A 57,671-nucleotide genomic window follows, 5' to 3' on the forward strand; every position below is an offset into this window, starting at 1 on the left:
GATTCCAAAGGGCTTTATTCTGCCCGTAAAGCAATTATGCAACATTATCAAGCCCGAGGAATTAACAGTTTAGATGTTGAAGATATTTATATTGGTAACGGTGTATCGGAACTAATAGTACAATCTATGCAAGCCTTACTTAATAGTGGTGATGAAATACTTGTTCCTATGCCGGATTATCCATTATGGACAGCGGCTGTTAGTTTATCTAGTGGTAATGCGGTGCACTATCTTTGTGATGAGGAAGCAAACTGGTCACCTGATCTAGAAGATATCAAACAAAAAATCACACCCAAAACCAAAGGAATTGTGATTATTAATCCCAATAACCCAACTGGTGCGGTTTATAGCAAAGATGTGTTACTTGAAATCGCAGAAATTGCTAGACAACATAATTTAATTATTTTTGCTGACGAAATTTACGATAAGATTTTATATGATGATGCGGAGCATTATTCAATTGCAGCACTAGCGCCAGACCTCTTTGTGGTGACAATGAGCGGTTTATCAAAAACCTATCGAGTAGCAGGTTTTAGGCAAGGTTGGATGGCGCTTTGTGGTCCTAAGCATCATGTAAAAGGCTATATTGAAGGGTTAAATATGCTGGCATCAATGCGCTTATGTGCCAATGTACCATTACAACATGCTATTCAAGGGGCGTTAGGAGGCTATCAAAGCATTAACGAATTTATTGTACCAGGTGGGCGACTATATGATCAGTGTATGTTGGCATGGCGCTTGCTCAATGACATCCACGGCGTTTCATGCACTAAACCACAAGGTGCATTGTATCTATTTCCCAAATTAGATCAGAAAAAATTTAATATCCATAACGATCAAAAATTGGTATTAGACTTTTTATTACAAGAAAAAGTGTTACTTGTACAAGGAACCGGTTTTAATTGGCATAAACCCGATCACGTTAGAATTGTTGCTTTACCGCATACCGGAGAACTTCAAGATGCGATCGGAAGATTTGCCAAATTCCTGTCTTCTTATAAGCAATAAAAACAGTAGTACCTTTTGTTTATTGCCCTCTAAGTGTATTGGTTGATGGAGCACTTCATCAATTCAGCAACTAATACCACTATCGAACACAATAAATACTATATAAAAAAGCGTCTTTAGTGACGCTTTAGATTAGAAACGACTGTGCTTATTTTTTTAGTTCAGCAAGTTTTTTACGAATATTAGCAGCACGATCTGATGAAGATGGATGGCTACTTAAGATTGACGAATCACCGCCACCTAATTTATCAAAAGCAGTTGCAAGACCTGCTGGATTAATTTTTTTCTTAATTAAGTAATCGAAAGAATAATTATCCGCATCTTGTTCTTGTTTTTGTGAAAACTGAGAGTTAATCACTGCTGTCGCTAAAGCACCTAAGCTAGATTTAGATAATTTAGCAACTGCTGCATTACCTGATACAGCGGCTGCATCACGAGCAATTTCGGTTGCATATTGTACTTGAATCGCCTTTTTGCTGTGACCTAAAGCAACGTGACCTAATTCATGACCTAAAACACCTTCAATTTCATTGTCAGTCATCATGTCCATTAAACCACTATAAACACGAACACAACCATTAGCCATTGCCCAAGCATTAACATCTTTTGTAATGTATACTTTATAGTTAATTGGAGTTCCATCTAAATTGTTACCAAGTGCTTTAGCAATTTTTTTTAATCGTTTAGCATAAGCACTTTTTGCTGGAGCAACTTTTGATTGAGCATCCATTTCAGCACAAGCTTGTTTAGCTAAGTCTTTTACATCATTATCACTAAGTGTTGCAGCTTTTAAACCTTTCATTCCTAAGTTAACTGCATCATTAGGATTCATGTTACAGCCAGCTAGAGACATTGCTGCAACTAAAGGTAGTGCAACTAACAATGTTTTTTGGGTATTTTTCATGCTATTTTCCTTATATTAATATAAATTTCAATTGCCTAATTTCTTTTAGACGGTTGGAATTTTAACGCAACTATCATAATAATCAACAAATAATTACTTGCTTAGGCATTATGAGGGCTTTAGACTAATGCCTCATTTGTTAAGGAACACAATTATGCAACTATCCGATTTTGATTTTTATCTTCCCAAAGAGCTGATTGCCAAACATCCTTCAAAAACCAGAAGTGCATGTCGACTTTTATCACTAGATAGCCATACAGGTAAAATTGAAGATAATGTATTTACTGATATTATCGACAAAATAAATCCGGGTGATTTACTGATTTTTAACAACACAAAAGTAATTCCTGCTCGCGTGTATGGTAAAAAAGCTTCAGGAGGAAAAATCGAAATCTTAATTGAAAGGATATTAGATAATAACCGAGCGCTTGCACATATTAAGGCATCAAAATCACCCAAAGTAGGCGCAGAACTAATATTAGGAGAAGATGCATCTACTCATGTTACGATGCTAGCACGCCACGATACTTTATTTGAGTTACAGTTTCCTGATGATGTACTTAGCATTTTAAATAAAATTGGTCATATTCCATTACCGCCTTATATTGATCGTCCAGATGATGAACAAGACCGTGAAGTTTATCAAACCGTCTATAGTAAAGTGCCCGGTGCCGTCGCCGCCCCCACTGCCGGTCTTCATTTCGATAAACCTTTATTAGAAAGACTAAAACAAAAAGGGGTTGAAATGGCATTTGTTACTTTACACGTTGGCGCAGGAACTTTTCAACCAGTTAGAGTTGAAAATATTCAAGCGCATATTATGCATTCAGAATATGCCGAAGTACCAGGCTCAGTTGTGGATGCCGTATTAGCATGTAAAGCGAGAAACAATAAAGTAATTGCTGTGGGAACAACGTCGGTTCGCGCTTTAGAAAGTGCTGCGCAAAGAACAGGTGAAATAGCGCCTTTTTTTGCCGATACGCAAATTTTTATTTATCCAGGCTACCAATTTAAGGTTATTGACTCCCTCATCACCAATTTTCATCTACCAGAATCAACGTTGATTATGCTTGTTTCTGCATTTGCTGGTTACCAAAATACCATGAATGCTTATCAACATGCAGTTAAAGAAAACTATCGATTTTTTAGTTACGGTGATGCTATGTTTATCACTGATCTGAGTAATCAATCTTAATGAAATATTAAATAGATAGCCAATCTGATTTGAATTAATCTCAAATCAGATTGGTTATTTTCAATTAACTACTCAGATATTTATTTACCGTTTATTCTATTAATAATATTTGTTATGCGTTTTTTGCTTGAAGGGTGAGATGTTGGATTATTTGTTGAATGAATAGGCACTTTTACTAGCATTTCAACTAAACTCATCGGATCAATATTTTGACTGACTAATAAATCAAAAGCATAATTATCAGCTTCGACTTCATATTGTTGAGCAACTTCTTCTTTCGCAATAATAACAAGTTCGTCAATGTTATCAGTAAATTCAATATAAGGGGCTTGTAGAAATAAACTAACTGCATGTTTGAGCGCTATATGCGCCTGTTCGTGAGCAAGTACTGCTTGTAACTCATTATCATTTAACAATTTTATTAAGCCACTGTTGACACGTATACAGCCATTAGCGGTAGACCATGCATTAGGCTCGGTATTAATATAGACTTTATAATTTATCTCAATATTATTCGCTTTTGTGGGTAAGGTTTTAGCAATTTTATTTAGCCTTTGGCTTAATGCATGGTCGTCAGCGGCGATCACTGCCCGCTTATCTATTTCAATGCAAGCAAGCTCGCTAATGGCAAATATATCATTTTCAGAGAGCGATTTAAGCCGTTCTGAGATAATGACTTTTGGATAAGTCTTATCTTGGATCTGACAGCCAGTGATTAGAAACATCAACAAACACGACAAGAATAAAATAATGCGTTTCAAACGATTCAAAGCCCCTTCAAATATTGTTTATTCCAGTCAGGCGCGATAAACTAGGCCCTGTAAATTAATGATACGGCTACGTATTATAACAATAATTCGCGCCAAACTGTTTATTTGGTCGCAAGAGGTTAATAAAAAATGAAATTTGAATTAGATAATACCGACGGATTAGCTCGTCGAGGACGTATGAAATTCGATCGTCGCGGAGTCGAATATACTGTTGAAACCCCAGCCTTTATGCCTGTTGGTACTTATGGCACGGTAAAAGGTATGACACCTGAAGAGGTTGCCGCGACCGGCGCTCAAATCTTGCTCGGTAATACATTCCATTTATGGTTAAGACCGGGACAAGAAATCATGCGTAAACATGGTGATTTACATGATTTCATGCAGTGGCATGGCCCAATTCTAACCGATTCGGGTGGGTTTCAAGTTTTTAGTCTTGGAGATATTCGTAAGATTAAAGAAGAAGGCGTCTATTTTCGTAATCCGATTAATGGCGATTCTATTTTCTTATCACCTGAAATTTCAATGGAAATTCAATACGACTTAGGTTCAGATATTGTCATGATTTTTGACGAGTGTGCGCCCTTTCCTGCTGAGTGGGATTATGTCAAAAAATCAATGGAGATGTCATTGCGCTGGGCAAAACGAAGTCGCCAGCGATTTGATGAATTAGGCAACAAAAATGCGTTATTTGGTATCGTGCAAGGTGGTATTCATCAGGAGTTACGTGATATCTCAATTAAAGGGTTAACCGAAATTGGTTTTGATGGCTATGCGGTTGGGGGATTAGCTGTTGGTGAGCCTAAAGCAGATATGCACCGAATTTTAGAGGGTACTTGTCCACAATTACCTGCCGATAAGCCTCGTTACCTAATGGGAGTGGGTAAGCCTGAAGATTTAGTTGAAGGTGTACGCCGAGGGATTGATATGTTTGACTGTGTGATGCCGACACGCAATGCGCGCAATGGTCACTTATTTGTCACAAATGGCGTGATTAAAATCCGCAATGCGAAATATAAAGACGACACCACACCGCTTGATCCGCATTGTGATTGTTATACCTGTAAACATTACACAAAATCTTATCTTCATCACTTAGATAAATGTGGAGAGATTTTAGGTGCACGTTTAAATACCATCCACAATTTACGTTATTATCAACGCTTAATGGCAGAAATTCGTGAAGCGGTTGCCAACAAACGTTACGAAGATTTTGTTGTCGAATTTTATCAACGCATTGGCAAAACGCCTGCGCCTTTATCAAAATAAACACATAACAGGCATAATTTTTTGCAGTAGGTATTGACACTTTTTAGTTAGCGCAGTATTATGCGCTTCCTAACGGCGAGTAGCGCAGCTTGGTAGCGCAACTGGTTTGGGACCAGTGGGTCGGAGGTTCGAATCCTCTCTCGCCGACCAATTTCATAAAAAAGCCTACTTGAATGAGTAGGCTTTTTTATTTAACTCTGTTTTGGCTGAATTTAAATGAATGATGCTTTGTACAAAGCTAGCTAATACTGTTTTTGCAATACAATAAAAGAAGCGATACTTATCAAGTCAGCACATTTCATTTTATTATTTCAGACTAACAAAAACTATAAACTATCTCTTGATTGAATCATCGGCGCTAAGGCTGAGAAGTCTGATTGATAATTAGTTTCATTTCTTAACTGATTTAACAATAAATTAGCTATATATTTGCCAATTTGCTTAGACGGCTGCGCAACGGTTGTTAATGGTGGAAGACTGACTTTACTAAACTCGCTATCGCCAAACCCACTTACCGCTAATTGATATGGAACGCCTATGTGCCGCCGTTGACACTCATAAAGCACGCCACATGCTAATTCATCTGTCGTACAAATTAAGGCTTCGATATCAGGCCAGTTCAAAAGTACATCCGGTAGTAATTCACTTCCTGTACTAAAATTAGCAGGCTTTGCAGCATGTATGACCCTATGTGTAGATAAATGGTGATTTAGCATTGCTTTATGCCAGCCATGTAACCGTTGTTGAAAAAGGTAGTATTGCTGGTTAGCGCAAAGCAAACCAATAGATCGATAACCTTTTTTGATCACATGCTCAGTCAACATATACATTGCTAAACTATCATCCAATCCCACATTCAGATTAGTTAATTCATCATATTGCTTGCCAATATTCATAACTTGAACGGTTTTATTTCGAGCTAACTGTCGAATAAAATCATCACTTTCAACATAAAAAAGGAGTATTGCTTCAAGATTATGGCTATATAGTGTATTTAATAATTGTGATTCACATTTAAGATAGTGGTAAGATTCAATGATTAATATAGTATATCCTTCTTGTGCCAAGCTTGCTTGTAACGCATTAAGTAACATTTGAGTGGCGTGATCATAGATCTTAGTCGTTATAATTGCGATGACCTGATTAGCCGATGCGGATGCTAACAAGCTAGCTGCAACATTTGGTTTATACCCTAACGTATCAATGGCAATTTGAATCTTTTTACGAAGTTTATCAGAGACACGCTCTGGACTACGCAAAGCACGAGATACCGTCATAGAGCCAACACCCGCAAATTTAGCCACATCAAATAAAGTAACCTGTCCTGTACTTCTGCGTTTTTTTATATCCTGCATCTTTCACTCCAATTGCATGTCAATGATAGCCAATTAACAGTGGATGTATCATAACCTCATAAAAGGTTATGGATCTGTCTTTTAAATCACAATTTTTTAAATAATATTATTCGGCAAAAGTAGGCGTTTTCTGATTAATTTATTGAAAATGTTAACTACATCACATAATGGATGAAAATTTTATCAACTTTGATAGCGCTATCACATTTCTTATTTTTTTTTATTTCTATTATTACGCGGTGTGTTAATTTCCTAATAAGCTCTCAATGAGATCAAATTTAGCGGAGGAAAAATGTTAGCAAAATGGTTAACTAGCCAAACGGTCAATATTGTTGATTCAATCGATGATTGGCAAACAGCGATACAACTTTGTGCAAAACCGTTATTACAAAATAACACTATTTCACCTGATTATATTCAAGCCATTTTCAAATTACATGAATCAATTGGCCCTTATTATGTCTTGGCTCCAGGTATTGCGATGCCACATGCAAGACCAGAACAGGGCGTAAACCAATTAGGTCTATCAATGCTATTGGTCAAAAAAGGCGTCAAATTTAATTCAGAAGAAAACGATCCTGTTTATTTAATTACTTTATTAGCAGCAAGTGATAGTACTAGTCATATTGAAATATTAACTCAATTGGCAGCACTATTTGGTACACAAAATGATATCCAGACAATTTTTAATGCGCAAACCCCTGCTCAAATATTGTCTGTTATCAACCATTATTAAATTTAATTAAACTCAATAAAAGGATAAACAAAATGAAAATTATGGCAGTTTGTGGTTCAGGTCTTGGTAGTAGCTTTATGGTTGAAATGAACATCAAAAAAGTTCTTAAAAAATTAAACATTGATGCAGAGGTTACACATGCCGATCTTGCTTCAGCAACACCAGATCAAGCTGATTTATTTGTCATGACAAAAGATTTAGCTGCCAGTTCAGGTATTCCTGACAATAAATTAGTTGTACTAAACAATATTATTGATATCAATGATTTAGAATCAAAACTTGTTGAACATTTTGCTAAGTACTAATCAACCTATGAGGTGTTGCCATGATTCAAGAAATCGTAAAATTTATTGTAGATATTTTAAAAGTACCTGCGATATTAGTCGGTTTAATTGCGATGGTTGGGCTAATTGCCCAACATAAATCATTTGCTGATACCGTAAAAGGCACAGTTAAAACAATTTTAGGTTTTTTGGTATTAAGTGGTGGTGCAAGTGTACTTATTAGTGCAATTACCCCACTAGGCATAATGTTTGAACAAGCTTTTAAATTACAAGGTATCATTCCTAATAATGAAGCCATTGTTTCTATGGCATTAAATGAATTCGGTGCAGCAACAGCATTAATTATGGCATTGGGTATGATCGCCAATATTGTGGTCGCACGGTTTACACGCTTAAAATTTATTTTTTTGACAGGACATCATACGTTTTATATGGCTTGTATGATTAGTATTATTTTAACCGTAGCGGGTTTTCAAGGCTGGCAACTCGTGTTCACAGGTTCATTAGTTCTGGGATTAATTATGGCATTTTTCCCTGCGTTAGCACAACCACATATGCGTAAGATTACCGGTAATGATGATGTTGCATTTGGACATTTTGGTACTTTAGGTTATGTGTTAGCCGGGTGGCTTGGGCAAGCTGTGGGTAAAAACTCTCGTTCAACCGAAGAGATGAATTTACCTAAAAACTTAAGCTTTTTGCGAGATAGCTCAATTTCAATCTCATTAACAATGATGATTATCTATCTCATTTTAGCAATATCTGCTGGTGCAAGCTATGTCGAAACCAATCTAAGCAAAGGTGATAATTATTTAGTTTATGCAATTATAGAAGCAATTACATTTGCTGCCGGAGTATTTATTATTCTTCAAGGTGTGCGATTAATTCTAGCTGAAATTGTACCTGCCTTTACAGGTTTTTCGGAAAAATTAGTCCCTAATGCCAAACCGGCTCTTGATTGCCCTGTAGTATTCCCATATGCACCTAATGCAGTACTCATTGGTTTTTTATTTAGCTTCCTTGGTGGTTTAGTCGGATTATTTGTTCTAGGGCAATTAGACTTAGTCCTTATATTGCCGGGTGTTGTTCCCCATTTCTTTTGCGGTGCTACTGCTGGCGTATTTGGCAATGCAACGGGAGGACGTTGTGGGGCAATGCTAGGCGCGTTTGCGAATGGTTTATTAGTCACATTTTTGCCTGTTATGCTATTACCAGTATTAGGATCACTAGGTTTTGCTAATACGACTTTCTCGGATGTCGATTTTTGTGGTATTGGAATTATTCTTGGTAATATGGCTAAATGGTTTAATAAAGATATGATAATGGGTATTTTTATGGCTATTTTTGCCATATTAGTTATTTATAATTATGTAGCTAAACCTAAAGTGGATGCAAAAAATTAAGCGTACTTACTATAGCCTCTAATCATATTAGGGGCTTTATCCAAGCGATTAATATCGAAAAATTAAAAATTATGGCAACGAAAATAACCCAATCATAAGCAAAATGCCATTCTTGCTTTATATTAACTATCAAAAATTTTTCATTTACAACCACTATATCCAACCATAAGATTAAACATTTAGGCATAAAAAAGAAAGAAATAAACATGAACAATACCAAACAAGCGAGTATTTATGTTAATAAACATATTTCTCTACAACCACCAGCAAAAGAGCTCGCTGCTGAGTTGTATCGTGTTATAGATTTTAACTGAGATTATTTTAGCCAATTTATGGCATGGTCTAAGTTTGTGATTCACCCAAAAGATACCGCTGATTTCTTAGATTCTTGTTTAGCAAAACATCAAAATAATCAGTCAAAAAATTATGTCATTATGTTGAATAATTATGCTGTAGGGATGCTTTCTTTTAATCAAATCGATCAAAATAATAAAACAGCCTACCTTGGTTATTGGTTAGATAGCCGAGTTCAAGGACAAGGGATTATGACACAAGCCATTAATGCCCTAACAAAATATTATGCGACAAAGCGAATCATTAAACGCTTCGTTATTAAATGCTCTGTTGCAAATAGACAAAGCAATGAAGTGGCCAAACGATGTGGTTTTAGCTATGAAGGTACACTTAAGCAAGCTGAGTATTTAAATGATACTTTTTACGATCAACACATTTATAGTTTAATTTCGACTTATCTTTAACAGTGTTATCTTAATTAAAAGAAACCAAAAACTTTTGGTTTCTTTTATTGCCACGATAAAATAGCATCAAACAAACTATTTAATCAGCCACCACAATACTATTTACTAGCCATACCGCCATAAATGATTAACATAGCAACAACAGCTATTGCCAATATCGCAGTAGTATATTGGGTTTTGAAACGATACTTTTTCACTTCACCAACTGAAAGATCTCTATTTTGGTTCTTACTTTGATAGTAATAGTACATTGGTAAACCTAGTAACGTTAGCACTATTGAGGCAATACCATTTTCTGTTTGATGAACCAGCATACCATAGATGACATAAAGAGATCCTGTAATAGCAATAATAGGAATAACGGGGTAGCCAATGACTTTATAAGATCTTGGTATAGTAGGGTATTTTTTTCTAGCTATAATAACACCAACAAACGTTAATAAATAAAAAACCCAAATCGAAAACATCGAAATTTCAGACAAACGATCGGCATCTAATAATACCGAGTATAAAAATGAAAAAACGACAAGGACTAAAATTGCATTTACCGGTGAACGACTGTCTTCATCTATTGTGCTTAAATAACGTGCACCAACAATATTGCCGCGCTCAGCCATACTAAAAATAGTACGTGATAATGTCATAATATAGCCATTAATTCCGCCTAAAATTGACACCATAATACCAACTGCAACCAAATTACCACCTAAATGCCCAAATAGGCGTTGTGATGCAACAGAAGAAGCGTCATGTCCTAATGAGACCATTTCTTGAACTGGAAAAATTTTAAATAAGGCAATATTGATACAAGCGTAAACAATGACTAAAAATATAATTCCCAAAATAATGGCTTTAGGCAATACTTTAGCTGGCTTATTAATTTCACCCGCAACCGATGCCACTTGAGCCCAACCATCATAGGCAAATAATGTCGCTAAAATCGCAACAGCAAAAGGGGCATATGTCTCAATCCCTTGACCACTAGCACTAAATAATGCAACTTGCCCATTTCCTTCACATAATCCAAATATCGCCAATAACATTATTGGAACCAATTTACAAGCCGTCGCAATAGTTTGAAGATACCCCGCTTCTTTGACACCAATTGCATTAATAAAAGCAATAAAACCTAATGCTCCAGCACCTACTGCCATTTTGTACGTATTTTCAATATCAAATAATGAACAAAACACCGAACTAAAATAACCCACTAATGCACCAATCAAAGCAGGTGAAAAAATCACTGTCATCATCCAACCATAAAGATGAGAAATTTTAGCGCCATAGATTTTTTCTAAATAAACGAGCATTCCCCCAGTTTTTGGAAACATTACGCCGAGTTCACAAAGTGTTAACCCGCCACAAATAGAAATAACACCACCAATTACCCATGCTAACAGTGCATAATGATAATCACCTGCTACCTCTAATACTGCAGGCGGTTTCATAAAAGCGCCTGCTCCTAAAACCATTCCCACAACCAGTGATAATGCAGAAACTAAACCAAGATCTTTCCGCAAGTTATTTTCTAAATTGTGATCTGCCATAAAGATCCCCTTAAATATATAAATAAACGTGAAAAATTTAGTTATGATAGGGATTTATTTATAAAATACAAGCAAGATTCATTTTAGTTAATTAAAAAGTTTCAAAAATCAGAATGCTAAAATAAACAAAAAGTCAGCACAAAGCTGACTTTTTATTCGCTATTTTTTGAAAATTTATTTCTTTTTCTTCATTTTCATATCAACAACCATACGACCTCGAATTTTACCTGCTTTCATTTCCTCTATCATATCATTGATATCTTCCAAAGGTCTTTTTTCGACTATGGGCACAACTTTACCTTCGGCACTAAATTGAAATGCTTCAGCTAAATCTTCACGAGTACCAACCAGTGAACCTAAAACTTGAATACCATCTAATACTGTTTTAGGAATACTCAAATCCATATTTTCAGAAGGCAAACCCAATGCAACTACACGTCCTAAAGGGCGCACTGAATTGATAGCTTGATTGAATGCAGTTTTAGTAACCGAGGTCACAACAGCGCCATGCACACCACCTGCGGTGTGCTCTTTTATATAAGCCCCCACATCCTCAACTTTCTTAGGATTAACGACTAAATCCGCACCTAGTTTTTTGCATAATTCCAGTTGACTATCACTGTTACTGATTGCAACGACTTTATTGTTAAATACTTTTTTACCATACTCAATAGCAAGTGTACCTAATCCACCAATACCAAATACAGCAAGCCATTGACCTGGTTTTGTATTCGCCACTTTAATCCCTTTATATGTCGTTACACCTGCGCATGTCACGCTAGTTGCTTGTGCAGGATCGAGCCCTTCTGGCACTTTAACAGCATAATCCGCTTTAACAATGCATTGTTCTGCCATACCGCCATCAACGCTATAACCAGAATTTAACGCATTTCGACAAAATGTCTCATTACCTGAAATACAATACTCACAAGTACCGCAACCAGCATGAAACCAAGCAATACTGACACGATCACCTATTTTCAAACTTTTTACATCAGGCGCAATTTTAGTCACAATGCCAACGCCTTCATGACCAATAACTCGCCCCGGTTTTTTACCAAAATCACCCGATGCCACATGGATGTCTGTATGGCAAAGGCCACAATATTCAACATCAACGAGTGCTTCTCCTGCTTGTAAAGGGCGAACAGGGATATCTTTAATTTCGACTTGACCGTCACACTCTTGTCTAATAACTGCTGCTTTCATTTTTTCTCCTAGCAAATTTTAAAATTAAAATATCATTGATTTTATTTTAACCTAATCCTGCTTAAAAAATTTGAGTTGTTTCACAATTTTACTAAATCGTATTGATGTTTTAATAAACTATACTAAAACGTAGCCTTTCCTGAAACTTTTTGACAAAATAAGATGGATATATCGTTTAAATGAATAAAGCAGGCAGATATGAATGTAAGGTAAGTCAGCTAAATGGGAAGCAAGAACAAATTTTTATACTTCCCATTTACCATTATAAAATAATCAACTCTACGATTAGCATTTGTTATGCAAGATCTTTAGCAATATATTTTTGGCTGTTATTATTAATGAATAAAAATAACCCAATCAATGCACCGAAACCAAATAATCCAATAACATAGATAGCTGGCGCCATTTTGCTCATAAAATCACTCAAAAAAGAGATCAACAAAGGTGTTAATCCGCCCGCAATGGCGTAAGCCATATTAAATGAAAACGATACGCCACTGTAACGAATCTGAGTAGGAAACACGGTCACCATAAAATAAGCAAAAGAACCTACAATACCAACACTCAAACCCGCTAACGAATAAGTCATAAATAAAAGGTGCGGGTTATCTAATGAGAGGTAAAAAATAGCGATAACAACAGTTGCAATAGCACAACCGATTAATATCACTTTCCCCATAGCAAATTTATCCATCATCATGCCATAAAATGTACAACTTATAATAAGGCCAATAATTGCTAATATATTGCCCTGTAACGCATCGACTGGTGAGTAGCCAAATTGCTTTTGTAATAAAATTGGCGTCATTAGCATAATAACCATAATCCCCGCAGACAGCACCCAAGTGAGTAACATGGATAAAATAGTCTGAGGTAAATACTCCGTCAACACAGTAATAACCGGTATTTTTTTAGCTAATTCTTGTTGTTTGCGTTTTTGCATTTCCTGAAAAATTGGCGTTTCTTTTAACCAACGACGTAAATACATTGCAATCAATCCAAAAACACCACCAATAATAAATGGTATACGCCATCCCCAATCAATGAGTTGTTCGGCAGATAAGCATTTATTCATAGCCGTTGAAACTAACGAACCGAGCAAAATACCTAGACTTAATCCACTAGTTAAAATGCCACATGCCAATCCAATTTTATTTTTCGGTACATGCTCTGAAACAAAAGTCCAAGCACCAGGAACTTCGCCCCCGACTGCTAAACCTTGACATAATCGCATAAACAGTAACAACAAAGGTGCTAAAATACCAATATGGGTATATGTGGGTAAACAACCTATAAATAGTGTGGGTAATGCCATAAGCAATATACTTAGCGTAAACATCCTTTTGCGACCAAACCGATCGCCAAAGTGCGCCATAACAATTCCTCCAAATGGACGTATTAAATATCCAGCGGCAAAAATACCAAAGGTTTGCACTTGGCTCAGCCAATCAGGCATATCATTCGGAAAAAAAAGATGACTAATGGTTATTGAAAAAAACACAAAAATGATAAAGTCATAAAATTCTAATGCCCCACCTAATGCGGAGAGTGCCAATGTTTTATAGTCTTTGGCATTTAGAGTTCTTGTCGATGTTTGGGGTACTACATTTTGCATGTGCATCCTTGTAAATTATTGTTTACAAACAGTTTAATGTAATTAACTACTATACGCTAACAGTTGCTTTTTTAAAAGAAGATATCCACTCAAGTGATAACTTAAACGCAATTATTATGCGTTGCGCAATAATTGTGTTCGCTTATTTTAAAAATACCGCTAAAACTAGCACAAATGATTAATAAATAGCCAAACAAAAAAACTACAATGAAACATCTTACTAAACGGAGAGCTATAAAATGGCTAAAAAATGTATTTCTCGTGGCAAATTCACACGTATGCAGCAATTATCCAACCAAGACGGCGTTATCGCTGCGTTGGCGATCGATCAACGAGGTTCAATGGTTAAGATGATGGAATCGGCCGTTGGCAAAGATCGTTATCATATTGATATGGTGTATGAATTTAAGGAACTTGTCTCTCAAGAGTTAACTAAATATGTCAGTGCAATTTTGTTAGATGAAGAATATGGCTTTAAAGGCATGGCTGCCAAAAATAGCAATGCTGGATTAATCATGTCATACGAAAAGACAGGCTATGATGCCAATACGCCAGGACGATTGCCCGATATATTGCCCGAAGATTCATTACAACGTTTAATAAAAAAAGGCGCAGATGCCGCAAAAGTATTGGTTTATTATAATCCTGATGATCCTCAAGATATTTTAGATAAAAAGCACGCTTTTTTAGAACGTTTAGGTAATGAGGCAAGAGCTGCCGATATTCCCGTTTTTGTTGAACCTATAGTATATGATAACGAGATAACTGACGATAAAAGCCCAGAATTTGCAAAAATCAAACCTCAAAAAGTCATTAATACCATTAAAGAATTTACTAAAGAACAATATTACATTGATATTTTAAAAGTCGAAGTTCCTGTGCTTTTTAAAAATGTCGAAGGCTTTAACGACAACAACGTCGTTGTCTACACGCAAAAACAAGCTGCTGACTACTTTAAACAAGCCAGCGATGTCGCAACGTGTCCTTTCATTTATTTAAGTGCGGGCGTGCCAACAAAAACCTTCCACCAAGAACTCATTTTTGCTGGTGAAAATGGGGCTAAATATAGTGGCATCCTCGGTGGACGAGCAACATGGTTTGAAGGCGTTGCCGCCTATGCAAAAGGTGGAAAAGAGGGATTAAAACGTTGGTTAGATCAAATTGGCCGTGAAAATGTTGAGCACCTTAATAAGATATTAAAACAATATGCCACGCCTTGGTATGATATCTATGGTGGTAAAGATAATATTGAAGTGATTGATCTTAAATTAGGCAATTAATTAGCAAACCAAACAGAGAACAGGTTTTGTTCTTATTTTCCTGTTCTCTCTTACCATGCTATCCTGTTTATCACCTTAGTTGTCGGAATTGCTCGTGTTATTTACAATAATTTGAGAAACGACTGTAATAGTTATACATAAAAAAAACAAAACTAACGCCTTATTACAGAAAAGCATATAGCGCTGATATCATAAAGAAAATACCCCTCCGTTATGGTATTAAACGTTTAGTCAAAGTTGAAAAATCCATTGAAGATAAATTAAAACGGCAAACTAAAGGCAATAACAAAACCTATCTAGGCAAAATGTTTCATGTTGACACCAAACATCTACCCTGAACATTCCATTTACAACGCCGAAAGGTCTCATCAGGTATTAAATAATCTAATTCTCATTGCATATAAACACGAAAACAGGCAGCATAATTTTCTACATCAATTGTGTCTTATCTATGGAATATTTATACAACTGTTCGCCTTTTAGATTATATTTTTTGTAAAAAATATTCAGGATTCTATACCGTTTCGTGATTCATTAAGAATTTGTAGTATCTCATTTGTTAAAACGTGGATATTCATCATATCAACTCAAAAATAAAAGTTGTCTGAACTCAAACGAATACAAGATAGAAACTTTAATAAAGATATGGTGTTCGCCTTTTAGATTATATTTTTGTAAAAAATATTCAGGATTCTATACCGTTTCGTGATTCATTAAGAATTTGCAGTATCTCATTGTTAAAACGTGGATATTCATCGTATCAATCCAAAAATAAAAATTGCCTGAACTCAAACGAATACAAGATAGGAACTTTAATAAAGATATGGTGTTCGCTTTTTAGATTATATTTTTTTGTAAAAAATATTCAGGATTCTATACCGTTTCGTGATTCATTTTGCAGTATCCCATTTGCTAAAACGTTGATATTCATCGTATCAACTCAAAAATAAAAGTTGTCTGAACTCAAACGAATACAAGATAGAAACTTTAATAAAGATATAGTGTTCGCCTTTTAGATCATATTTTTGTAAAAAATATTCAGGATTCTATACCGTTTCGTGATTCATTAAGGATTTGTAGTATCTAATTGTTAAAACGTGTGATCACCATCTTATTAATCGAAAACTTACAAACCTACCTGCTAACAAACAAATGGGAGTTACCTTGTTAGCAGATTATTTTAATCATGAAGTGTAAACAATCTGGCGTTTTCTTGCACCTGAGTTTTACAATAAATTAAAACGCCAGATCCACTTGCTGTTCATCAAATGGCTTTATCAAAAAACAAATTAACTTTACTCAGTTTTGCCATGGATTGTATATAAGCTTTAATTTTAGGCGGAAACGTTAAGCTTTTAACACACGTCAAATTCCGTAAGACAGGAAACAAACAGATATCATCTAAAGATAATTGACCATTACACGCATTTGGCGAAACAATCAATAATTCAAGCTTATTTAATACCGCAGATACGGCAGACACTAACGAATCAGTTTGCGCTAAACATTCATCAAATGACCCTAATTTGCCGACTTTACTGGTTGCAAAATAATCAATCGCGCTTTGTGTTGCAAATTCAGCTAAGCCGAGTTTTATATAACGAGGACACTCTAACTTATAATCATATTGCTGTAGCTGTTTGATTAACTCTGCAATATTTGGAGATTTAGATCCAATTAAAATCGGCTCACCACCATAATTATTATCAATATAATCAACTATATCTAAACTTTCAGGCATATAGCTACCATCCTCTTTTTGTAAAATGGGTGCCATTTTTTCGCCAATCATCCGCTCTGGCGATTGAAAATCATCACTCAGCAATACCTGCAATTCAACCGGTATGTTTTTTAAACCGAAAATCATTCTTGCCCTTACACAAAAAGGACAGTGTTCATAAATATACAGTTTCATTTTCGACTCCTTAAATATTCAATTGCCCAACATAAAAAGGCTAATCCCACAAATAGCAAAAAAACCTCACTCACAGCAAACAGCGCTTTTGGATAACCAATCTGCGTAACATTAATAAAAGGATATGGATACAAATTGGTGTAATAGCCACGCACAAAAATATAAATGCCATATCCAATCATTGACAATAACGCCCCCATAATGACTTTTAAATCAATTCGTCGAAATGGTCCAAAAATAAACCAGCTCAATAATCCCAAAGCAGGAATAACCGCATGCAAACTTTCATTAGCAATTTTCAATAATACATTAGGAGGTGGAGTATGAATGCTTCTTAACACTATGTTATACACAATAGTTGTTATAATCACACCCACTAAACCATTCAAACGAATAACTTTAAAACTATATCGATGGCAATTAGGATTGATAGCTAGCCAAAAACAACTCAATGCTAACATTAAATTTGATAAAACCGTGAAGAAACTATAATAATAAATTATTCGCCCTATTGAAGATTCGGGTTGCCAAGGACGAAACTTAGTATGCCAATAAATGTAAGTTTCCATGGCTATAATAGAGATTGCAAACAGCGCAATAAAAAGATGAATACTTCGCTTTAGCATAAAAAATAAATATAGATAAAACAGTACCCCCAGTATATACCAAATAGTATAAAAGCAAAAAGTTAACTGATTATTTTAAATTAATGCAAATAGTTTAAAATAATCAGTTTTTAATATAAAAATAAAATGCACATTTAACATAGCGATATATTACCTTAAACGCTTAACAAGTGTTATTTTCTTGCAAACATGACACAACCGAAGCGGTAAGTTGTGTTTTACCTACCATGATCAATTGTTTATCTTTTTTTATAGATACATTTTCAATGGCTAACACTAATGCCAACCAATATGAACAATAGCCAGCATAACCAATTGAAGTATCAATATCAAAATGATTTTTTGCTTCAAATTGAATTTGATTAAAGTGGTGCATAATTTCATTTTTAAAATCTGACGAAATACCGCTATACCAAACCCCGCCGTAATTGTTATCATCGGCACTGCCCCACAATAAAGCATGCTCAATAGTTTGCGTGAATTCCGTTTTTTGTTCACTACGATGAACTTTTATTAATGGCGAATTAACAGTAGGAAAAAATGGCGCTCTATTTACCTTTTCCCCTGCTAGAACTAGCATTGACGCAAACTCACCTTCATCTTTAATTGGGGTTGAAAACAGATGTGTATTAATCACCAAAAGCAACTCATCATCATGATCACTATCGTCTAACCATGTTTCTATAAATGTAGATGATTGGCTGGAATCTTCAATTTCAAAGCTAGCAGGATGACAAATTCTTTTTCCCAATGTTTCCATCCATAATGCCTTTATTTTATCGTTTGAAACTTCAGCATCAATAAATAACCTAACATGCAAATTTGATTGTGTTAACACGGTTGCAAATTTAGCTTTGTATGCTTTTTCAAAACGAGTAAAAATAAATTTTAAACGCTCATCAAAGCTTTCAGATTTCATATCATCAATCATAGATAAAGTCGTATGGGGAATAACAATGCCACTATTGCGGTGTAATTTACTTATCATAAAAAAATCATTATTAACGATAGCTGCTGCATTTCTTGTTTCGCCCTGTTCTGTAATAAGTGAAAATCCTAAAACATATAACCCTCTTTGCCCATAATTAATCAATTTTTGTTTACGCTTTTCTATGCATAAATTCCACTGTTCAATATAAGCTAGACGATTACCATAGAGATAAACACCATATAAAAATATAAACAGCCCAGAATCCAAAATTCATTCTTTTGGCATCAGACAACGGGGCTGGCAGTGATGTTAAATCGACAGACATTAGCTTTTTCCTACCTCGGATAATGATGAGATTAAAGAACAACCACAACTGCTTTTATGACCATCTAAAGCGACTTGCTTACCTTGATCGGAAAAAGTTGATTCGCCCTCAATAATAGGATTAATTCCATGGCCTTTTATTGGACAACTGACTAAATCCCCCACTCGAGCAACAGGTTTGCCTAAAATTGTCATTGTCGATGAAGCAGTAATGACTTTTCCGCCATGATCTGTCAAATCGCCTAACCGAATAACTCCGCGTAATTTACTCATTTTTCATTTCCCTTATTTTTTCATATTTGTATTATTGATTTCCTACCTGTTGATATTGTGCATCTATTTGCTGATACACTTCAAGCGAGCTGGCTTTGGATTTCTTGTCGATTTCTTCTGGCCAGTTGACTTTGATTGGCCATGTGAACTCTTCTTCTGGCATCAATTCTGCATCCAAATTATTATCCGAAAAGGCCATATAGTTATTTATCCACATCCATTCGTCATAGCTTAAACTGCTATCTGTACATAAAATAAAGTGGTCAATTACATTAGTAGTATTAGGTTTACATACCACACATTCAATACGGTAAGATCTGACCGTACCACCACTGGCAAGCGGTGCCGAAACTGAACTCATTACCCCTTGGATATCCATCCAATCAAATTCCTTAACAATGACTTCTTTGATTTTAAAGGGTGAGTATTTTAAAGCTCTCCAAGCTCCCAAATGCATTATAATATTTTCGTAAATATAAACTTTTCTTGTTTTCCGGTTTAAACGAATGGGACAATCTTCGGGGGCAAATAAACCACATAAAAATATTTGTATGAAAAAATAACTAATTAGTATAAACATACATTCTAAAAAAATAGCTAATAACCTTATTTCATCGACATAGATGATGGCATAAATAGCAAAAAAAGCCGAACAAATAAAAAGCAAACATGTAAAAAATATAATAATTACTATAAACCATCGAAGATAACCTCTCATTCCTTTTGGGCATCTTGACAGTTCACAATAATCATCATTAGCATAACGTAATTTTTTATTATTACTTAAATGTAATTTTGTTGTATAAACCCCTTTGTATAAATCTTCGCGCCAACATGAGACTTGCGGTTGATATTTGGATGGCATTATTTATTCCCTAACTTTTTATATTCGGCATCTATCGGTTGGGATAGTTAAATCATACGAGGCCGAATTCGTTCAAAGAGTTTATACAGCTCAGTTAATTTTTTTGGGGTATTTACACTATTATTATATATATTTGGGTATTTCTCTCTACTATTATCATATTTACTAACTAGTCCATTACGTGCTTTCATTTCTATTTTTAATGTAACTCCATCTTGCCAGCGGTATCCCTATAAAATTCTGGCGATATCAGGAATACCAATACTTTCCAACAATAAGGCCACAGTAATATTTATTCATTTTCAAAAGAGCTTTCCCTTATTCTAATGCTATTAGTGATTTCTTGCCAAAACACCATTAGTTGATCTTTGCTATACGCCTGTCTAGGATCTAAAGGAGGTTTGTAGTACATTTCTACCCGTAATCGAGGCGTTTTATAAGTTGGATCTGTTACATGAATGCCTAAAGTAAAAATATAAGCTAACCCGTCAGTATTAAATTCCAAATTGTCTTCAGAAGATTTATTTTTAACCACCCACTCTTCTAATTTTAAGTTATTACTCTCACGCGTACCTTTATAAATGGTATAACCATCTCCTTGTGTAAAATAAACTTCAGGTTTATCAAGTAGTGCATAATCGCTTGCAAAATCATTAAATTCAAAATAGAAAGAAAAATCTTCAATACTATCATGCCAATAACCATAATTCATATCTTTCCATTCGCGATCTTCTCCATGCATAAAACTGTTAAACATGCAAAACCCAGGTGTTGTTGGGATAGTTAAATCATCGCGTGGCTGAATTCGGTCAAACAGTTTATACATCTCTGTTAATTTTTGTGGCACGTTATTACCATAGGATTCAGGATCAATTTGCCTATCTTTAGCATATTGTTCGCCTAAGCCATTTTGTGCTTTCATTTCGATCTTTAACGTTACTTCATCTTGCCAGCGATAACCTTCTAACACTCTAAGAATATCAGCAGTACCAATACTTTCCATACGTTCAAAAATAATGCCTTGCATCTTTTCTGGGTCATTTGTATCTACGGGATAAATGGCCTTTAAATAATCACCATCCACTGGATCAACTGGTTTAGTATTTTTCAACTCTTGCTCACGCCGAGCTATCATCTGTTTAAAAGGGGGTAAGTATTGTTGCTTAGTGGTAATGGTCACATCATGATTACTTTTATAATAAAAGTTTCCCTTCTTTTTGACTTTAAATTCAATGGGTAAGTCGATTAAATAGGTGCCAATACAGCGTGTTGCTCTCTTTTCTAATAACTTATTTACTTGTTGCTGTTGTGTTGATGATAATTTGATCATACGAATATCCTTATGAAAAATGTGATAAACAAGGAGTAAAATCACTAAAATAGCAATAATTAAAAAGAAATATTTTTTATTAGATTTAAAGGAGTTAGCCATTAGTTTTAACCTGCTGCAAAATATCAATGATGGCACGCAAAGTAAATTCTTGACTAATTCCACTTTTATATGCCGGTTCGTGTTCTATGGATAAGTTCATACGTGCTTGTATACTATCCATGGGAATTTCAGCTGAACGTTGTGGTACCGTACCGTCACCATTACCTTCAGCCCCTTTTAAAGTATAGATTTCAGCAATGTTTCCTTGATTAACTGGATAAGAAGCCACTCGATTTTTTATTGTGACCGACTTCCAATCATGGCTATCTGTTGTGACAGTTCTATGCTCTGTTAGTTCAGTTAAATCAAGTCGATTTTGTGCACCAATATGATCCTTTGCTGGTTTTTTCATTTCTGGTTCATAGCCTTTAACATAACAACCTTGCCAGTGCGCAACTTTGTATGTTAAAGCACTTGTTTTTATATTCTGCTCATTCCGTTCTATACCAAAAAATACATAGGTATTAGGGTGATATTTATTAGCTATACTCTCATTAAATTTTTTTACTTTATATTTGACAATATTTTCATATTTCTTCCAATCATCTTGCATTTGTTGCAAATTATGGTCAGTATTAAATGGATTAATCAAATGGGGCTCACAAGCACACCACCATTTATCTTTGGCTAAATAGATTTCTGTATAAGGATCAGTTTTAGGATAGGATGCTGGGTTACCGTTGGGATCTGTGATCGTGAGCCAACCCATACCATATTCTGGCGTGGGTAATAACTGGAGAGGTCCTGGTGCTTGAGCACAAACTGCGGTCATTTCTGCGGCATCCTTGCCTAAAACATTGGCCGTTACAAAATTACTTATGCTATCATCTCCATTAACTTCTGTGCCCCGCTTCATTCGAGTATAGGCAGCAACGGCGCCAAGAGCTGGTTGTACACCGTTTATTACACCATATACTTTATTTTGACCACCTAACGCTTCGGTATAATAACGGGCAACTAATCCCCCCATAGAGTGGGTAATTAGAATCACTTTATCGCAAATTTGTCCACGCTTTTTATAAAAAGCAGGAATAGTTACCTCGACTAACCTTTTTAGCCTTTTGGCGCTATCTTCATTAGATTCTAACCAGTTATAACCCATCGCATACACAGGAAAATAAAATTTCTCGCAATGTTTAATTTGCTCTTTATCTAACGCTAGTGACGATTTTGAACCCTCATCTAATGAAAATGAAGGCGGTTTTATTAAATCATTTAAAATAGTTGATAAGTGACCATCTGGTTCAAATAAACTTTCTTGAAGTTTTTCTAAAAACTCGCCATAGCTTATGTAACCAACCGTGCCCCATCCTCGTTCTTTTCGTGTGCCAAATCGTTTATTTTCTGGATTATTGTTTATCGCTTTTTCAATTTTCTGTTGCCTAATATTGTACGCATCAATATATTTTTCGGTTTCATACTCTTTAAAATCTCTTATTGTACGGTTATACTCAGCTTTAATTTGCAAACACTCTTTTTCTGCAGCATCAATTACCTTGCCACGATCATCAACTTCTGTTTTATCGGGATCAAGTTCTAATTTTCGTGCTTTAGCATCACCATAATTCGGTAATGACCAGCCAATAACCGATCCTTTATTATCTAGACGCCAAATTTTTTTTGCTTCCTTTTTATCTGTTTTTTCTTTTAAATTACTGCCCATCACACCAGGAATAAAGATAATGGGTACAATAAGTCGTTCTTTTTCAAGATATAAACCTTGTATGGTATTTTCTGATGTTGGAACGGTATTATATAAATACGTGGCTTGCTGATTATTGTTAGTCATGCTGTTTTCTACCTATTCTATTCTTGGAGCAATTTTTTAAAAGTAATTAGCTGTATATAGACTTTATTTTCATATTGGCTAATAACGAGTTGTTCTTGAGAAGAAGCACTAACATAACCGCTTGCCATCGTTAACGCTAAATACTTTGTCAATTCTGTGGGTTTGGCAAAAGTTAAATCTATATCATGAATTAGATTTTCTTTATTTTCACCAATATCTAATTTATGCCTTTCAATGTTAAATTGAGTGCGATTTTTGGGGTCTAATCCAGAAATCCAAACATCTTTAACATTTTGAGCAGAAAGTTGTGTATAAGTAAAAAACTGATTGATATCAGCTGATAAATCGTCCTGAGCGATCATCAAACGACCTAACCAAGATTTTGCTTGTAGCTTTTTAGTATTAATTAATGATTCTGCACCAATTAACATAGCACTGATAAATTTACTGTGATGATGGTAGGTTCTATCACTATATTGGCATACTAATATTAGTGATAATTCTATATTATCTGGCTCTTCATAAAGGATTGACATCCATACCGAATAATCCATTACTGGTTCGGGATATAAATCCCAACGTTGAAATATGGCTTCTAGCAGTTCATCGTCATCAATGAGTGCTTTAGGTATGTAGATATGCGTTAAATAGTGACGATAATTAGGGCATTGTTGTTCTAAGTTTTGCATTACTTCATCAAGAAACCAATAGGGTTTAGTCGATGCAGTCAAATTAAATAGGGGTCTTGCTTTTTCAGGATAAAGAGGAATTTGTTCAAGATCACCTGTTAAAGCTTCTATGCCATTTTGTTCTGCACAGATCAGATAACTCCCAAATATAGGTATCTGTTGCTTACTCCAATTTTGCCAAAATTGGGTCGATTCTTGATTTAGTTCTGTGATTCTTTCATTATAAGCATGCTCAGAAATGTTAATTAATAAACAAGATGCAAGTATCATTATCCATAAAAAAAACGGTACACCAATAGCCAGAAACCAAAAAAAAAGGTAGTCTGAACCATCATAGGTAAAAACAGTTATTATAAAACCAGCTAAAATTAAGAATAATAAACTCATACCCCATAATAGATAATTTGGTTTTTTAATTGGTTGATAGCTTAATAATTTAGAAGTTTCCCAGCCCATTAATATGTTTCCTGCTATTTATATATTTGTGATCATGATTTAAATTAGTAATACGATGTTTAATTTTTTGTTTCTGGCTCAATCACAATAGTTATTGGCTCAACAAATTGGCTGTATTGTGCAGGTAGCATGCCATTTTCATCGGTTACTGCTTCTATTTCACTATTATCAGCCCGAATAATTCTTACCTTTCGGTTTTTTATAACAGAATTATCATGTTGCCAACGTAATTGCGAATGAAATGAATAATGACTACTTTTTTGTTTATTCATCATTTGACTTAAACTATCAGCCCCCAATTTTTGCCATGTTGCTGATTTATTAATAATATTATCTGGCGCGCCAATCTCGACTGACCCATCAGCAAGTCGAATATAGGCGCCTGCGCAAGTCAAAATGAGCTCTTGTTTAGCTGAAATAACAGTTCGCCCTTGTTGACTAACAATTGAGATATCTTTTTGTGCACTTAATAACATATCGTCATTTTGTGCTTGAATATCTACTTTGCCATGGGATGCAAATAATTTAATTCCCATTTTTTGTGCAAATAAACTAATGGTCTCGCCAGCTGCTACCATAAATTTCCTTAATACGCTAATATCTGTGTGCTTATAACTGGATAGTATTAGATTTTCACCGGAAGAAAGTTGAATGCTTTTTGGCGTCACTTGAGCAATACCTTTAGGGGATGAAAGTAGAATTGAAGCTGCTTTTAATTCTTCAAGAGACTGAGTTAATAATTTCTTTTGTGTTTCTAAATCAGCCAACTCAGCCTTGGCTTGTTTTGCCGCATCTTGTAGCGCAGATACCAAATTAAGAGCATTATTGAGTTGCTCATTTGCTTGTTGCATATTTAGCTGAATATCTTGCGCTTTATATTGTTCGTCAGAGGTAATAAAAAGCCCTTTTCCCGCTCTTATCGCCCCCCATTCGTCAGTGCGCAGTTCAAAGCCCTCACCACGTTGCCTTTTTTTATTATCGACCAAATGCCCCAAATTAAGTTGGCTTTTGCCGTATTCGGTGGCCAGTTTAATATGCTCTTGCCCGCGTTTATCATCCATGCGCAGTTTGTTATTAGCCGGCGTGCGAATCACATTGCGGTGTTTGTTAATGGTGGTAACATGGTCAGGGTGAGCACTGTCATGCATCGCATGGGCGATATATGGCCTATCGGGATTGCCCTGCATAAAGGCAATGGCTACTTCAGTGCCGTCAATTAACGGAAAGTGAAAACCATAGGTGTTACCCGCATAAGGTTTGGCTAAACGTACCCATAAGCTTTCGGTGCCACTTTTCCACTCTTTTAAATCAAAGTTAAATTTAACCCGATAGCGTCCTTGCGGGTCGATATAGCCATAGGTGTCATGATTAGGGCTGGTGACACGGGCAGGCAAAGTGCCGCTGACTTGTGGCCAGCGTATGGGCGCAGGCCGATAGGGTTTTAAGGCTTGATAGGGAATGGCGGTAAAGGTGAGCTCATAAGCATCAGTACGGTTACCTTGTCCCTGCACACTTAAAATAATGATACCGTCATTAATATCGGCCAGCGGACTGCCTTTGATGTTAATCCATTGACCGGGGGCAAGGTTATAGCGGTTACTCTTGCCTTTGAGGATAATTTGCTGGCTAATCGCCTGTTCATGGCGAATACGCGCATACCACTGACCACTTTCAATCTGATTCTCGTCATGCCTGTTATTCTCATTAAAGTTATTGCCATTATCACGATTATCATTATCATCATCATCGTTACTATCGCCACTATTTTGCCGGTTGTCTTGTCCGTTGCTATCTAAACCTTTATAGTGCTCGGCATAACGGTAGTCAGTGCCATAGGTGGTGCGGTCTTTGGGTTGGCTGTTAACTTCGCCCTGTAAATCGGCGAGGGCATCACGGTAGTTATAATCTTGTACCTTGACTGAGGCAACCACTACTTCACTATGCAGGCTGATATCCCACACACTTTCAACACCGGTATCTGCCATGCCACTGGGCGGTTTATAGTCGATATCGGCCACTTGGGCATAGCCTTGCTCATAATCACTTAACACCATTACATCACAGTGGTGCTCAGCATGCGTTTCAAAGCGAAACCAGATACCGACATCGGCCAATAAGCGTTGAATAAAGGCAAGGTCACTTTCTTGCCATTGGGTGATAAACTCCCGCTCAGGGTAGCTGTCTTTTAACTCTAAACGGTAATCAATGCCCGTCAAACCATGACTGCGTAGCACTTCTTCAACCACACTGACCACGCTTTGATTTTGAAATATCGCATTATGTTGCCCGACATTCAGCCGTGCTAAGCACGAAGATAACACCACCTGATAATGGGCTTCATCTTTATTGACCGATAACAGACTAAATTCGGTAATCACCCCATGCAAGGTGCGTTTATTCGTCAACGTGGGTAAATCACTTAATGAACGGATAGCGGAAGTTAATGGTTTATTGATAACAGGATTAAAGGAGAAGGTCGATTTTTGATTAAGAAAGGCATCAGGCGATAAGGTTTTGTCAGTACTGGTAAAGGTAATCACATAACGCCAAGGCTGGTTTAACGACTCTTCACCCTCAACATGCAAAACCGACATCGGCGCGCCCAGCCCGTCAACCGTTAAGGTATAGCTATTATGGCTAACCCCACTCAATCCCGCCATTAAATCGCTAAACCCGTCACCGAGTTGCCCCAAAAGACGATTAAGTTCATTTGACATGTTTTCCTCCTTATATCCATTTTATAAAAATTAATCGGTGTTATTTTTAGTTATTTTTTTATTTAACACTGATATTTTAATTATTAAGTTTAAATAACAGGCGGTTTAGCTAAAAAGTATACATTATTTTAGTGTGAAATTTAACCTTTTTTTTAAAAAATGGTTAAATAAATATTGTTTAATATCAATAAGTTCAGTTACTTAAACCAGTAACTGATAGCGGCTTAATCCCTTTGTTAAATAAGGGATTTAAGCAATCTTATTCTTTATCAAAAATAATTTATTAAATGATTGCATTTAAAATAGTTACACGCTGAAACGGTATAGACTCCTGAATATTTTTTACAAAAAATTCTGGCTTTTTAATAAAGAAAAACTCTGTTTTATTGCTAACTATGTTATAACCATAATAAATTTAAAGATTAATTGGTAGAGTAACGGAAACGCGATAGTCATAAAATGTAAATAACTCAATGTTTTCCTATATAGTATTTATATCTTATCCTTTTATCACTGAATGCAAATAACAAGCAGTTTAGTTAAAAAGCTATACGTTATTTTAGTGTGAAATTTAATCTTTTTTAAAAAATGGTTAAATAAATATTGTTTAATATTAATCAGTTCTGTTAGTTAAACAGGTATGTAACAACTGTTGAAAAGCTTATTGCAACTAGAATAGTAAGTGGTGAGTTGATACAAATTATTTTTAATGGTAACAATGATACTAAAAATAGCAATTTAGCTTAAACTACAACTTATTGACAGTTAGTATATAATGAAACAAATAACTGTGAGGTAGAGATAATTATTGATGTCTAGTCAAGACACACCCGCCCAAAATAAAATGTTAATAGAAAGGTTTTTAGATTCATTATGGCTAGAAAGGAACTTAGCTGAAAATACCATTGCTTCTTATAAACTTGATTTGTTGGCATTAAGTCAATCTTTACAACAACAAAATGTCACTTTCCTGACTGCCCAAACGCTTAACTTACAAGACTTTTTAATGCTGCGCGTCAAAGACGGGTATAAAGCAAGTAGTTCAGCGCGTTTGCTTAGCGCAACTAAACGTTTTTTTCAGTATTTATATCAAGAAAATTATCGCACTGATGATCCTTCTGCGGTGTTATCATCTCCCAAACTTCCTAAAAAATTGCCTAAAGATTTAACCGAATCACAAGTCGATGCACTACTTGAATCGCCTAATATAGAAGATCCGATTGAACTTCGGGATAAAGCCATGTTAGAAGTGCTTTATGCCACAGGCTTACGCGTCTCTGAGTTAGTGAATTTAGAAATTAGTGATGTTAGCTTACGCCAAGGGGTGGTAAGAGTAATTGGTAAAGGTAATAAAGAACGTTTAGTGCCACTTGGAGAAGAAGCGATTTACTGGCTTGAATATTATTTTAAATATGCTAGAAATGATCTTCTAAAAACAGGACCTGTTGATGTTCTTTTTCCAAGCCGATTAGGTAAAAAAATGACTCGACAGACATTCTGGCATCGAATCAAATATTATGCCATACTAACTGGTATTAATATTGAAGCACTTTCACCCCATGTATTGCGACATGCTTTTGCTACGCATCTTCTTAATCATGGTGCCGATTTGCGTGTTGTACAAATGTTACTTGGACACAGTAGTTTATCAACTACCCAAATTTATACACATGTGGCAACAGAAAGGTTAAAACAGTTACACAGTAAACATCATCCTCGAGCATAGTGTTCGAAAAAATAAGGATAATTGAATGAAAAAATTAGTTTTATGTTTAGGTTTAGCTTTAATTTCAACTTCGGTATTAGCAAGTAATACTGATATTATAAAATCTTTAAATAAATTGGGTTACGAAAAAAAAGAGTTAAAAATTACTGATAGCCCAGTTCAGGGATTTAAAAACGTTAGTACTCCAGATGGTATTTATTATGTTACACAAGATGGCAAATATTTAACCAAAGGCCCTATTTATGATATTCAAGGTGATGAACCTGAAAATATAGCTAATAGCAGCAATCTTCAGCTAATAAAACCAATTGAAAAAGATGCCATTGTGTATAAGGCAAAAAATGAAAAGTATATCATTTCAGTCTTTACTGATTATACTTGCCACTACTGTAAACTACTCCATGAAAATATCGATAAATATTTAGATGCAGGTATTTCTGTGCACTATTTTGCGTTCCCTCGTGCGGGTGCTGACAGTGATGTGGGTAAAAACATGCAATCTATTTGGAGTGTGACTGACCGTAAAACAGCATTTGACAATGCATACAAAGATAAGCCTATTTCACCTGCTAGTAGTATGATACCTTATGTAACACAACAATTTAACGTTGGTAAAAAGTTAGGTATTAGCGGTACACCGGCAATTGTATTACCTGATGGGCAACTTGTTTCAGGTTATGTGCCAGCAGATAAATTAATTGAAATTTTAGATAAAAAAGCAACTAAATAACAATTAGTCAGTGATTACTGTTGAAATTTAAATATAAGGTGAAAATACATGTTAGCGCGAATGCGCTAGCATATTAAATATGAAAAAAAATAAATTAAGACATCGCAAATTACCTGAAGTCTATCCAGAATTTACTCATGATATCCCGTTATTGCTACAGCGAATTTATGCCTTGCGTGGCGTTACTAGCATGCATGAGCTCGACTATACCACACGCAATCTATGTAATTACGATAAATTAGAGGGTATTGAAAAAGCAGTCGAAATACTTTTTTTAGCCATGAAAAATAATGAGCGCATTATGGTTGTTGGCGATTTTGATACTGATGGTGCAACAAGCACGGCCTTAACCGTCAAGGCACTTAAAAATATGGGTTGTCTTTTTGTTGATTATATTATTCCAGATCGTTTTGATGATGGATATGGGTTAAGCGTTTCGGTTGTTAAAAAAGCTATTTTACAACGTGCGCAGCTTATTATTACTGTTGACAACGGCATTTCTGCCAATGAAGGCGTTGACTTTGCAAAGCAATCAGGCTTGTCTGTTATTATTACTGATCACCATTTATGCCCAGCACAATTACCTAATGCCGATGCCATCATCAATCCTAATTTACCTAATTGTGTTTTTCCCTCTAAGCATTTAGCTGGAGTTGGTGTCGCCTTTTACTTTATGCTGGCTTTACGCGCAAAATTACGACAAGAGAATTGGTTCGCTGATAATAATTTGACCGAATATAATCTGGCAAATTTATTAGATTTAGTTGCTTTAGGTACTATTGCTGATGTTGTTAAACTTGATCATAATAATCGCATTTTGGTTCACCAAGGTGTAAACAGGATTCGATCTGGTTATTGTAGTGAAGGAATCAAGGCCTTATTACAGATATCCAAAAAAGAGCCTACTTCGATAACTTCAACCGATTTAGCATTTTATATTGCCCCACGATTAAACGCAGCCGGTAGAATGGACAATATGACATTAGGTGTTCAATTATTACTTTGTGATGATTATGAATCTGCTATTAGCAAAGCAACAGATCTTAATAATCTCAATAACGATCGAAAGCTCATTGAACAAACAATGCATAAAGAAGCTTTGTCATTTATTCAAGAAATTGAAAAACAAAACGCCTCTATACCTAGCTTGCTCGTGTTTTATCATCCTGAGTGGCATCAAGGCATTATTGGGATATTATCCGCACGTTTAAAAGATAAATATTATCGCCCTGTTATATCGTTCGCCTCAACTCAAGATGGTTTTTTAAAAGGCTCTGGACGCTCAATTCCGGGCATTCATTTGCGTGATTTTATTGATGAATTAAATCAGCAACATCCCGATTTAATAGTGAGCTTTGGTGGCCACGCGATGGCCGTTGGATTAACCATTCGCGAAGAAGATTTAGAACGTTTTAGAAGCTGTTTTGAAGCACTTGTAAACACTCGATTACACCCCGATGTGCTAGAACAAATCATCGAAACTGATGGTGAAATAGATAAGCAAGATTTTACTTATGCAATCGCCAAACAGTTAAAAGAATCAGGTCCATGGGGCGAAGGGTTTGGTACCCCCATTTTTGATGGTGAATTTATTATTCATCAACAATTCTTATTTGCAGATAAACACCTTAAATTAGTCTTAGAACCCAAAAATGGTGGTCCACTTATTGAGGGCATATTTTTTAATGTAAATCGACAGCAATGGCCTGATCAATCAATAAAAAATGTACAAGTCGTTTATCATTTAGATGTAGATGAGTTTCGTGGCAACCAAGCTCCGCAACTAATGATTAAACATCTATGGCCTATCGCATAAGCAAGTAGAATCGATTATAATGACAAAATTGCACTAAATTTACATCTGATTACTGGTCAAATAGACAATGGTTACGCAACATCATTGAGATAAAATTTATACAACGTTAAGGATTCAAAATGCATATTCATATTCTTGGAATTTGTGGCACATTTATGGCAGGGATTGCATTAATAGCGCGTTCTCTGGGTCATCAAGTAACAGGTTCAGATAAAAATGTTTACCCACCAATGAGTACACTTTTACAAAAAGAACACATTGATATCATTGACGGATATGATCCATTGCAACTGACATCTACGCCTGATTTAGTTATTATTGGCAATGCCCTATCGCGAGGCAATCCTTGCGTTGAATATATTTTGGATAACAATATTCCTTATATTTCAGCACCGCAATGGCTACATGATAATGTGTTACGCGATCGCTGGGTCATTGCGGTTGCGGGAACTCATGGCAAAACCACAACAGCTGGTATGGTCAATTGGATTTTAGAAAAACAAAATTATAAACAAGGTTTTGTTATTGGTGGTGTACCTGGTAATTTTGATGTATCAGCAAGGTTAGGTGAAGGTAACTATTTTGTTATTGAAGCGGATGAGTATGATTGTTCTTTCTTTGATAAACGTTCAAAATTCATGCATTACTGCCCTAAAACACTTATCATGAACAATTTAGAATTTGATCATGCAGATATTTTTGATGATCTAAGCTCAATTCAAAAACAATTTCACCATCTAGTTCGTTTAGTACCTAGCAAAGGGCTGATTATTGCACCTCAAGAAGATGTGAATTTAAAACAAGTATTGGCTAAAGGCTGCTGGAGCGAACAAGTATTTACTGAATCAGAAACAGGCTGGTTAGCACAACGTATCAATAACGACGCAAGCCATTTTGCTGTTTTCTATAACAATAAAAAAGTGGGCGAAGTAAAATATTCATTAGTCGGCGAACATAATATGCATAATGCACTAATGGCAATTGCTGCCGCTCATAATGTAGGCATTGATCCAGCAGATGCTTGTTTGGCATTAGGTACGTTCGTAAATGCAAAAAGGCGTTTAGAACTCTACGGTGAAATGAATAATATCGAAATCTATGATGATTTTGCGCATCACCCAACGGCAATCTTAGCAACATTAGAAGCATTACGCAGTAAAATCGGTGCTAATCGCCGTATTTTAGCCGTGCTTGAGCCTCGCTCAAACACAATGAAATTAGGAGTGTCTAAAGATGAGCTAGCTCCATCGCTTGGACGTGCTGACGAAATTTTCATCTTCCAACCTGAACATCTTCCTTGGCTAGTTGCTGATGTGGTTGATGCTTGTATTCAACCAGCTTACTGGACTGGCGATATTGATTTACTGGTTGAAATGATCACCAAATCAGCCCGTCCTACAGATGCAATTTTAATTATGAGTAATGGTGGTTTTAGTGGTATTCATAAAAAGATTTTAGAGAAACTAGAAAAGCAACAAATCAAAAATCAAGAAAAATTACCATTAATCAAATAACGATTTGATAGCAATATATGATATGCCACATCACGTGGAATATCATATAAAAAGGATATTTCATGAATGAAACGACTGATATGATTGCTATGATATGCCGCAGAATAAAAATGGCAAGAATTGAAAAAAACTTATCTCAGCAAGAATTGGCTCAAAAATCCGAAATTGGTATTGCAACAATAAAACGTATTGAACAAGGTGAATCGATTACATTACAAACTTTGATTTCTGTTCTTCGTGGATTAGATGAACTTGATCAGCTTAATAATTTACTAGCTTACAACGAAATTATCCATATTACCTCAGCAGAGCAGCCCAAACGAAAAAGAAAACAACGCACAGTAAAAGTAGAGCAAATAGATATGCTAACAGACAATGATTTCTTGCGTTCTAAGGTTAATACTATGTGCTGGAAGCACTAAATATAAGCTAAGCTTTCGCCGATTATAAAACCGGCGAATTCAATACAATTTTCACGCTGCTAATTACAATGAACCGTAATTGCAAGCCCACCACGTGATGTTTCTCGATACTTTGCATTCATATCTTTTCCTGTTTCATACATGGTTTTAATCACTTTATCCAAAGATACTTTTGCCGCAGTAATTCGTCTTAAAGCCATTCTCGTTGCATTGATTGATTTGACAGCAGCAATAGCATTACGCTCAATACAAGGCACCTGCACTTGACCAGCAACTGGATCGCAGGTCAATCCTAAGTTATGTTCCATTGCAATTTCTGCGGCCATGCAAACTTGCTCAGGATTACCACCTAAAAGCTCAGCAAGCCCTGCAGCAGCCATTGAGCACGCAACGCCAACTTCGCCTTGACACCCAACCTCTGCACCAGAAATAGACGCATTGATTTGATAAAGTTGACCTATTGCACCACAAGTTAGAAAAAATCGAATATAAATATCAGGCGTAACCGGATTAATAAATTTATCATAATAAGCCAGCACAGCAGGTATAATTCCACATGCCCCATTTGTTGGCGCAGTAACAACTCGACCACCTGCTGCATTTTCTTCACTAACAGCAAGCGCAAACATATTTACCCAATCAATAATCACCATGGGATCACTGATAATTTTATCTTTGGTAGTAGATAATTGACGATATAACGAAAACGCACGACGAGGAACTTTAAGCGGTCCTGGTAATAATCCCTCAGTATTCATTCCACGCTTGATACATTCTAAAATAGTTTGCCCAACGCGAGAAAAATAATCTTCAATTTCTTCATAGGTATGTAATTGCAACTCATTTTTCATCATAATACTTGAAATTGACAATGAATTATCTTCACAATGTTTTAATAGCTGTGCAGCGGAAGAAAATGGATAAGGCAGTTTTGTGGAATCTTGTTTTTGCAAACCAAATTGCTCCTCTTCAACAATTTGACCACCACCCACGGAATAATACGTTTTTTGAAAGAGTAATGTATCACCTTTATAGGCAGTCAACGTCATGCCGTTTTCATGTAATGGCAAAAATTTGGAATGAAACACCATACAACTATCCAAAGGAAAGTCGATTTCGTAACGATTATGATAAATCGTTAAACGGTGAGTTTGGCTTAATTTTTCGATAAAAATAGGGATATTATCAATATTAACAGTATCAGGTTTTTCACCCGCTAACCCCATGATAATAGCAATATCTGTTTGATGGCCTTTACCTGTTAATGACAAAGAACCATAAACATCAGCTACAATTTTGGTTACTGATGACATCATATCATTATCGATTAGTTGATCAACAAATGCCTTCCCTGCTCTCATTGGCCCTACTGTATGCGAACTTGAAGGACCAATACCAATTTTAAATATTTCAAATACTGAACTCATATTTTTTCCTTTTTGATGCCAAAAATAAATTAATACTGCTGGCCTAGTTATAACTTTATAAATTATTTGTACTAGTTAAATAAAAATAATCTTATCAACACATCGCATTAATTGTCATAGTGATAGCTAAACATCACTTTTAAAGATTATGAAAATAAGTTTTTAATATTCATTAGTAATTAATGTTTATTTTACAGTTAGTCAGGTTTACCAATAGACTTTTTACCCATCGATAAATATCGACGGGTTTTATTTATTGCATAAACAAATAGGTGGTTATTACCCATTTAATCAATTTTATAATAAATTATAGATAGCAGCTGAAATCGCAACTAGCCCCATAACAACAATAAACACATTACTTGGCTTTCCTCGATATTTTGCTAATACGGGTAATTTATGAATTGCATACATTGGCATTAAGAACAATAATACCGCTAAAATTGGACCACCAAGTGATTCAATAAGACCTAAAATACTGGGATTCAATGTGGCAACACCCCATGCTGTTACAAACATAAATACAATAGCAAGTTTATCAAGTTTCTTTTCTGAAATGGTTTTATTGCGGCTACGCAAGAATTTATTGACAATACCATTAAAACCTTCTTTACCACCTAGATAATGACCTAAAAATGATTTTGCCATAGCAATAAACGCAATTGGAGGACCAATATATTCAATAACAGGTGAGTTAAATCGATTAGCCAAATAAGATAACGTTGAAATATTCTGCGCTTTCGCTTCTAAAAGCTCTGCTGGCGTTAAACAAAATGCACAGCTAAAAACAAAAAACATAACCGTTACAACCATCATTATATTACTTGCTGCAATAATTTTAGTACATTTTGGAGCAGCATAAGTTTCACCATATTCTTTACGTTTAGCTACTGCTAAAGATGAAATAATAGGCGAGTGATTAAACGCAAAAACCATAACAGGAATCACTAGCCAAAGTGTCATTAAAATACTTTGTTCACCATCACTGCCATTACCGCCAAGAGATAAATTAGCAAAAATTTCACCATTCCATTGCGGAATTAAAAATAAAGCTAAAATCATTAAAACAGCAATAAATGGAAAAACTAATATTGACATAACTTTAACAATAAGTTCTTCACCAAAATGCACAATTGACATTAAAAATGCAACTAAAACAAATGAAAGTAAAGCTCGCGGTGGTGATTCCATTCCCAATTGATGAACCATAAAGCTATCTACCGTGTTGGTAATGCCAACACTATAGACTAATAATATTGGGTAAATTGCAAAAAAATAAAGCACTGTTATCCAGTTTCCTGCTGTTCGCCCAAAAGCCTCTTCAACCACAACGGTGATATCACCTTCACGACTTTTGCCTGATAATACAAATCGACACAAAGCTTGGTGCGCAAAAAATGTCATTGGAAAAGCAAGAATCAGCATAACCAATAATGGAATTAATCCGCCTACCCCCGCATTAATTGGTAGAAAAAGTACTCCAGCGCCAATCGCAGTACCATAAAGACTAAGCATCCATAATGTATCACTTTTTTGCCATTTGGGTAATACTGCTCCATTCTTTGAATCTATTACAGCTTTGTTAGTCATTGACTTACTCATTTTATACTACTCCTTAATCAAATATGCTGTAGATATAATATCAAATTAACGACTATTACAAAGTGATCCCAATCACACTATCAATAAAAAATTAAATATAATCAACACAATAAATAATATTCAATTTGATACCAAACAAATTAAAAACAAATAAAGTATCAATTTTGATTCATAATAAATAAAACAATCTACGGTTTTACCGCAAATTGCATTGTCGGTTAAATCACAGTAACTAAGAATTCATAGACAAAAGTATTAGCATCTATATCGCAAAATAATTTACAGTCGACCAATAACCTAAAAAACGTTTACTTAATGTTGTCTTAAGGTTTTACCGTTAGTTTTATATTTAAAATAGCGATAAAATTACTTTAGTGTTGCGCTGGGTGCTGCTAAACTAGCTCACATTTTTATTATATTTATAAATAAATTATTTTCGGGATAAATTTATGCGAACCAGTAAATATCTTCTTTCAACGTTAAAAGAAACCCCCGCTGATGCAGAAGTCATTAGCCATCAATTAATGTTACGTGCAGGCATGATCCGTAAAGTGGCTGCGGGTTTATATACTTGGCTTCCCACTGGTTACCGAGTCCTTAAAAAAGTAGAAAATATTGTTCGTGAAGAGATGAACAAAGCAGGAGCAATAGAAGTATTAATGCCGGTCGTACAACCTGCTGATATTTGGCAAGAAAGTGGGCGTTGGGAACAATATGGCCCAGAACTATTACGGATTAAAGACCGTGGTGATCGTGATTTTGTGTTGGGCCCAACCCATGAAGAAGTAATTACTGACTTACTCCGTAATGAAGTAAGTTCGTACAAACAATTACCACTTAATGTCTATCAAATTCAAACTAAATTTCGTGATGAAGTGCGCCCTCGCTTTGGTGTGATGCGTTCGCGTGAATTTATTATGAAAGATGCCTATTCTTTCCATACCTCACAAGAATCATTGCAAGAAACTTATGATGATATGTATAAAGCCTATAGCGCTGTGTTTACGCGTGCAGGTTTAAACTTTAGAGCAGTGCGCGCTGACACAGGATCGATTGGTGGTAACTGGTCACATGAGTTCCAAGTATTAGCTGACAGCGGTGAAGACGACATCGTGTTTTCAACGGAATCGGACTATGCAGCTAATATCGAAATGGCACAAGCACAAGCACCAATGCAAAAACGTGCAGAGCCAACTAAAGCCATGGAACTGGTCGATACCCCAAATGCCAAAACCATTGACGAATTAGTCGAACAGTTCAATTTGCCGATTGAAAAAACCGTGAAAACCCTAATGGTGAAAGCCACCAAAGAAAGCGGTCACCAATTAGTCGCTTTATTAGTTCGAGGCGATCATACTTTAAATGAAATAAAAGCCGAAAAAATTGATATCGTTGCCTCACCGTTAGAATTTGCAACCGAAGAAGAAATTCGCGCGTTAGTTAATGCAGGACCGGGATCATTAGGTCCAATTAACTTAAATATGCCAATTATTATTGACCGTGACGTGGCCGTGATGAGCGATTTTAGTGCTGGTGCCAATATCGATCATAAACACTATTTTAATATCAATTGGGAACGTGACGCTGCTTTACCTCGCATTGAAGATATTCGCAATGTGGTTGAGGGTGATATTAGCCCTGATGGCAAAGGGACATTACAAATCAAACGAGGGATTGAAGTTGGGCATATCTTCCAACTTGGTACAAAATACTCACAAGCAATGAAAGCCACAGTGCAAGGTGAGGATGGGCAAAATCATGTCATGATCATGGGGTGTTATGGGATTGGCGTTAGTCGAATTGTAGCAGCGGCTATTGAACAATGCCATGATGAACGTGGTATTGTTTGGCCAGAAGCTATTGCGCCGTTTAGTGTCGTGATTATTCCAATGAATATGCACAAATCAGAAAAAGTCCAAGCAACAGCTGAAAAACTTTACGCTGATCTACAAGCTGCTGGCATTGAGGTACTCTTTGACGACCGTAAAGAGCGACCAGGGGTGATGTTTGCTGATGCTGAACTTATTGGTATTCCTCATACGATTGTCATTGGTGAGCGCAATCTTGAAAATGGCGAAGTTGAATACAAACATCGTGCTGGTGGCGATAAAGAAATGGTAAACGTTGATAATATTATTGAATTCATTAAAAATCGCCACCATAAAGCATAATAAAACTCGATTATTAACATCAAAGCTCAACGGCCGTACTGATACGGTTGTTGAGTTTTTGTCATTTCAATCATAAAAATAGTCACTTTTTATGCTTATCACCTCAAACAAACTAAGCATCCTAATGATAAATTCAAAGTGATATAGTTCTTTTTTTCGGCTAAAATAGATCAACAAAAATCTTATCTCAATTGGTTGAAAGAATGTTAAAAAAAGCCATTGCATTTGCACTCTCTACCTCGTTGTTATTACAAAACACATCTATCGTATATGCGGATAATATCAATCTGCCAGATATTGGCACCGCAGCAGCTACAACATTAAGTATCGGCCAAGAAATGGAAATGGGCGATTATTATATGCGAATGCTACGAGCAGGCTCTCCTATCATAAACGACCCAGTTTTAAACCAATATATTAATGATTTAGGTAATAAATTAGTTGCTAAATCAGAATCAGTAAAAACGCCTTTTCATTTCTATATTATGAAAAGTGATGTACTTAATGCATTCGCTTTTTTTGGTGGAAATGTTGTCATTCATTCTAAGCTCATATTAGATACCGATAATGAAAGCCAATTGGCCTCTGTTATGGCTCACGAAATTGGGCATGTCACCCAACGTCATTTGGCCAGAGCAATGGAAAACCAAAACCGTAATAGTCCTTATGTTTGGGGGGCAACATTAGGGTCTTTATTACTAACATTAGCCAATCCCGAAGCTGGTATGGCGGCAATGACCAGCACCATGGCAGGCTCGGCTCAAAGTATGATTAGCTTTACGCAAAGTAATGAACAAGAAGCCGATCGTGTTGGTTTAAGAACGCTTGCTAAAGCTGGATTTGATCCTTATGCTTCATCTGAATTTTTACAAAAACTCGCCGATCAAAGCCGTTTTAGTAGTAAAGCGCCTGAAATACTACTTACTCACCCATTACCTAATAGCCGATTAACTGATATCCGCAATCGCTCAATGCAATATAGTAAAAAGAACGTATCGCCATCGTTAAGCTATTATTTAGTAAAAGCTCGGTTAGCAATATTGATGGCTAAAAATAAAAATACCGCAAAACGATTAATTGAGGATTACAAAAAACTAAATAATGAACAAAGTAAAATAGCCATTATTTATGGTAATGCTTTAACTGACAACCTAAGTGGAAATAATCAAAAAGCAAAACAACAACTGCAACCATTATTAGACAGTGACCCGAATAATATTTGGTATATTGATTTAATGACTGATATTGATTTGGCGCTCAACAATAGTAGTACCGCAATAACCCGCCTACAAGCAGCGTTAAAAAAAGCACCGGATAGCTCTGCATTGCAGTTGAATTTAGCTAATGCATATATAAAAAATGCAAACTATCAACAAGCTGTAAGCTTGTTACACCGCTATACGTTTGACCACAATGATGATACCAATGGCTGGGAGTTACTCATTAAAGCTTATGGCGGGTTACATTCAAGGGCTCAAGAAATGAGTGCGCAAGCCGAAGCAATTGCACTAGAAGGTCAATTTCAGCAAGCCATTCAATTACTACAAAATGCTAAAACTCAAACCAAAGGTAATCAAACAATGATTTCCAAAATTGATGCCAGAATCAATCAATTAAAACAGCTACAAAAACGTTATGCAGCTTATAAGCGATAATTGACTGTAACGATAACTTCTCGACTAATCATTGAAATAACCACTAGTCGAGAAGATAACGCCTTTATTTTTCAGCTAAATGATCCACATTATTGAAAAATTTCACAGTAAATATACCTTCATCCTGATCATTACTTTGTTTATAGTTAACTACACTAATGCTGGTATTTAACATCCGTGGAAAATAAGCCTCATCACGATGTAAACGCCAATCGCCACCATTTAAAACACAAAGTAATATGCGTAATACTGTACCGTGCGATACAACCAAAATATTACCGGTATCTTGGGGTGCGTTTTGTACAATAGTGTTTAGCCCCTGCTTCATACGCGCGAGTATATCAAGGTAATTTTCGCCTTGATTGACAGCGGCATCAAAATTAGCGGGATCAGTTAAATAAACGTTAAATTCGGGCACTTCTTGTTTTAAAGTTGGTACATGTTTACCTTCCCAAATGCCAAAATCCATTTCGCGTAGATGAGCAAGCTCATAAGTAGGAATAGCAAGATTATTTTCGTTCACAATATAATCGCGGGTTTCCATTGCGCGTTGTTGGGGACTTGAGTATGCTTGCATAAAAGGAACATTTTTTAAATGTTGCCCCGTGACTTTAGCACCTAAAATACCTTGTTCGGTTAACGGTGAATTTTGTGACCCTTGCATCTGATCTTTAATATTCCACTGCGTTTGACCATGTCTAATTAAATATAAATTAATATCTTTCATTCGTACTCACTACCTTTTTTATTTTAAAATTCTTTTTGCTGATATTTATCTTTTCTAAGATAGGTTAAACAAGCCTGTAAAGTAGCATCCATTGGCGCATGTAATTGCATCTCTTGTAAACTTTTAGGATGAATAAATTTAACACTGGCGGCATGTAAAAATAATCGATTAAGCTTTGTATCAGCCAATAATGCATCAAATTGCCTATCACCATAGCGATCATCAAAAGCAATTGGATGATTAGCATATTGCGTATGTATACGGATTTGATGGGTACGCCCAGTAACAGGGCTTGCTTTAATTAACGTGGCAAAATTAAAACGTTCTTCAACTTTAAAACGCGTTTCAGATGGTTTACCTTCTTTATCAACTTTCACCACTCGCTCACCACTTTTTAATACATTTTTAAGCAATGGTGCTTGTATCACTTTACAGTCAGAAGACCAATTCCCCTTAACAAGTGCCAAATAATTTTTCTGCATTTGTTTAAGTCGTAATTGTTCGTGTAGCGCTTTTAATGCAGAGCGCTTTTTAGCAATCAACAACACACCCGATGTTTCACGGTCGATGCGATGAACCAACTCCAAAAACTTCGCTTCTGGTCTTAAGGCGCGCAAGCCTTCAATTACGCCAAAACTTAAGCCACTACCACCATGAACGGCAATACCTGATGGTTTATTGATCGCCAGCATTACCTCGTCTTCATAGATAATTGCTTTTTCTAAGTCAGCAACTTTATTAAGCTTAGTCGAAATTTCGGGCATAGATTTTTCTGTCATGCGAACAGGAGGAATTCGGACTTCATCACCAATATTCAATTTATATTCAGGTTTGATCCGTTTTTTGTTAACACGAACTTCACCTTTCCTTAAAATACGATAAATCATACTTTTTGGCACACCTTTTAAATAGGTGATTAAAAAGTTATCAATTCGCTGCGTCGCATTTTCCTCTGAAATAGTAACAAATGAGACTTGTAATTTTGATTGTGGAACAGTTGAGTCCATAAGAAATGATTAACCCGCCATCTATAGATAAAGTCGTTTACATTATTCAAAAATAAACTACACTATCGTAATTAAAAAATAAGATAGATTATATTCGATATAATTAAAGAAAAGATTATAACGGAATATGGGAGAATAAAATAGTATGTTATCGTTGCTTAATCAATACTCAAAAGGTCGATTTGCTTGGTTCTTATTGTTCTTTTCTACTCTTACTTTTGAAATAACCGCACTTTATTTTCAACATAGTTTAGGGCTTGCTCCTTGTACTCTCTGTATTTATCAACGTTGTGCTATTTTCGGTATCATGCTGGCGAGTATTATTGGATTTATTGCACCTTCTAATATTGTGGTTCGGTTAATGGGGCTTTTAATTTGGCTTTTTAGCGCCTATCAAGGCTTTACTTTAGCAGCATTCCATGCCCATTTACAGTTCGAACCTAACTTAAGCGACACTTGCACAATTAATGCGCAATTTCCCGTTTGGTTGCCCTTAGATTCTTGGTTTCCTAGCATGTTTAAAGCTTATGGTTCTTGTGCCGATAAAATTTGGTCATTTTTAACCATCGAAATGTCACAATGGATGATTATTATTTTTGCCTGCTATCTTATTGTTGGTTTAGGCGTGTTAATCTCACAGATCTTCCCATCGCCTAAAGGTTCAATCTGGAGTAATAAGTAACGTTATTTATAACACTGGCACTTTTTGTTGAGTTTGTTAGAATGTGTGGCAATTTTATTTTACAAATTGTCACACATAAATGCTTTTGGAATATCACCCGCCTATTGAACCTTGGCTATCTATTTTGTATCAAGACGACCATATTGTGGTTGTAAACAAACAACCTGGTATTTTGTCAGTTTCAGGCAATAAACCCCAATTTATTGATAGTATTATTCATCGATTACAGCAAAAATATAGCTACGTCGAATCCGTTCATCGGTTAGATATGGCAACCAGTGGCATTATGGTTGCCGCACTGTCTAAACTGGCTGATCGAGAAATAAAAAAACAGTTTCGAGAAAGGATCCCTAAAAAAATCTATATTGCTGTTGTACATGGGCATATTCAAAATGACACAGGTTGTGTCGAATTACCTTTAATTTGTGATTGGCCCAATCGCCCAAGGCAAATGGTCGATTTAGAAAATGGCAAACATGCGCTAACTGAATATCAGGTGATTTCACGCAATCCAGATAATACAACACGAGTAAAATTATTGCCTTTTACAGGGCGATCGCATCAATTACGTGTTCATATGCAAGCCATTGGTCACCCGATTTTAGGTGATAAATTTTATGCGCATCCCGAAGCATTTGCCATGTCTAAAAGACTGCTATTACATGCGCAATTACTCACAATTAATCACCCCAAAACAGGCGAAAGTATGACGTTTAGCTGTGAACCGGATTTTTAAAATAGGGATATAACATTAGCGCCAATTATATAAAATCTGCTCGTACTAATAAATTATAACCAATTGATATAAAGGAAATAAAATGCAAAAAATTGTTTTAGCAACAAATAATCAAGGCAAAGTCAATGAATTGCAAAAATTACTCGCCGATGCAGGTTTTGATATTATTGCGCAAAGCCAATTTAATGTGCCCGATGTCGAGGAAACCGGTTTAACCTTTATTGAAAATGCAATTTTAAAAGCAAGGCATACCGCCAAATTAACAGGACTCCCTGCCATTGCTGATGACTCTGGCTTAGCGGTCGATGCGCTAGATGGACAACCTGGCATCTACTCAGCTCGTTATGCGGGTGAACATAGTGATGATAAAAGCAACAATAAAAAATTACTTAAGGCATTACAAAACACGCCAAAAGAAAGACGCACCGCTTACTTTTATTGTGCGCTGGTTTTTATGCGACACGAAAACGACCCAACTCCTATCATCTGTTTAGGCAAATGGCATGGTTTAATCTTAAATGAAGAACAAGGCGAAGGGGGATTTGGTTATGACCCACTTTTTTATGTGCCAGAATTAGGCTGCAGCGCAGCGCAGCTAACTAAAGAACAGAAAAGCCAAATATCACATCGAGGTCAAGCACTTAAACAATTGATCACTAAAATTAAAACTGAATATTAATTGTTAACACTATTATTTATATTCGAAATTGTATATAAAGAAATAAACAGTATATAATTAAACCATCAATGATATTGGAGTTAATATTGTGATTCTATTGATAGTAAGTGGTCGCTCGGGTTCTGGCAAATCAATCGCTCTGCGAGCGCTAGAAGATATGGGATTTTATTGTGTTGATAATATCCCCGTTGTTTTATTACCGCAATTAGCCAACTCATTAAAAGACAATAATACCCCTGTTGCTATTAGTATTGATATTCGAAACTTACCTGAGAATTTTGATTTTAATAGCGATATTTTTCAACGCTTACCTCAAACAGTCACACCCGAAATTATTTTCTTTGATTGTAGTCGCAATACATTAATTCGGCGCTATAGTGAAACAAGGCGAATTCACCCATTAACCAATCAACAATATTCTCTTGAAGAAGCAATCGATCTTGAAGAAAAATATCTAGAACCTTTAAAATCGCATGCAAGCCTAGTTATAAACACCGATAACCTTTCAGTTCATGAACTATCTGGCATATTAAGATCACGTATTTTGGGTAAAAAAGAACGCGAATTAACCATAATTTTTGAATCATTTGGGTTTAAACATGGTTTACCGGTTGATGCCGATTTTGTGTTTGATGTTAGGTTTTTACCCAACCCGCATTGGGATGTCAGCTTGCGGCCACTAACAGGATTAGATGAGCCTGTAAAAGAATATTTATTAAAACACGACGAAGTATCTAATTTTATCTATCAAACTGCCAATTACTTAAATCAATGGCTACCTTTGTTAGAAAAGAATAACCGCAGTTACTTAACCATTGCAATTGGCTGCACTGGAGGTCAACATCGCTCTGTCTTTATTGTGGAACAATTAGCCGCATTTTTTAAAGCCCAAAACAAGCAAGTGCAAATTCGGCATCGAACTTTAGAAAAAAGGTAATCATTATTCGTCTAAAGTTTTATAATTTGATAATTCTTCAATTTGTTTTTTACATTTTTCAAAAATGTCTTTCAGCGTAGTTTTATGCTTCGCTGATGTTGGTATTGTCGTAATCAAATGACTCAGTTTGGTCAATTCAATATCTTCAGGTAAATTAGCAAGCTTTGTTCTTAATACATTAATCGTTTGCGGATGAGGGTGACCAATAGCAATGGCTATACCATTTTTTCGTGCCAGCTTAACGGCCAAATCAAATTGCTGGCTAATAGCACTTTCTTTTTGCTCATCATCTAAAAATACATCTCGCGTTAACACTGGGATATTATAATAGCTGGCAGCTTTTTTTATTTGAGTTTTACCGATTGTTTTACTATCCAAGAAAAACATTGAATAATGGCTCAATGCTTTCATAACATGTGCCATACCAGTAAGATTTGATGTCATCAAACTACCCATATGATTATTAACACCAATCGCATGCGGCACCTGCTCAATCGCATTGGTTACAATGCGATTTACTTCAACGTCGCTCATAGAGGGAAATAGCGTGTCTTTCTCTAGAGGCTGTTTACCTAGTGGTGCCATAGGTAAGTGAATTATCACATCATTACCATGATCATGAGCCCTATTTGCAATACGCCTAGCATGGGGCGAATTGGGTAAAACCGCAACATTAATATTAGGCGACAATGAAATTACTTGCTCTTCATTATGTTGACGATATCCAAAATCATCAATGACGATAGCAAGTTTTGCAGCCCAAACACTGTGAGTATTTAACGCCCATAGGCTTATAATAAGAATAATAATAAAATAACGCACTATTTTAACCACCCACTCGGGTCAAGTGCCTTACCATCACGACGGATCTCAAAATATAAAGCAGGCGTATTTTGCCCACCACTTGAACCAACTAATGCAATAGGTTGCCCACTTTGAATCTTGTCCCCCACCGCAACCAACATGCGTTGATTATAGCCATATAAACTCATATCACCTTTACCATGCTCAAGCGCAACAACAAAGCCATAGCCCTGTAACCAACTTGCCAATATAACTCGACCATCAGCAATGGCTTTAACTTGCGTGCCATCTTTGGCATTAATCACTATTCCTTTCCAGCGTAATTCACCTTGGAGTGACTCCCCAAACCTATGTACAACACGACCATTCACAGGCCAACTAAACTGGTGCTGAGGTTTACCAATACCACTTACACGCGCCATTAATGACCGCTCATCAGAATTCGGATTATAACGCGTATTCTTTTGCTTTTCTTCAATATTTTTTGCTTGTTTTGCTTCTTCTTCTGCTATGCGCCGATTTTCTTTTTCCGCTTGGGCGATTTTCGCTTGTAATTTAATTTCATTATGACGTAAATCAATTAATTTTTGTTGATTTACTTGCATGGATGACTCAAGAGAAGTTATCGTGTTTTGCCGATTTTGACGGTTTTTTTCAAGCCCTGCTTGTTGCTCTTTCTGTTTACTTTGTAATGTTTTATGCAAAGCTTGCTTTTTTTGTAACTCAACTCTTTTTTCGTTTAATTGGGTTTGTGTATCTTGAAGATCGTGAATTTGTTGTTGACGTGCTTGGTTAATGTAACCGTAATAAGTGATTATACGGTCATTACGTTCACTTTTCTCACCCGAAAAAATCAACTCCAACCCAGTTGTATTGCCTAATTTAAATGCGCTTTCTAGCTGTTTTGATAATATCATTCGTTGTTGTTTTTGTTTTATCGTTAATACATCGATTTGTTCAATTAAATTATTGATTTCTTGATCGAGCTTTCTGAGTGATAAATCATTTCTTTCAATTGATGTTAAAAGTTTAGCAATTTCGGTTTCTTGTTCTTTGAGGTTATTAACAAGCTCATTACGCTCTTTTTTTTGCTGTGCTAAACGCTTTTCTTGTTCTTCAATTGCATGACGTAAAGATTGAAGCTGCTGATTATCATCAGCATATAAAAAATTAATCTTCATTAATCCAATAAAAGCAATAACAACAATTTTTTGACAAATAGACATGGCGTTGTATTTATAATTTGTAACCAAGCAATAATATGGTTGCCACTATACCGATAAATAGGTAAAGATGCAAAATGAAAACCACATACCAAGTATGTTGTAATTTCATTTTGCGGCATTGACTACTTTTTAGTTTGATTTTTGTTATAAGCACATTCAAAAGCAATAAATAGCAACATTCCAATGCTGTGAAAAATCAGTGTGTTTTTTCATAAAAAACGTTCAGGTGGAGTATTGATTTTATTAAAGTATTCTTTAATATTTTCATTAAAATCAAATTTTTATATAAAGTTTTCTATTTTGTTTCAGCATAAACAAAACTTGAGAAACATGCAAAAGTTGTTAACGCAATTAATGCCTTTTTCATTTTTGTTTTCTTCATTAGTTCTAGTTATTAAAAACGATCTGATTGTAAAATAAACTGACTTAATAATTCATCTTAAATATTCATATTAACTATCCGGCATTTAGAAAATTTTATCTTAAATATTTTACAAAAATACCTTGCGATCAACCCAAAAATAAATAAAAATACATAAAATATGAATAACTATTCATTTTAAGGGTGATGTCAAATGAAAGAGCGTACAACAGAGTTAGTTGAAGGATTGAGACATTCTGCACCTTATATCAACGCACATCATGGAAAAACCTTTGTTATTTTATTGACTGGTGCTGTATTAAAAAGTAATCATTATTCAAATATTATCAATGATATCGGCTTACTTTATAGTCTTGGCATTAAACTTGTTATTGTCAACGGTGCACGTAATCAAATTGATGAATCGCTTAAAAATCATAACATCCAACCTAAATATTACAAAAATACTCGAATTACCGATGCTTGCACACTCGATATTGTTAAACAGATCACCGGACTTTTACAGCTCAATATCACAGCGAGTTTATCAATGAGCTTAAACAATACACCATTACAAGGCGCACATATTAGTGTTGTCAGTGGTAATTTTGTCATTGCGCAACCTTTGGGGGTAGATGATGGCGTTGATTATTGCCATACAGGAAAAATCCGCCGTATAAATAAAGAGGCCATTGAACAGCAGTTGGAGCGAGGCTCTATTGTATTGTTGGGCCCAGTTGGTGTTTCAGTGACTGGTGAAAGTTTTAATTTAGCGTCTGAAGATGTTGCAGCCGAAGTAGCTATTCGCTTAAAAGCTGATAAATTAATTAGTTTTTGTGCAGAGCAAGGAGTTTTAGATGAACATGGTCATGTCATTATTGATCTTTATCCGGTTGATGCAGATAATTATGTCAACCAAAAAGAAATGCAAGGCAAACATTTATCCAGTGAAGCACGCTTTTTACGCGCAGCATCAAAAGCGTGCCGTAGTGGCGTCAGGCGAAGCCATTTAGTAAGTTATTTGATTGATGGTTCGATTTTACAAGAACTATTCTCGCGCGATGGCATTGGAACACAAGTTTCAATGGAACATTCTGAACAGGTTCGTTCGGCAACGATTAACGATATTGGTGGAATTTTAGAGCTCATTCGTCCGCTTGAGGAGCAAGGTATTTTGGTCAAACGCTCACGTGAACAATTAGAAATGGAAATTGATAAATTTACCATTATTGAACGAGATAACATGACAATTGGTTGTGCTGCACTTTACCCTTATCCTGAAGAAAAAATGGGTGAAATGGCCTGTGTGGCTATTCATCCGCAATATCGCAACTCATCTCGAGGAAACGTTCTTATCGAAAAGTTAACGGAAAAAGCAATTCAGTTAGGCCTTAAAAAAATATTTGTTTTAACGACACGAAGCATTCACTGGTTTAGAGAAAAAGGCTTTAATCCAGCAGAAGTAGATGACTTGCCTATTAAAAAGAAACAACTTTATAATTATCAAAGAAATTCCAAAATTCTAATATTTGATATATTATAGTTTTTTTAGCATTAAGTCTTATAGGCAGTATTATTGTGTAGTACCCAAGGCGATTTGCTAATCGTTTTAATTGAAAACTTAGTTAATTAATTGGGTAGCCATTTCATCACTAATTACTAATATATCAATGTAATTGGCATTTAGTGCCGCTTTTAGACTATTAATTTTTTCGCAATCGCCACTTGCACATATTTTTAAAGGAATTTTTTTCAGATTATCTAATGTCACTCCGATAATTTGATTACAAAATGGTGTCGTTAATTCAGTTCCATTTTGATCGAAAAAGCGGGATAAAATATCGCCTACAATGTCCTTATTGGCTATCGTTTGGAACAACTCACCATAAAATCCATACCAAATAGAACTTTTTGAAATAGCAGGACAACCAATACTAAATAGAGCGACGGTTATCTTGCTCCACCAATCTTTCAACTCTTTCATATGTTGAGTTTTTTCAATTTCTATTCTTAATAGTTCGGTATCAACAATGGCTGGGTAATCAATCAGTATGGCTTGACTATTTAATTTATTCGAAAGTTTATAAGCAATATTATTGACGTGATATTTTGTTTCAATTTTTCCTGATGGTCCTCCAATCATTGGTACAATGGTCGTATTATTGAATTGAGTGTTGTCATTTTTTAAACTGCTAACAATATAATTAATTGTGCGTCCCCATGAAATGCCAATGACATCATTATCATGGATATTTTTGACTAATACATTTGCAGCAACATTACAAACAATTTGGTTTTTGCTGTCATTATCAACATATTGATTGACAGGTACAATAATAACTTGTTTCAAATTATATTTATTAAGAATTTTTTCTTCTAATGCAATATTGGGCAATAGATCGTAATTTATTGAAATAGAAACAATACCTAATTCTCGTATTACTTTTAGCATTCGACTAATACTTGATCTGTGTATATTAACGATTTTGGCTATTTCGGATTGAGTTTTATTTTCTTCATAATAGAGTTGAGCTATTTTTATTAATAATTTGTGTTGCTCAAAATCGTAGTTACCAAAGTTATTATTGATCATGTTCGTATTATCTTATTAGTCATGTTTTTAAATCACTATTTATTAAAAAAATATCAAGATGTCATGTATGGTAATTCATATTATGGCATCTTGATGCTATTAAAGTATATCAAAAAAATTAAGACTCAATATCAGGAAAATTGTTTAATACAAAATCTTCAGCTTCTTTTGACCAAATATTATGGCTTTTATTTAATATTTTCTTTAATGCTACATCATCACTACTATCTGTTAACGATTCTAAACTTTTAAGCGCAAACTGCTTGTGAGTATAGACTAATTTTTTTCCACCTCTAATTTTATCTTGTCGTTGAGTTATGTCACTGGCTTGATCAATTCCCATTATATGCGAAACAATTTTAGCAACTTCAACCTTGCCTGACTCAATTAACTTAACAGCTAAGCGCATATCATCAGTATTTCCTCCTGATGTTCCAACAATATGAGTAAAATTATAATGTACATCATAAAAATTAATTTCTGCTTCGAAATTTTTATCTTGAGGACCAGCAAAAAAATTCAGACAACCGTCAAATGCTAATAATTGCGATGCTAAATGAATTAACTCTTTTGATGGTAAAAAGATAAAGATATCATCAAAACAATTTTTGGAAGATTTACTTTTCAATAGAGACAATTGATCTGCGCTCTCAGATATATCGACGAATTCAAGTTCGACCCCATTGCGTGATTGATATAGTGTTTTCAGATGCGCTATTTTTTCTTTGTTTCGCCCAGTGACAACCACTTTTTTGGGTTTTATCGCCCCCCCCAAAGCATAGTCTATTGCAAGCATCCCCATAGGGCCAGTTCCCCCTAATATAAGCAATTCACCATTAGGCTTTATTCCCATAATATGATCGTAACTATTTGGTTTCAAATGATAGCTAGCATTAAAAGCACCAATAACACAGGATAAGGGTTCAATTAACGCACCTTCAAAATAAGTTTTTCCATCATAAGGTATCAAACAATCTTGTTGTAATACGTCGTGATTGACTATCATATAGGTTGCACACCCACCCGTATTAGGATAAGAATAACCTACACAATAAGGGCTATTAGTGAGCTGTAAGTTGGCTTGTATGACATATTTTTGCCCTTTTTTAAATTTATGTTGCCAATTTTTACCTACTTGCAAAATATCACCACAGCATTCATGTCCAATAACAATTGGATTATTTTTTAGGTCTGGTGGTGTTTTTTTATGGTTTTCGCCTTGATTTACTAGCTTTAATGAAGACATGCACATACTGTCAACAATGACTGATACTAACACTTCATCATCTGTGATAGGTGGAAGTTCAAAAGATTCTAAGCGAAGATCATTTTTCCCATATAATCGAACAGCTCGAGTTTTCATATATTCCTCTTTAATAAATTAAATTTGATACAAATTTATACTCAATAATGCATAAATACCTTGTTATACTGCAGTTGTAAGGAAAAATGTATTTATAACAATTTGCTTTATTTCCTTTGGTTCAAAAATATTACATAGATGTTTAAGACTGTTTATTTGTATTTTAAGCTAGAATACCTAACCCATAACCAATAATACCCACGGCAAATAATGCAAAAATTAAGATAATTGGGCTGACCTTTTTTCGGAGCAATTTCATCATTAAGAGTGTTAGACCCAACGGTAGTAAACCTGGTACAAGATCATTGAGTATACCTTGTACTGTCATAACAATTTCATTACCATTTGCATCAGCAGTTTTAGATACCACTAAAGGGACATTTATTGAAGTCCATTTAGTCACCAATACCCCCATAATAAATAAACCAAGAATAGAAGCGCCTTCTGTCAGTTTAGGCAAGATATTACCCGAAAGATCTTTAACAATACCGATTCCTTTCGATAATCCATAGGTTAAACCATACCATTTCATGGCAAGTCTGACGAAATTAAACAAAATAAAAAATAATAATGGACCTGCAATATTTCCGTTGAGTGCTAAAGATGCACCAAGTGCTGCAGTAATAGGTCGCAATGTACCCCATACAAGGGGATCACCGACTCCTGCTAAAGGTCCCATTAATCCAATTTTAAGGCTATTGATTGTTCCATCATTAATTGGTGCGCCATTTGCTTTTGCTTCTTCCATTGCTATAGTGACACCAAGCACAGGGCCACACATTGCAGGAGTGGTGTTGAAAAAGGCTAAATGTCTTTTTAACGCTTGACGTTGTTCCTCTTGTGTTTGATAAACTCGTTTGATTGTTGGAATCATATCTACACAAAAAGCAAGCGCATGAATACGTTCATAATTAAAAGAAGCTTGCTGGAAATTAGAACGAATAAAAGTACTAATCACATCTTTTTTTTGAATAGTTTTTAACATTTCTTTCATAATAAAATTCCTATAAATTATTCTTCTAATTCATCATCAGTGATTATTTGGTTGGTATTTGCCATTGGATTTGCAATTTCGTTATTAACTTTTATTACATTGAACTTTGGGTTTAATTGAACATAAATAATGGCAAAAATAACCCCCAAAATACCAAATGAAAGTAAACTAAAATTTAGATATCCACCTAAAACAAAACCTAAATAGAAAAAAGGAGCTAAATATTTAACAATCATCATGTTTAACACCATTGCATAACCGACAACAACGATAAATCCACCAGCAACAGCAAGCCCACCAGTGACAATATCAGGTAACATGTTTAATAGGGATTGCACAGTATTTGCATCAACATAAATGGCAACGAGCGTGGCAGGAATAGAAACTCTTAATGCTTGTACAAAAAGAGCACTAAAATGGAGTAATTCAATCTTTCGGAATTGAACTTTTTCTGCCGCTTTATCTGCTTCATGCTGAAAAATTACCGTGATAGTTCTTGCAAAAACGGTTAATATTTGCCCTGCCGCGGCAACAGGAAGAGCGATGGCTATTCCTGTTTGGATATCTTGCTGTCCTATAACAACCAAGATTGTTGATATCACACTCGCCAATGCAGAATCGGGAGATTGTGCTGCCCCAATATTCATCCAACCCAATGCGATTAGTTCAAGCGTACCACCTAAAATGATACCTGTTTTTATATCACCTAATATTAGGCCAATTACGGTACATGCAATCAATGGACGATGTGTTTGAAACTCATCAAGTACACTTCCCATTCCTGCGATACACGAGAAAATAAATATGAACATGATTTGCAGTACTGAAATGTCCATGTTTCCCTCCTACCATTTATTATGTTAGTTAATTTGAATAACCTTGTTAAAGAAGTTTAATAAAATCAACATTTGGATCGGTAATAACGACTTTTAAACATAGATTGATACCCATCTCATGCATTTTTTTGAATGCAGATATGTCATTTCCGTCGACAGAAACCGCTTTGGTAATCTGTTTTTTTCCCTCTTTAAACGACATTCCTCCAATATTAACCTCTTTAATAGGAACGCCCGCATTGACTAATCGCAAGACATCGGTTGGATTGGTGAAAAGATAAAAAACAGTATCATTTTCATATTTAGGATTTTTATAGACTGCAGCAGCTTTATCGATACTAACCACAGACACTTTAATTCCTGGGGGAGCAGCCTGTTTAACTAGTGCTGAACGAATTTGATCATTAGCAACTTCATCACTCACAATGATAATTCTTTCTGCTTTGGCTTCTTTTGTCCAAACAGTGGTAACTTGACCATGAATCAATCGGTCATCAATACGAACTAAATTTATGATCATTTATAACTCCTCCTCTGTAGATATATTTTTAGATAGTGATTTGAAAGATTTAATAAAATCTAATTTAACTTCGTCGAGTTGTGCATAGACGTTTTCAATATTCATTAAAGACAAATCAAGATTTAATAACTCTAAGCAAAGTGGCAGAGATAAACCGCTAATTACTTCGATATTACCTAACTGTATGGCTAGAATAGAGGCTGCGTTATAAGGACTGCCAGAAAATATATCAGTGATAATAATGAACTGTTTGGATTCTGATTGGCTAATAATTTTTAGATATTTATCTTTTAGGTTATCAATGCTATCCCCTGGTTCAAAAGTTATCGCATACAAATGAGAGTATTGCCCCGCAATCATCTCAATACTATTTTTCATTTCATAGGCAATTTTTCCGTGTCCAGCCAAAATAATATTCATTTAGCACCCTCACAAATTCTCTATTTAAATCACAAATGTTAAAACAACTTTATATTCACATTTTCTCAAAGTAAATCACCAATATGAAAAAGTGTGATGTAGATTGGATTTTTTGAAAAATGAACAGAAGAAAGTTTTTTATTTTTTATCAGAGAACATGATGAGAGAAATACCCACATTATTGACTATAACTTGAAAATGACTGTAAAAAATGCGAGTAATTACTATACCTTGAGCGATTTATTAATAACTACAATATCGTTAAACCGCATAATTTGCTTTTAGATAAAAGATTTTATGAATTTTTAGTGGATTATTTTCATGATAATGTATAAACGGTCCGTCGTATTCTTACAATAAACTAAGCTAGGCAAATAGAATACGATTAGGCATTTCACAAGTATTGATAAAAAGTATAATATATAGCACTATTTAAATTATCGAAATATCAATTCAACCATAAAGATAACATCATGCAAAAGTTTAATGTCAAAACCTTTCAGGGGTTAATTCTTACATTACAAGATTACTGGGCCAATCAGGGGTGCACCGTGATTCAGCCTTTAGATATGGAAGTTGGTGCCGGCACTTCTCACCCTATGACCTGCTTACGCGCACTGGGGCCAGAACCAATTAATGCCGCTTATGTTCAACCATCGCGACGCCCAACAGATGGCCGCTATGGCGAAAACCCAAATAGGTTACAACACTATTACCAATTTCAAGTTATCTTAAAACCTTCTCCTGATAATATCCAAGAGCTGTATTTAGGCTCGTTAAAACAGTTAGGACTTGATCCCACTGTTAATGATATTCGTTTTGTTGAAGACAATTGGGAAAACCCAACACTCGGGGCATGGGGGCTAGGTTGGGAAGTTTGGTTAAATGGGATGGAAGTAACCCAATTTACTTACTTTCAACAAGTTGGTGGACTTGAATGTAAGCCTGTTACCGGTGAAATCACTTATGGGCTTGAACGCTTAGCGATGTATATTCAAGGTGTGGATAGCGTTTATGATTTAGTTTGGAGCGACGGTGTATTTGGTAAAACCACTTATGGCGATGTATTCCACCAAAACGAAGTTGAGCAATCCACTTATAATTTTGAATATGCGAATGTTGAATTTTTATTTTATTGTTTTGAGCAACACGAAAAAGAAGCAAAATTTTTGCTTGAGTTAGAAAAACCACTTCCACTACCAGCTTATGAGCGTATTTTAAAAGCCGCCCACTGTTTTAATTTACTTGATGCACGTAAAGCGATTTCAGTGACTGAGCGACAACGTTATATTTTACGCATCAGAACATTAACCAAAATGGTGGCGGAAGCCTATTACGCATCACGTGAAGCACTTGGATTTCCTATGTGCCAAAATTCACAGTCTAACGAAAGTGCATCAAAGTAGGAATTAAAAGATTATGCAAAAAACATTTTTAGTGGAAATTGGTACCGAAGAGTTACCACCAAAATCACTCCGCACTTTAGCAGAAAGCTTTGCGGCTAATTTTATACAGCAGCTTGATAATGCCAATTTAGAACATGGCAAAGTACTTTGGTATGCATCTCCCCGCCGTTTAGCGTTAAAAGTCTTAAATTTAAATAACACACAACCCGATAGCCAAATTGTTAAACGCGGTCCTGCGGTCAGTGCGGCATTTGATGCCAATGGTAATGCAACTAAAGCCGCTCAAGGTTGGGCGCGAGGTTGTGGTATTACAGTTGATCAAGCCCAGCGTATAAAAACCGATAAAGGCGAATGGTTGTCGTATACTCACAATCAAAAAGGTCAACCCGTAGTTAATCTTTTATGTGATATGGTTAAAACTGCATTAAGCAAATTACCTATCCCTAAACCAATGCGTTGGGCAGCTAGTCAAGTCGAATTTATTCGTCCATGCCATACTGTCACCATGTTGTATGGTGATGAGCTTGTGCCTGGTACCATTTTAGATATTGAGTCAAACCGCGTTATTCGTGGTCACCGTTTTATGGGTGAACAAGAGTTCACTATCGATAATGCCGATCAGTACCCCGAAATTTTGGAACAGCGTGGTAAAGTCATTGCTGATTATGACAAGCGAAAAGCTATGATTAAGCAACAAGCTGAAAGCGAAGCGGCTAAACTTCATGGTAAGGCTGATTTAACTGACACGCTACTTGAAGAAGTCTGTTCTCTTGTTGAATGGCCTGTTGTGCTAACCGCTAAATTTGAAGAGCGATTTTTACAAGTGCCGGCTGAATCACTGGTTTATACCATGAAAGGGGATCAAAAATACTTTCCTGTTTATGATAAACAAGGCAAATTATTACCAAACTTTATTTTTGTGGCTAATATTGAATCGAAAGATCCACAAGTTGTGATTTCGGGTAATGAAAAAGTGGTTCGCCCACGCCTTGCTGATGCAGAATTCTTTTATCAAACCGATTTAAAACAACGTTTAGAAGATCGTTTGCCTCGTCTTGAAACGGTGTTATTTCAACAACAACTTGGAACTGTTAAAGATAAAGCAATTCGCATAGCATCGTTATCAGGCTTTATTGCCGACAAAATTGGCGCTAATATTGAGCAAGCTAAACGAGCAGGTAAATTAACAAAATGCGATTTAGTGACCAACACCGTTTTTGAATTCCCTGAAACGCAAGGTATTATGGGGCGCTATTTGGCACTTAAAGATGGCGAAAGCATAGAAGTTGCCACCGCTATTGAAGAACAATATAAACCGCGTTTTGCAGGTGATGAATTACCGAGTACGGCAGTGTCTTGTGCAGTTTCTATCGCTGAAAAAATGGATACTTTAGCGGGTATTTTTGGCATTGGCCAGCACCCTAAAGGTGATAAAGATCCTTTTGCATTGCGACGCGCTGCGATTGGTGTTTTACGAATTATTGTAGAAAAGGCATTATCTTTAGATCTTGTTGAATTAGCCAATTATGCCACATCGTTATATGGCGAAAAACTGAATAATAAAAATGTGGTTGAAGATATTGTTAATTTTATGCAAGGTCGTTTCCGCGCATGGTATCAAGAACAAGGCTTTGCCATTGATACTATTCAAGCAGTTTTAGCGCTTAATCCAACAAAACCGGCTGATTTTGATGCGCGCATTAAAGCAGTCACTCACTTTAGAACCTTGCCAGAATCCTCATCATTAGCTGAAGCTAATAAACGAGTATCAAATATCTTATCTAAAGCCGAAATTGCTATTCCAGAGCAGATCAATGCAGCCTTGCTAGAAGCAGGCGCTGAAGGCGAATTAGCTAAAAAATTGGCAATTTTAACCGATAAACTTTCACCTTATTTTAATGAAGGTCGTTATCAAGATGCGTTAGTTGAATTATCGTCACTAAAAGAAACGGTGAATGCGTTTTTTGATT

At 35.6% G+C, this 57,671-nt stretch carries 49 protein-coding genes and 1 tRNA gene (2 of these 50 running past the window's edge); 23 read left to right on the top strand and 27 right to left on the bottom strand.

Going from position 1 to position 57,671, the window contains the following annotated elements; translation table 11 throughout:
• Window positions 1-1,008, top strand: the 3' portion of a protein-coding gene (locus ACYIAM_RS00565) for a pyridoxal phosphate-dependent aminotransferase (protein ID WP_483746879.1). Its footprint begins 207 nt before the window's first position; the window shows 1,008 of its 1,215 coding nt (coding positions 208-1,215); the start codon falls outside the window, past its left edge; its stop codon occupies window positions 1,006-1,008.
• Window positions 1,009-1,156: 148 nt separating this feature from the next.
• On the opposite strand, the gene ACYIAM_RS00570 is transcribed toward ACYIAM_RS00565, so the two are convergent.
• Window positions 1,157-1,912: a M48 family metalloprotease gene (locus ACYIAM_RS00570; protein ID WP_174797914.1), complete on the bottom strand. Its 756-nt coding sequence runs from the start codon at window positions 1,910-1,912 to the stop codon at window positions 1,157-1,159.
• Window positions 1,913-2,066: 154 nt separating this feature from the next.
• Here ACYIAM_RS00570 and queA point away from each other — a divergent pair, with 154 nt between their 5' ends.
• Window positions 2,067-3,107: a tRNA preQ1(34) S-adenosylmethionine ribosyltransferase-isomerase QueA gene (gene queA / locus ACYIAM_RS00575; RefSeq protein ID WP_483746880.1), complete on the top strand. Its 1,041-nt coding sequence runs from the start codon at window positions 2,067-2,069 to the stop codon at window positions 3,105-3,107.
• A gap of 80 nt (window positions 3,108-3,187) precedes the next feature.
• Here queA and ACYIAM_RS00580 read toward each other — a convergent pair whose 3' ends face one another.
• Window positions 3,188-3,832, bottom strand: coding sequence for a M48 family metalloprotease (locus ACYIAM_RS00580; protein WP_483746881.1), 645 nt, complete (start codon window positions 3,830-3,832; stop codon window positions 3,188-3,190).
• 174 nt (window positions 3,833-4,006) lie between these two features.
• Between ACYIAM_RS00580 and tgt the strand changes: the two genes are divergently transcribed.
• Both tgt and ACYIAM_RS00590 read left to right on the top strand, forming a co-directional pair.
• A complete protein-coding gene (tgt, locus tag ACYIAM_RS00585; RefSeq protein ID WP_174797911.1) occupies window positions 4,007-5,143 on the top strand; it encodes a tRNA guanosine(34) transglycosylase Tgt in 1,137 nt (378 codons plus the stop codon).
• Window positions 5,144-5,216: 73 nt separating this feature from the next.
• Window positions 5,217-5,293: transfer RNA gene (locus tag ACYIAM_RS00590), tRNA-Pro, on the top strand.
• 176 nt (window positions 5,294-5,469) lie between these two features.
• Here the strand turns inward: ACYIAM_RS00590 and ACYIAM_RS00595 are convergent.
• Complete coding sequence (locus ACYIAM_RS00595; RefSeq protein ID WP_483746882.1) at window positions 5,470-6,498, bottom strand: LacI family DNA-binding transcriptional regulator; 1,029 nt, start codon at window positions 6,496-6,498, stop codon at window positions 5,470-5,472.
• Between the two features lie 292 nt (window positions 6,499-6,790).
• On the opposite strand from ACYIAM_RS00595, the gene ACYIAM_RS00600 reads away from it, so the two are divergent.
• From ACYIAM_RS00600 to ACYIAM_RS00615, 4 genes are all read left to right on the top strand, one after another.
• The gene (locus ACYIAM_RS00600) at window positions 6,791-7,234 is read left to right on the top strand and encodes a PTS sugar transporter subunit IIA (RefSeq protein WP_483746883.1); all 444 of its coding nucleotides are present in this window, start codon (window positions 6,791-6,793) and stop codon (window positions 7,232-7,234) included.
• Between the two features lie 32 nt (window positions 7,235-7,266).
• A complete protein-coding gene (locus ACYIAM_RS00605; protein WP_174797904.1) occupies window positions 7,267-7,539 on the top strand; it encodes a PTS sugar transporter subunit IIB in 273 nt (90 codons plus the stop codon).
• 20 nt (window positions 7,540-7,559) lie between these two features.
• Complete coding sequence (locus tag ACYIAM_RS00610) at window positions 7,560-8,921, top strand: PTS ascorbate transporter subunit IIC (protein ID WP_483746884.1); 1,362 nt, start codon at window positions 7,560-7,562, stop codon at window positions 8,919-8,921.
• Window positions 8,922-9,253: 332 nt separating this feature from the next.
• Window positions 9,254-9,679, top strand: coding sequence for a GNAT family N-acetyltransferase (locus ACYIAM_RS00615; protein WP_483746885.1), 426 nt, complete (start codon window positions 9,254-9,256; stop codon window positions 9,677-9,679).
• Window positions 9,680-9,777: 98 nt separating this feature from the next.
• Here ACYIAM_RS00615 and ACYIAM_RS00620 read toward each other — a convergent pair whose 3' ends face one another.
• The 3 genes from ACYIAM_RS00620 to ACYIAM_RS00630 form a co-directional block, all read right to left on the bottom strand.
• Window positions 9,778-11,226, bottom strand: a complete 1,449-nt coding sequence (locus ACYIAM_RS00620) for an APC family permease (protein ID WP_483746886.1) — start codon at window positions 11,224-11,226, stop codon at window positions 9,778-9,780.
• Window positions 11,227-11,400: 174 nt separating this feature from the next.
• Complete coding sequence (gene adhP, locus ACYIAM_RS00625; RefSeq protein WP_483746887.1) at window positions 11,401-12,435, bottom strand: alcohol dehydrogenase AdhP; 1,035 nt, start codon at window positions 12,433-12,435, stop codon at window positions 11,401-11,403.
• A 295-nt stretch (window positions 12,436-12,730) separates the two neighbouring features.
• Window positions 12,731-14,050 carry an MFS transporter gene (locus tag ACYIAM_RS00630; protein WP_483746888.1) on the bottom strand — a complete coding sequence of 440 codons (1,320 nt, stop codon included), beginning with the start codon at window positions 14,048-14,050 and terminating at the stop codon, window positions 12,731-12,733.
• Between the two features lie 239 nt (window positions 14,051-14,289).
• Between ACYIAM_RS00630 and ACYIAM_RS00635 the strand changes: the two genes are divergently transcribed.
• The gene (locus ACYIAM_RS00635; protein ID WP_483746889.1) at window positions 14,290-15,330 is read left to right on the top strand and encodes a tagatose 1,6-diphosphate aldolase; all 1,041 of its coding nucleotides are present in this window, start codon (window positions 14,290-14,292) and stop codon (window positions 15,328-15,330) included.
• 1,264 nt (window positions 15,331-16,594) lie between these two features.
• Here the strand turns inward: ACYIAM_RS00635 and grxB are convergent.
• The 9 genes from grxB to ACYIAM_RS00680 form a co-directional block, all read right to left on the bottom strand.
• Window positions 16,595-17,245: a glutaredoxin 2 gene (gene grxB / locus ACYIAM_RS00640; protein ID WP_483746890.1), complete on the bottom strand. Its 651-nt coding sequence runs from the start codon at window positions 17,243-17,245 to the stop codon at window positions 16,595-16,597.
• Window positions 17,242-17,871 carry a Pr6Pr family membrane protein gene (locus ACYIAM_RS00645; RefSeq protein ID WP_483746891.1) on the bottom strand — a complete coding sequence of 210 codons (630 nt, stop codon included), beginning with the start codon at window positions 17,869-17,871 and terminating at the stop codon, window positions 17,242-17,244. Before ACYIAM_RS00645 ends, grxB begins: the two co-directional genes overlap by 4 nt.
• A gap of 163 nt (window positions 17,872-18,034) precedes the next feature.
• Window positions 18,035-19,069, bottom strand: coding sequence for a hypothetical protein (locus tag ACYIAM_RS00650; RefSeq protein WP_483746892.1), 1,035 nt, complete (start codon window positions 19,067-19,069; stop codon window positions 18,035-18,037).
• Window positions 19,070-19,126: 57 nt separating this feature from the next.
• The gene (locus ACYIAM_RS00655) at window positions 19,127-19,399 is read right to left on the bottom strand and encodes a PAAR domain-containing protein (RefSeq protein WP_174796771.1); all 273 of its coding nucleotides are present in this window, start codon (window positions 19,397-19,399) and stop codon (window positions 19,127-19,129) included.
• A 31-nt stretch (window positions 19,400-19,430) separates the two neighbouring features.
• The gene (locus ACYIAM_RS00660; RefSeq protein WP_483746893.1) at window positions 19,431-20,264 is read right to left on the bottom strand and encodes a DUF6708 domain-containing protein; all 834 of its coding nucleotides are present in this window, start codon (window positions 20,262-20,264) and stop codon (window positions 19,431-19,433) included.
• A gap of 292 nt (window positions 20,265-20,556) precedes the next feature.
• Entirely contained in the window at window positions 20,557-21,594 is a 1,038-nt protein-coding gene (locus ACYIAM_RS00665) for a T6SS immunity protein Tli4 family protein (RefSeq protein WP_483746894.1), read from the bottom strand.
• A 94-nt stretch (window positions 21,595-21,688) separates the two neighbouring features.
• On the bottom strand, window positions 21,689-23,485 hold the full coding sequence (locus ACYIAM_RS00670) for an esterase/lipase family protein (protein WP_483746895.1): 1,797 nt from the start codon (window positions 23,483-23,485) through the stop codon (window positions 21,689-21,691).
• A 17-nt stretch (window positions 23,486-23,502) separates the two neighbouring features.
• Window positions 23,503-24,630 carry a hypothetical protein gene (locus ACYIAM_RS00675; protein WP_483746896.1) on the bottom strand — a complete coding sequence of 376 codons (1,128 nt, stop codon included), beginning with the start codon at window positions 24,628-24,630 and terminating at the stop codon, window positions 23,503-23,505.
• 59 nt (window positions 24,631-24,689) lie between these two features.
• A complete protein-coding gene (locus tag ACYIAM_RS00680) occupies window positions 24,690-27,347 on the bottom strand; it encodes a type VI secretion system Vgr family protein (RefSeq protein WP_483746897.1) in 2,658 nt (885 codons plus the stop codon).
• 811 nt (window positions 27,348-28,158) lie between these two features.
• Here ACYIAM_RS00680 and xerD point away from each other — a divergent pair.
• From xerD to ACYIAM_RS00705, 5 genes are all read left to right on the top strand, one after another.
• Complete coding sequence (gene xerD, locus ACYIAM_RS00685) at window positions 28,159-29,073, top strand: site-specific tyrosine recombinase XerD (RefSeq protein ID WP_483746898.1); 915 nt, start codon at window positions 28,159-28,161, stop codon at window positions 29,071-29,073.
• Window positions 29,074-29,098: 25 nt separating this feature from the next.
• On the top strand, window positions 29,099-29,803 hold the full coding sequence (gene dsbC / locus ACYIAM_RS00690; protein WP_483746899.1) for a bifunctional protein-disulfide isomerase/oxidoreductase DsbC: 705 nt from the start codon (window positions 29,099-29,101) through the stop codon (window positions 29,801-29,803).
• A 79-nt stretch (window positions 29,804-29,882) separates the two neighbouring features.
• Complete coding sequence (gene recJ, locus ACYIAM_RS00695; RefSeq protein ID WP_483746900.1) at window positions 29,883-31,619, top strand: single-stranded-DNA-specific exonuclease RecJ; 1,737 nt, start codon at window positions 29,883-29,885, stop codon at window positions 31,617-31,619.
• Between the two features lie 119 nt (window positions 31,620-31,738).
• Window positions 31,739-33,133, top strand: coding sequence for a UDP-N-acetylmuramate:L-alanyl-gamma-D-glutamyl-meso-diaminopimelate ligase (mpl, locus tag ACYIAM_RS00700; protein WP_174797087.1), 1,395 nt, complete (start codon window positions 31,739-31,741; stop codon window positions 33,131-33,133).
• 62 nt (window positions 33,134-33,195) lie between these two features.
• Window positions 33,196-33,555, top strand: coding sequence for a helix-turn-helix domain-containing protein (locus tag ACYIAM_RS00705; protein ID WP_483746901.1), 360 nt, complete (start codon window positions 33,196-33,198; stop codon window positions 33,553-33,555).
• A gap of 59 nt (window positions 33,556-33,614) precedes the next feature.
• Here the strand turns inward: ACYIAM_RS00705 and ACYIAM_RS00710 are convergent, their stop codons facing one another.
• Window positions 33,615-34,982 carry an L-serine ammonia-lyase gene (locus ACYIAM_RS00710; protein WP_483746902.1) on the bottom strand — a complete coding sequence of 456 codons (1,368 nt, stop codon included), beginning with the start codon at window positions 34,980-34,982 and terminating at the stop codon, window positions 33,615-33,617.
• Between the two features lie 297 nt (window positions 34,983-35,279).
• A complete protein-coding gene (locus tag ACYIAM_RS00715; RefSeq protein WP_483746954.1) occupies window positions 35,280-36,572 on the bottom strand; it encodes a serine/threonine transporter in 1,293 nt (430 codons plus the stop codon).
• Between the two features lie 461 nt (window positions 36,573-37,033).
• Here ACYIAM_RS00715 and proS point away from each other — a divergent pair, with 461 nt between their 5' ends.
• Together proS and bepA are read left to right on the top strand one after the other, a co-directional pair.
• Complete coding sequence (gene proS / locus ACYIAM_RS00720; protein WP_483746903.1) at window positions 37,034-38,755, top strand: proline--tRNA ligase; 1,722 nt, start codon at window positions 37,034-37,036, stop codon at window positions 38,753-38,755.
• A gap of 203 nt (window positions 38,756-38,958) precedes the next feature.
• The gene (gene bepA / locus ACYIAM_RS00725) at window positions 38,959-40,410 is read left to right on the top strand and encodes a beta-barrel assembly-enhancing protease (protein ID WP_483746904.1); all 1,452 of its coding nucleotides are present in this window, start codon (window positions 38,959-38,961) and stop codon (window positions 40,408-40,410) included.
• Between the two features lie 64 nt (window positions 40,411-40,474).
• Here bepA and ACYIAM_RS00730 read toward each other — a convergent pair whose 3' ends face one another.
• Both ACYIAM_RS00730 and rluC read right to left on the bottom strand, forming a co-directional pair.
• Window positions 40,475-41,137, bottom strand: coding sequence for a histidine phosphatase family protein (locus tag ACYIAM_RS00730; RefSeq protein ID WP_174797082.1), 663 nt, complete (start codon window positions 41,135-41,137; stop codon window positions 40,475-40,477).
• Between the two features lie 23 nt (window positions 41,138-41,160).
• Window positions 41,161-42,144, bottom strand: a complete 984-nt coding sequence (gene rluC, locus ACYIAM_RS00735) for a 23S rRNA pseudouridine(955/2504/2580) synthase RluC (RefSeq protein WP_483746905.1) — start codon at window positions 42,142-42,144, stop codon at window positions 41,161-41,163.
• 145 nt (window positions 42,145-42,289) lie between these two features.
• Here rluC and dsbB point away from each other — a divergent pair, with 145 nt between their 5' ends.
• From dsbB to rapZ, 4 genes are all read left to right on the top strand, one after another.
• Window positions 42,290-42,826 carry a disulfide bond formation protein DsbB gene (dsbB, locus tag ACYIAM_RS00740; protein WP_483746906.1) on the top strand — a complete coding sequence of 179 codons (537 nt, stop codon included), beginning with the start codon at window positions 42,290-42,292 and terminating at the stop codon, window positions 42,824-42,826.
• 79 nt (window positions 42,827-42,905) lie between these two features.
• Window positions 42,906-43,562, top strand: a complete 657-nt coding sequence (gene rluA, locus ACYIAM_RS00745) for a bifunctional tRNA pseudouridine(32) synthase/23S rRNA pseudouridine(746) synthase RluA (RefSeq protein WP_065638549.1) — start codon at window positions 42,906-42,908, stop codon at window positions 43,560-43,562.
• An 82-nt stretch (window positions 43,563-43,644) separates the two neighbouring features.
• The gene (locus tag ACYIAM_RS00750; RefSeq protein ID WP_174797079.1) at window positions 43,645-44,241 is read left to right on the top strand and encodes an XTP/dITP diphosphatase; all 597 of its coding nucleotides are present in this window, start codon (window positions 43,645-43,647) and stop codon (window positions 44,239-44,241) included.
• Between the two features lie 88 nt (window positions 44,242-44,329).
• Window positions 44,330-45,178: an RNase adapter RapZ gene (rapZ, locus tag ACYIAM_RS00755; protein WP_174797078.1), complete on the top strand. Its 849-nt coding sequence runs from the start codon at window positions 44,330-44,332 to the stop codon at window positions 45,176-45,178.
• Window positions 45,179-45,181: 3 nt separating this feature from the next.
• On the opposite strand, the gene ACYIAM_RS00760 is transcribed toward rapZ, so the two are convergent.
• On the bottom strand, window positions 45,182-46,000 hold the full coding sequence (locus ACYIAM_RS00760; RefSeq protein ID WP_483746907.1) for a divergent polysaccharide deacetylase family protein: 819 nt from the start codon (window positions 45,998-46,000) through the stop codon (window positions 45,182-45,184).
• Window positions 46,000-47,163, bottom strand: coding sequence for a murein hydrolase activator EnvC (envC, locus tag ACYIAM_RS00765; RefSeq protein ID WP_238786538.1), 1,164 nt, complete (start codon window positions 47,161-47,163; stop codon window positions 46,000-46,002). The genes ACYIAM_RS00760 and envC overlap by 1 nt, the downstream gene beginning before the upstream one ends.
• Before the next feature lie 620 nt (window positions 47,164-47,783).
• On the opposite strand from envC, the gene argA reads away from it, so the two are divergent.
• Complete coding sequence (gene argA / locus ACYIAM_RS00770; protein ID WP_174797076.1) at window positions 47,784-49,112, top strand: amino-acid N-acetyltransferase; 1,329 nt, start codon at window positions 47,784-47,786, stop codon at window positions 49,110-49,112.
• Between the two features lie 78 nt (window positions 49,113-49,190).
• Here the strand turns inward: argA and ACYIAM_RS00775 are convergent, their stop codons facing one another.
• From ACYIAM_RS00775 to ACYIAM_RS00800, 6 genes are all read right to left on the bottom strand, one after another.
• Entirely contained in the window at window positions 49,191-50,162 is a 972-nt protein-coding gene (locus ACYIAM_RS00775; RefSeq protein WP_483746908.1) for a sugar-binding transcriptional regulator, read from the bottom strand.
• Window positions 50,163-50,280: 118 nt separating this feature from the next.
• Complete coding sequence (locus tag ACYIAM_RS00780) at window positions 50,281-51,525, bottom strand: alcohol dehydrogenase catalytic domain-containing protein (RefSeq protein ID WP_483746909.1); 1,245 nt, start codon at window positions 51,523-51,525, stop codon at window positions 50,281-50,283.
• Between the two features lie 163 nt (window positions 51,526-51,688).
• Entirely contained in the window at window positions 51,689-52,510 is an 822-nt protein-coding gene (locus tag ACYIAM_RS00785) for a mannose/fructose/sorbose PTS transporter subunit IID (protein ID WP_483746955.1), read from the bottom strand.
• 26 nt (window positions 52,511-52,536) lie between these two features.
• Window positions 52,537-53,355, bottom strand: coding sequence for a PTS mannose/fructose/sorbose transporter subunit IIC (locus ACYIAM_RS00790; protein ID WP_174797072.1), 819 nt, complete (start codon window positions 53,353-53,355; stop codon window positions 52,537-52,539).
• Between the two features lie 46 nt (window positions 53,356-53,401).
• On the bottom strand, window positions 53,402-53,875 hold the full coding sequence (locus ACYIAM_RS00795; protein WP_174797071.1) for a mannose/fructose/sorbose PTS transporter subunit IIB: 474 nt from the start codon (window positions 53,873-53,875) through the stop codon (window positions 53,402-53,404).
• Window positions 53,876-54,295 (bottom strand): PTS sugar transporter subunit IIA, encoded by a 420-nt coding sequence (locus ACYIAM_RS00800; RefSeq protein WP_483746910.1) that lies wholly within the window; start codon window positions 54,293-54,295, stop codon window positions 53,876-53,878.
• 473 nt (window positions 54,296-54,768) lie between these two features.
• Between ACYIAM_RS00800 and glyQ the strand changes: the two genes are divergently transcribed.
• Window positions 54,769-55,701: a glycine--tRNA ligase subunit alpha gene (gene glyQ / locus ACYIAM_RS00805; RefSeq protein WP_065638543.1), complete on the top strand. Its 933-nt coding sequence runs from the start codon at window positions 54,769-54,771 to the stop codon at window positions 55,699-55,701.
• A gap of 10 nt (window positions 55,702-55,711) precedes the next feature.
• Window positions 55,712-57,671, top strand: the 5' portion of a protein-coding gene (gene glyS, locus ACYIAM_RS00810) for a glycine--tRNA ligase subunit beta (protein WP_483746956.1). It continues 113 nt past the right edge of the window; only the first 1,960 of its 2,073 coding nucleotides appear in the window; its start codon is at window positions 55,712-55,714; its stop codon lies off the right edge, out of view.

It is taken from the genome of Gilliamella sp. X-60 (assembly GCF_057063585.1).

Coding starts and splice junctions, on each gene's coding strand:
- ACYIAM_RS00775 (WP_483746908.1), bottom strand. CDS start 50,162: ATGATCAATAATAACTTTGGTAACTACGATTTTGAGCAACACAAATTA.
- bepA (WP_483746904.1), top strand. CDS start 38,959: ATGTTAAAAAAAGCCATTGCATTTGCACTCTCTACCTCGTTGTTATTA.
- ACYIAM_RS00710 (WP_483746902.1), bottom strand. CDS start 34,982: ATGAGTTCAGTATTTGAAATATTTAAAATTGGTATTGGTCCTTCAAGT.
- ACYIAM_RS00660 (WP_483746893.1), bottom strand. CDS start 20,264: ATGCCATCCAAATATCAACCGCAAGTCTCATGTTGGCGCGAAGATTTA.
- ACYIAM_RS00800 (WP_483746910.1), bottom strand. CDS start 54,295: ATGAATATTATTTTGGCTGGACACGGAAAAATTGCCTATGAAATGAAA.
- ACYIAM_RS00705 (WP_483746901.1), top strand. CDS start 33,196: ATGAATGAAACGACTGATATGATTGCTATGATATGCCGCAGAATAAAA.
- envC (WP_238786538.1), bottom strand. CDS start 47,163: ATGAAGATTAATTTTTTATATGCTGATGATAATCAGCAGCTTCAATCT.
- rluA (WP_065638549.1), top strand. CDS start 42,906: ATGCTTTTGGAATATCACCCGCCTATTGAACCTTGGCTATCTATTTTG.
- ACYIAM_RS00600 (WP_483746883.1), top strand. CDS start 6,791: ATGTTAGCAAAATGGTTAACTAGCCAAACGGTCAATATTGTTGATTCA.
- grxB (WP_483746890.1), bottom strand. CDS start 17,245: ATGAAACTGTATATTTATGAACACTGTCCTTTTTGTGTAAGGGCAAGA.
- ACYIAM_RS00610 (WP_483746884.1), top strand. CDS start 7,560: ATGATTCAAGAAATCGTAAAATTTATTGTAGATATTTTAAAAGTACCT.
- ACYIAM_RS00615 (WP_483746885.1), top strand. CDS start 9,254: ATGGCATGGTCTAAGTTTGTGATTCACCCAAAAGATACCGCTGATTTC.
- ACYIAM_RS00605 (WP_174797904.1), top strand. CDS start 7,267: ATGAAAATTATGGCAGTTTGTGGTTCAGGTCTTGGTAGTAGCTTTATG.
- ACYIAM_RS00645 (WP_483746891.1), bottom strand. CDS start 17,871: ATGCTAAAGCGAAGTATTCATCTTTTTATTGCGCTGTTTGCAATCTCT.
- ACYIAM_RS00795 (WP_174797071.1), bottom strand. CDS start 53,875: ATGATCATAAATTTAGTTCGTATTGATGACCGATTGATTCATGGTCAA.
- ACYIAM_RS00785 (WP_483746955.1), bottom strand. CDS start 52,510: ATGTTAAAAACTATTCAAAAAAAAGATGTGATTAGTACTTTTATTCGT.
- ACYIAM_RS00635 (WP_483746889.1), top strand. CDS start 14,290: ATGGCTAAAAAATGTATTTCTCGTGGCAAATTCACACGTATGCAGCAA.
- rluC (WP_483746905.1), bottom strand. CDS start 42,144: ATGGACTCAACTGTTCCACAATCAAAATTACAAGTCTCATTTGTTACT.
- ACYIAM_RS00620 (WP_483746886.1), bottom strand. CDS start 11,226: ATGGCAGATCACAATTTAGAAAATAACTTGCGGAAAGATCTTGGTTTA.
- argA (WP_174797076.1), top strand. CDS start 47,784: ATGAAAGAGCGTACAACAGAGTTAGTTGAAGGATTGAGACATTCTGCA.
- ACYIAM_RS00715 (WP_483746954.1), bottom strand. CDS start 36,572: ATGACTAACAAAGCTGTAATAGATTCAAAGAATGGAGCAGTATTACCC.
- recJ (WP_483746900.1), top strand. CDS start 29,883: ATGAAAAAAAATAAATTAAGACATCGCAAATTACCTGAAGTCTATCCA.
- queA (WP_483746880.1), top strand. CDS start 2,067: ATGCAACTATCCGATTTTGATTTTTATCTTCCCAAAGAGCTGATTGCC.
- dsbB (WP_483746906.1), top strand. CDS start 42,290: ATGTTATCGTTGCTTAATCAATACTCAAAAGGTCGATTTGCTTGGTTC.
- xerD (WP_483746898.1), top strand. CDS start 28,159: ATGTCTAGTCAAGACACACCCGCCCAAAATAAAATGTTAATAGAAAGG.
- ACYIAM_RS00665 (WP_483746894.1), bottom strand. CDS start 21,594: ATGATCAAATTATCATCAACACAACAGCAACAAGTAAATAAGTTATTA.
- tgt (WP_174797911.1), top strand. CDS start 4,007: ATGAAATTTGAATTAGATAATACCGACGGATTAGCTCGTCGAGGACGT.
- ACYIAM_RS00675 (WP_483746896.1), bottom strand. CDS start 24,630: ATGGGCTGGGAAACTTCTAAATTATTAAGCTATCAACCAATTAAAAAA.
- ACYIAM_RS00780 (WP_483746909.1), bottom strand. CDS start 51,525: ATGAAAACTCGAGCTGTTCGATTATATGGGAAAAATGATCTTCGCTTA.
- proS (WP_483746903.1), top strand. CDS start 37,034: ATGCGAACCAGTAAATATCTTCTTTCAACGTTAAAAGAAACCCCCGCT.
- ACYIAM_RS00595 (WP_483746882.1), bottom strand. CDS start 6,498: ATGCAGGATATAAAAAAACGCAGAAGTACAGGACAGGTTACTTTATTT.
- mpl (WP_174797087.1), top strand. CDS start 31,739: ATGCATATTCATATTCTTGGAATTTGTGGCACATTTATGGCAGGGATT.
- ACYIAM_RS00680 (WP_483746897.1), bottom strand. CDS start 27,347: ATGTCAAATGAACTTAATCGTCTTTTGGGGCAACTCGGTGACGGGTTT.
- ACYIAM_RS00580 (WP_483746881.1), bottom strand. CDS start 3,832: ATGTTTCTAATCACTGGCTGTCAGATCCAAGATAAGACTTATCCAAAA.
- ACYIAM_RS00790 (WP_174797072.1), bottom strand. CDS start 53,355: ATGGACATTTCAGTACTGCAAATCATGTTCATATTTATTTTCTCGTGT.
- ACYIAM_RS00670 (WP_483746895.1), bottom strand. CDS start 23,485: ATGACTAACAATAATCAGCAAGCCACGTATTTATATAATACCGTTCCA.
- ACYIAM_RS00630 (WP_483746888.1), bottom strand. CDS start 14,050: ATGCAAAATGTAGTACCCCAAACATCGACAAGAACTCTAAATGCCAAA.
- dsbC (WP_483746899.1), top strand. CDS start 29,099: ATGAAAAAATTAGTTTTATGTTTAGGTTTAGCTTTAATTTCAACTTCG.
- ACYIAM_RS00655 (WP_174796771.1), bottom strand. CDS start 19,399: ATGAGTAAATTACGCGGAGTTATTCGGTTAGGCGATTTGACAGATCAT.
- ACYIAM_RS00750 (WP_174797079.1), top strand. CDS start 43,645: ATGCAAAAAATTGTTTTAGCAACAAATAATCAAGGCAAAGTCAATGAA.
- adhP (WP_483746887.1), bottom strand. CDS start 12,435: ATGAAAGCAGCAGTTATTAGACAAGAGTGTGACGGTCAAGTCGAAATT.
- ACYIAM_RS00730 (WP_174797082.1), bottom strand. CDS start 41,137: ATGAAAGATATTAATTTATATTTAATTAGACATGGTCAAACGCAGTGG.
- ACYIAM_RS00570 (WP_174797914.1), bottom strand. CDS start 1,912: ATGAAAAATACCCAAAAAACATTGTTAGTTGCACTACCTTTAGTTGCA.
- glyQ (WP_065638543.1), top strand. CDS start 54,769: ATGCAAAAGTTTAATGTCAAAACCTTTCAGGGGTTAATTCTTACATTA.